Annotated in this window: 43 protein-coding genes and 2 pseudogenes (2 of these 45 cut by a window edge); 22 read left to right on the forward strand and 23 right to left on the reverse strand. The window is 64.5% G+C overall.

The window, feature by feature from the left end:
* The 6 genes in view from CP958_RS04515 to CP958_RS04540 are tightly spaced (at most 32 nt apart) and all read left to right on the forward strand, a layout consistent with a single transcriptional unit that may run on beyond the window.
* A protein-coding gene (locus CP958_RS04515; RefSeq protein ID WP_170958832.1) for an AAA family ATPase crosses the window boundary here: on the forward strand, nucleotides 1-3,630 show its 3' portion. Its footprint begins 2,250 nt before the window's first position; only the last 3,630 of its 5,880 coding nucleotides appear in the window; its start codon lies off the left edge, out of view; its stop codon occupies nucleotides 3,628-3,630.
* Nucleotides 3,631-3,659: 29 nt separating this feature from the next.
* Complete coding sequence (locus CP958_RS04520; protein ID WP_242442744.1) at nucleotides 3,660-4,538, forward strand: response regulator; 879 nt, start codon at nucleotides 3,660-3,662, stop codon at nucleotides 4,536-4,538.
* 17 nt (nucleotides 4,539-4,555) lie between these two features.
* Complete coding sequence (locus CP958_RS04525) at nucleotides 4,556-5,476, forward strand: GGDEF domain-containing protein (RefSeq protein ID WP_242442745.1); 921 nt, start codon at nucleotides 4,556-4,558, stop codon at nucleotides 5,474-5,476.
* Nucleotides 5,477-5,485: 9 nt separating this feature from the next.
* Entirely contained in the window at nucleotides 5,486-6,142 is a 657-nt protein-coding gene (locus tag CP958_RS04530; protein WP_096700802.1) for a TRIC cation channel family protein, read from the forward strand.
* A gap of 32 nt (nucleotides 6,143-6,174) precedes the next feature.
* Complete coding sequence (locus CP958_RS04535; RefSeq protein WP_096700803.1) at nucleotides 6,175-7,200, forward strand: HupU protein; 1,026 nt, start codon at nucleotides 6,175-6,177, stop codon at nucleotides 7,198-7,200.
* On the forward strand, nucleotides 7,197-8,642 hold the full coding sequence (locus CP958_RS04540) for a nickel-dependent hydrogenase large subunit (RefSeq protein WP_096700804.1): 1,446 nt from the start codon (nucleotides 7,197-7,199) through the stop codon (nucleotides 8,640-8,642). Before CP958_RS04535 ends, CP958_RS04540 begins: the two co-directional genes overlap by 4 nt.
* Nucleotides 8,643-8,717: 75 nt before the next feature.
* Here CP958_RS04540 and CP958_RS04545 read toward each other — a convergent pair whose 3' ends face one another.
* The 19 genes from CP958_RS04545 to CP958_RS04640 form a co-directional block, all read right to left on the reverse strand.
* A complete protein-coding gene (locus CP958_RS04545) occupies nucleotides 8,718-9,359 on the reverse strand; it encodes a tyrosine-type recombinase/integrase (protein WP_096700805.1) in 642 nt (213 codons plus the stop codon).
* A 266-nt stretch (nucleotides 9,360-9,625) separates the two neighbouring features.
* A complete protein-coding gene (locus CP958_RS04555) occupies nucleotides 9,626-9,916 on the reverse strand; it encodes a hypothetical protein (protein ID WP_096700806.1) in 291 nt (96 codons plus the stop codon).
* A gap of 23 nt (nucleotides 9,917-9,939) precedes the next feature.
* Nucleotides 9,940-12,033, reverse strand: a complete 2,094-nt coding sequence (locus tag CP958_RS04560; RefSeq protein ID WP_096700807.1) for an HlyD family efflux transporter periplasmic adaptor subunit — start codon at nucleotides 12,031-12,033, stop codon at nucleotides 9,940-9,942.
* A 7-nt stretch (nucleotides 12,034-12,040) separates the two neighbouring features.
* A complete protein-coding gene (locus CP958_RS04565; protein WP_096700808.1) occupies nucleotides 12,041-13,318 on the reverse strand; it encodes an HlyD family efflux transporter periplasmic adaptor subunit in 1,278 nt (425 codons plus the stop codon).
* Nucleotides 13,319-13,486: 168 nt separating this feature from the next.
* Complete coding sequence (locus CP958_RS04570) at nucleotides 13,487-14,206, reverse strand: efflux RND transporter periplasmic adaptor subunit (RefSeq protein WP_096700809.1); 720 nt, start codon at nucleotides 14,204-14,206, stop codon at nucleotides 13,487-13,489.
* A complete protein-coding gene (locus CP958_RS04575) occupies nucleotides 14,203-15,804 on the reverse strand; it encodes a TolC family protein (RefSeq protein ID WP_242442746.1) in 1,602 nt (533 codons plus the stop codon). Before CP958_RS04575 ends, CP958_RS04570 begins: the two co-directional genes overlap by 4 nt.
* A gap of 26 nt (nucleotides 15,805-15,830) precedes the next feature.
* Complete coding sequence (locus CP958_RS04580) at nucleotides 15,831-23,534, reverse strand: DUF4347 domain-containing protein (protein ID WP_277948863.1); 7,704 nt, start codon at nucleotides 23,532-23,534, stop codon at nucleotides 15,831-15,833.
* Between the two features lie 260 nt (nucleotides 23,535-23,794).
* Nucleotides 23,795-24,493 carry a response regulator gene (locus tag CP958_RS04585; protein WP_170958834.1) on the reverse strand — a complete coding sequence of 233 codons (699 nt, stop codon included), beginning with the start codon at nucleotides 24,491-24,493 and terminating at the stop codon, nucleotides 23,795-23,797.
* 33 nt (nucleotides 24,494-24,526) lie between these two features.
* Nucleotides 24,527-25,999: a HAMP domain-containing sensor histidine kinase gene (locus tag CP958_RS04590; RefSeq protein ID WP_096700813.1), complete on the reverse strand. Its 1,473-nt coding sequence runs from the start codon at nucleotides 25,997-25,999 to the stop codon at nucleotides 24,527-24,529.
* Nucleotides 26,000-26,410: 411 nt separating this feature from the next.
* Nucleotides 26,411-27,670, reverse strand: a complete 1,260-nt coding sequence (locus CP958_RS04595) for a GGDEF domain-containing phosphodiesterase (protein WP_096700814.1) — start codon at nucleotides 27,668-27,670, stop codon at nucleotides 26,411-26,413.
* Between the two features lie 11 nt (nucleotides 27,671-27,681).
* The gene (locus CP958_RS04600) at nucleotides 27,682-29,472 is read right to left on the reverse strand and encodes a hypothetical protein (protein ID WP_096700815.1); all 1,791 of its coding nucleotides are present in this window, start codon (nucleotides 29,470-29,472) and stop codon (nucleotides 27,682-27,684) included.
* Entirely contained in the window at nucleotides 29,469-30,566 is a 1,098-nt protein-coding gene (locus CP958_RS04605; RefSeq protein WP_096700816.1) for a chemotaxis response regulator protein-glutamate methylesterase, read from the reverse strand. The genes CP958_RS04600 and CP958_RS04605 overlap by 4 nt, the downstream gene beginning before the upstream one ends.
* 7 nt (nucleotides 30,567-30,573) lie before the next feature.
* Nucleotides 30,574-31,440, reverse strand: coding sequence for a CheR family methyltransferase (locus CP958_RS04610; RefSeq protein WP_096700817.1), 867 nt, complete (start codon nucleotides 31,438-31,440; stop codon nucleotides 30,574-30,576).
* A complete protein-coding gene (locus CP958_RS04615) occupies nucleotides 31,437-31,928 on the reverse strand; it encodes a chemotaxis protein CheW (RefSeq protein ID WP_096700885.1) in 492 nt (163 codons plus the stop codon). The genes CP958_RS04610 and CP958_RS04615 overlap by 4 nt, the downstream gene beginning before the upstream one ends.
* A gap of 36 nt (nucleotides 31,929-31,964) precedes the next feature.
* Entirely contained in the window at nucleotides 31,965-34,064 is a 2,100-nt protein-coding gene (locus CP958_RS04620; RefSeq protein WP_096700818.1) for a methyl-accepting chemotaxis protein, read from the reverse strand.
* Nucleotides 34,065-34,101: 37 nt separating this feature from the next.
* Nucleotides 34,102-34,566, reverse strand: coding sequence for a chemotaxis protein CheW (locus CP958_RS04625; protein ID WP_096700819.1), 465 nt, complete (start codon nucleotides 34,564-34,566; stop codon nucleotides 34,102-34,104).
* 12 nt (nucleotides 34,567-34,578) lie between these two features.
* Entirely contained in the window at nucleotides 34,579-36,564 is a 1,986-nt protein-coding gene (locus tag CP958_RS04630) for a chemotaxis protein CheA (RefSeq protein ID WP_096700820.1), read from the reverse strand.
* Nucleotides 36,561-36,926 carry a response regulator gene (locus tag CP958_RS04635; protein WP_096700821.1) on the reverse strand — a complete coding sequence of 122 codons (366 nt, stop codon included), beginning with the start codon at nucleotides 36,924-36,926 and terminating at the stop codon, nucleotides 36,561-36,563. The genes CP958_RS04630 and CP958_RS04635 overlap by 4 nt, the downstream gene beginning before the upstream one ends.
* 3 nt (nucleotides 36,927-36,929) lie before the next feature.
* Nucleotides 36,930-37,247, reverse strand: a complete 318-nt coding sequence (locus CP958_RS04640; RefSeq protein WP_096700822.1) for an STAS domain-containing protein — start codon at nucleotides 37,245-37,247, stop codon at nucleotides 36,930-36,932.
* Between the two features lie 540 nt (nucleotides 37,248-37,787).
* Between CP958_RS04640 and CP958_RS04645 the strand changes: the two genes are divergently transcribed.
* Both CP958_RS04645 and CP958_RS04650 read left to right on the forward strand, forming a co-directional pair.
* Nucleotides 37,788-38,495: a response regulator transcription factor gene (locus CP958_RS04645; RefSeq protein WP_170958835.1), complete on the forward strand. Its 708-nt coding sequence runs from the start codon at nucleotides 37,788-37,790 to the stop codon at nucleotides 38,493-38,495.
* Between the two features lie 314 nt (nucleotides 38,496-38,809).
* Nucleotides 38,810-39,637, forward strand: coding sequence for an MFS transporter (locus CP958_RS04650; protein ID WP_170958836.1), 828 nt, complete (start codon nucleotides 38,810-38,812; stop codon nucleotides 39,635-39,637).
* Here CP958_RS04650 and CP958_RS27300 read toward each other — a convergent pair.
* Together CP958_RS27300 and CP958_RS27305 are read right to left on the reverse strand one after the other, a co-directional pair.
* Nucleotides 39,630-39,935, reverse strand: coding sequence for a transposase (locus tag CP958_RS27300; protein WP_277948861.1), 306 nt, complete (start codon nucleotides 39,933-39,935; stop codon nucleotides 39,630-39,632). The genes CP958_RS04650 and CP958_RS27300 overlap by 8 nt on opposite strands.
* 176 nt (nucleotides 39,936-40,111) lie before the next feature.
* A pseudogene (locus CP958_RS27305) lies at nucleotides 40,112-40,339 on the reverse strand (transposase); the annotation flags it as partial.
* 73 nt (nucleotides 40,340-40,412) lie between these two features.
* Here CP958_RS27305 and CP958_RS04660 point away from each other — a divergent pair.
* From CP958_RS04660 to CP958_RS04675, 4 genes are all read left to right on the forward strand, one after another.
* Complete coding sequence (locus tag CP958_RS04660; protein WP_141400361.1) at nucleotides 40,413-40,778, forward strand: MFS transporter; 366 nt, start codon at nucleotides 40,413-40,415, stop codon at nucleotides 40,776-40,778.
* Nucleotides 40,775-41,521 carry a LuxR family transcriptional regulator gene (locus CP958_RS04665; protein ID WP_141400412.1) on the forward strand — a complete coding sequence of 249 codons (747 nt, stop codon included), beginning with the start codon at nucleotides 40,775-40,777 and terminating at the stop codon, nucleotides 41,519-41,521. Before CP958_RS04660 ends, CP958_RS04665 begins: the two co-directional genes overlap by 4 nt.
* Nucleotides 41,522-41,533: 12 nt before the next feature.
* Nucleotides 41,534-42,280: a LuxR family transcriptional regulator gene (locus CP958_RS04670; RefSeq protein ID WP_096700827.1), complete on the forward strand. Its 747-nt coding sequence runs from the start codon at nucleotides 41,534-41,536 to the stop codon at nucleotides 42,278-42,280.
* Nucleotides 42,281-42,409: 129 nt separating this feature from the next.
* The gene (locus CP958_RS04675; protein WP_096700828.1) at nucleotides 42,410-42,637 is read left to right on the forward strand and encodes a helix-turn-helix transcriptional regulator; all 228 of its coding nucleotides are present in this window, start codon (nucleotides 42,410-42,412) and stop codon (nucleotides 42,635-42,637) included.
* 11 nt (nucleotides 42,638-42,648) lie between these two features.
* Here the strand turns inward: CP958_RS04675 and CP958_RS04680 are convergent, their stop codons facing one another.
* Nucleotides 42,649-42,882 (reverse strand): helix-turn-helix domain-containing protein, encoded by a 234-nt coding sequence (locus CP958_RS04680; RefSeq protein WP_096700829.1) that lies wholly within the window; start codon nucleotides 42,880-42,882, stop codon nucleotides 42,649-42,651.
* 159 nt (nucleotides 42,883-43,041) lie between these two features.
* Between CP958_RS04680 and CP958_RS04685 the strand changes: the two genes are divergently transcribed.
* From CP958_RS04685 to CP958_RS04715, 7 genes are all read left to right on the forward strand, one after another.
* Complete coding sequence (locus CP958_RS04685) at nucleotides 43,042-44,373, forward strand: hypothetical protein (RefSeq protein WP_141400413.1); 1,332 nt, start codon at nucleotides 43,042-43,044, stop codon at nucleotides 44,371-44,373.
* An 87-nt stretch (nucleotides 44,374-44,460) separates the two neighbouring features.
* On the forward strand, nucleotides 44,461-45,765 hold the full coding sequence (locus tag CP958_RS04690; RefSeq protein WP_096700831.1) for an autotransporter outer membrane beta-barrel domain-containing protein: 1,305 nt from the start codon (nucleotides 44,461-44,463) through the stop codon (nucleotides 45,763-45,765).
* Nucleotides 45,766-45,767: 2 nt separating this feature from the next.
* Nucleotides 45,768-46,604 carry an alpha/beta hydrolase gene (locus CP958_RS04695; protein ID WP_096700832.1) on the forward strand — a complete coding sequence of 279 codons (837 nt, stop codon included), beginning with the start codon at nucleotides 45,768-45,770 and terminating at the stop codon, nucleotides 46,602-46,604.
* Nucleotides 46,605-46,705: 101 nt separating this feature from the next.
* On the forward strand, nucleotides 46,706-47,329 hold the full coding sequence (locus tag CP958_RS04700; protein WP_096700833.1) for a TetR/AcrR family transcriptional regulator: 624 nt from the start codon (nucleotides 46,706-46,708) through the stop codon (nucleotides 47,327-47,329).
* Between the two features lie 183 nt (nucleotides 47,330-47,512).
* Nucleotides 47,513-48,721, forward strand: a complete 1,209-nt coding sequence (locus CP958_RS04705) for an efflux RND transporter periplasmic adaptor subunit (protein WP_096700834.1) — start codon at nucleotides 47,513-47,515, stop codon at nucleotides 48,719-48,721.
* A 55-nt stretch (nucleotides 48,722-48,776) separates the two neighbouring features.
* Complete coding sequence (locus CP958_RS04710) at nucleotides 48,777-51,935, forward strand: efflux RND transporter permease subunit (protein WP_096700835.1); 3,159 nt, start codon at nucleotides 48,777-48,779, stop codon at nucleotides 51,933-51,935.
* Nucleotides 51,928-53,358 (forward strand): efflux transporter outer membrane subunit, encoded by a 1,431-nt coding sequence (locus tag CP958_RS04715; RefSeq protein WP_096700836.1) that lies wholly within the window; start codon nucleotides 51,928-51,930, stop codon nucleotides 53,356-53,358. The genes CP958_RS04710 and CP958_RS04715 overlap by 8 nt, the downstream gene beginning before the upstream one ends.
* 30 nt (nucleotides 53,359-53,388) lie before the next feature.
* On the opposite strand, the pseudogene CP958_RS26845 reads toward CP958_RS04715, so the two are convergent.
* Nucleotides 53,389-53,572: pseudogene (locus tag CP958_RS26845) on the reverse strand (hypothetical protein); the annotation flags it as partial.
* A gap of 310 nt (nucleotides 53,573-53,882) precedes the next feature.
* Here CP958_RS26845 and bssD point away from each other — a divergent pair.
* From bssD to CP958_RS04730, 3 genes are all read left to right on the forward strand, one after another.
* Nucleotides 53,883-54,842: a [benzylsuccinate synthase]-activating enzyme gene (gene bssD / locus CP958_RS04720; RefSeq protein ID WP_096700837.1), complete on the forward strand. Its 960-nt coding sequence runs from the start codon at nucleotides 53,883-53,885 to the stop codon at nucleotides 54,840-54,842.
* Nucleotides 54,843-54,906: 64 nt separating this feature from the next.
* A complete protein-coding gene (locus tag CP958_RS04725) occupies nucleotides 54,907-55,080 on the forward strand; it encodes a benzylsuccinate synthase gamma subunit family protein (protein ID WP_096700838.1) in 174 nt (57 codons plus the stop codon).
* 28 nt (nucleotides 55,081-55,108) lie between these two features.
* Nucleotides 55,109-57,671 carry the 5' portion of a glycyl radical protein gene (locus CP958_RS04730; RefSeq protein ID WP_096700839.1) on the forward strand. 20 nt of this gene lie beyond the right edge of the window, so only the first 2,563 of its 2,583 coding nucleotides appear in the window; its start codon is at nucleotides 55,109-55,111; its stop codon lies off the right edge, out of view.

Raw genomic sequence — 57,671 nt, forward strand, 5'->3', positions numbered from 1 at the left:
GCCAATGCCTCGGCGCGGGTCTACTTCACCCTGGCCCGCAACCTGCTGGCCGCCGATTGCTGGGATTCCGCCCACGGCGAGACCTTTGCCCTGTTCCTCGACCTGTCCGAATGCGAGTACCTGGTGGGCAACCACACCCAGGCGGACCAGCTGTTCGAGCTGCTGCTGGGCAAGGCCGCCACCGACGACCAGAGCGCCCAGGTCTGGCGCCTGCGCTTCCGCATGTTCATGGTGTCGGGTCGCTATGGCGACGCCGTGGCCATCGCCGTCAAGGCCCTGGACCGCTTCGGCCTCGCCTGCCCCGAGACCGAGGACGACACCGCCAAGGCGGTGGAGGCGGCGCGGAGCGAACTGGCCGATTTCCTCGAAGGGCGGCGGATCGCCGATCTGATCCACCATGCCGAATGCCATGTTCCCGCCGTCCGGGCACTGATCGGCGTCATCGCCGACGCCATTCCGGCGGTGTACCACGTCCGCCCCATGCTCTATCCGTTCCTGGGGCTCACGGCCATCAACCTGTCGCTGCGCCACGGCATGACCGAGGATTCCAGCGCGGCGTTCTCCGGCTATTCCGTGTCCCTGGTCGGGCGGTTCGAGGATTTCCGCACCGGGCTGGAATTCTCGGAACTGGCGCTGAAACTGGGAGAGCGCTTCGACAGCGCGCCGCTGCGCGGCACCTTGCTGTTCCGCCACGGCTATTTCGTCACGCCGTGGAGCAAGCCCATCGCCACCATCATGCCGGTGCTGGAGGAAACCTTCCGCACCTGCCTGGATACCGGCAACCTGATCTATGCCGCCTATGTGGCCTATGCCTCGGGCTGGATGCTGTTCGAGAAGGGCGAGCCCCTGGACGTGGTGCTGGCCCACATGCGCAAGTACACGCCATTCGCCCGCAACGCCCGCATCCCCTTCGCGGTGCTGATGCTGCGCCTGCAGGAGCTGTTCATCGCCGGCCTGCAGGGGGTGGAGCTCGACGTCACCCCCGGACTGGCCGGGGCGGACAGCGCCGAGAACTCCTATCAGGCGCTGGTGGGAACCGCGCATGGCTACGGCATCGCCTTTTACCACGTGGTCCGACAGGTCACCCCCTACCTGATGGGCCAGTACGAGGAAGCGCTGGGCGCCGCCCGCGAGACCGCCGCCCTGGTGCCGAAGATCTCGTCCTCGGCGATCGAGTCGTCGCACCACTTCTACGGCGCCCTGACCATCACCGCGCTCTACCCCAGCGCCGAGGCCGGGCGGCAGGCCGAGATGGCTCCCTGGCTGGCCGAGCATCGCCGCAAGCTGACGCTGTGGGCGCAGCATTGCCCCGAGACCTTCGCGGCGCGCGCCGCCCTCATCGAGGCGGAGATGGCCGCCATCTCGGGGCGCGGCAACGAGGCCATGCGGCTCTACGAGGATGCCATCCTGGTCGCCCGCGACCATGGGCAACTGCATTGCGAGGCCATCGCCAACGAGCGGGCCGGCCGGTTCTGCCTGGCGCAAGGACTGCCCAGCATCGCCGAGAACTATTTGCGCAACGCCCGCTACTGCTATGCCCGTTGGGGGGCCCAGGCCAAGGTCCGGCAACTGGACCAGAGCTTCCCCCGGCTGATGGAGACCGCCGCCTCCAACGGCGCCGTCTCCAGTTTCAGCGGCAGCGCCGACGGCCTGGACCTGATGACGGTCATCAAGGCCCAACAGGCGGTCTCCGGCGAGATCGTGCTGGGCAAGCTGGTGGAATCCCTGCTGCGCATCGTGGTCGAGCACGCCGGCGCCGACCGTGGCCTGCTGATCCTGCGCCACGGGGAGAGTTTCCGCGTCGAGGCCGAGGCGGTGGTGGAGGGTGACCTGATCGCCGTCTCCACCTGCGCCACGCCGCCCACCTCGGACGACCTGCCGCTGACGGTATTCCAGTACGTGACCCGCACCCGCGAGCGGGTGGTGATCGACAACGCCATCGGTCCCAATACCTTCATGACCGAGGGTTACGCCCGGCGCAGCGGCGTCAAGTCGGTGATGTGCCTGCCGGTGGTCACCCACGGGGCGCTGTCGGCGGTGCTGTATCTGGAGAACCGCCTGGCGGCCGGGGCATTCACCCGCAACCGCGTCGCCGTGCTGGACCTGCTGGCGACCCAGGCCTCCATCTCGCTGGAAAACGCCCTGCTCTACACCGAGATGGAGGAGCGCGTCCGCGACCGTACCCGCGAACTGGCGGAATCGCTGGCCACGGTCAAGACCAAGAGCGATCAGGTCTCGGCCTTGCTGGACAATTCCGGCCAGGGCTTCCTGTCGTTCCGCGGCGATCTGGTGGTCGAGCCGGAATTCAGCCACCCCTGCCTGGCCTTCTTCGGCGGATCACCGGCCGGCCTGCCCATCGACGAATTGCTGTTCTCGGGCGACGAGCACGCCCGCGACACGCTCAGGGCCTGCATCGAGGAAGCCCTGGCGGAGGAGGATGCCTCCCGCGCCGAGCTTTACCTGTCGCTGCTGCCCGAGGAAATCTCCATCGGCGACCGGGTGCTGAAGACAGAATTCAAGCCCCTGGACCGGGCGATCATGGTGGTGCTCACCGACATCACCGGCGAGAAGGCCCTGGCCGCCCAGGTGGCGCGCGAGCGTACCCGGCTCGAGATGATCGTCTCGGCCGTCACCTACGGTAACGACTTCTTCGACGCCGTCGCCGAGTTCACCGCCTTTGTCCAGGACGGAGCCGGCATGTGGCGGGGGCGTGACCGGACGGTGCTGTACCGCACCATCCATACCTTCAAGGGCACCTTCAACCAGTTGGGCTTCCACCACTTGCCCACCGCGCTGCACGACGTGGAATCGGCGCTGCAGCGCCTGGGCCGCCGGGCCGATGCCTCCGATGCCGCCGCCATGGTGTTCTCCCGCGATTGGCAGGCCATCCTCAACGCCGACCTGGAAACCGTGCGTGACGCCCTGGGCGACGATTTCATGGCACGGCGCGGCGTGGTCACCGTCACGCCGGAGCAGGCCAAGCGGTTCGAGCGCTTCGCCCGCGGCCTGCTCGACGAGAACGAGGTCCCCGACGTCCTCGAGGAAATCGCCGCCATCCGCACCGTCTCGCTGCGTCAGGCCATCGCCGACTTCGACAAGATGATCCACCAGATTTCCGCCCGCCTGGAAAAGGAGGTGGCGCCGCTGGTGGTGGAAGGCGAGGACGTGCGCATCGATCCCGAGGTGTTCGGGCCGTTCCTACGTTCGCTCGGCCACGTCTTCCGCAACGCGGTCGACCACGGCATCGAAGACCCCGATTCCCGGCTGTCCACCGGCAAGAGCGAGGTCGGCACCATTACCTGCGCCATCCGCCGGGTCGACGGCGTCCTGGCCATCGACATCGCCGACGACGGCGCCGGCATCGATATCGAGACCCTGCGCCGCCGCGCCGCCGAGCTGACCGCCGACGACGTCAGCGGGTGGGGGCTGGCCGATCTGGTCTTCGCCGACGGCATCAGCATCCGCACCGAGGCCACCGAGCTTTCCGGGCGCGGCGTCGGCATGACCGCCGTGAAGGCCAGCGTCGAGGAACTGGGCGGCAGCGTCCAAATCGATTCCCGCCCCGGCCACGGCACCCATTTCCTGTTCCACATCCCCTTCCCGCCGCAGGTGGAGGGGCGTGCCCAATGACCTTCAACAGACTGAAGTTTCCGCCGACCATGGCGGCGGTGCTGACCCGTACCCGGGACTACCTCCAAGAGGAGATCGGCCTGAAGGTCTCGCGGGCAAAGCCGCGCACCGGCAACATGGATGCGTTACAATTGCGCGATGTGACCGCGGTGGTTTGCACCGACGGGCCGATCAAGCTGCTTATCGTCTTCAGCTTCCAGCGCCCGCTGCTCGAGCATATCCGCGAAGTGGTCACCGCCACGCTGAACGTGCTGCCCGAGGAACGCGAGCTGTTCCTGCGCGAGACGGCGGCCGAAACCATGAACTTCATCCTCGGCCACGCCACCGCCGATCTGGCCGAGGAAGGCAATGACATGCGGCTGTCGCCGCCCGTCGTCATCGATGAAGAAAAGAACATCCTTCGTCCAAAAAAAGCGATTTTCACCTCGATCGAAATGGCAACCAGCCATGGTACTCTCGACATCAATTTCATCGGACCGTCAGATTTATTCGACCAAAAATTGAACATTCTCGGTAATGAAGAAGCTCAAGGGGGGAACATGCACCCATTGAAGGTCCTGATTGTCGACGATTCCCTGCTGACCGTCCGGACTTTGACCGGAATGCTGACCGAACTTGGCCACCTGGTGGTCCAGACGGCGGGAAGCGGGGCACAGGCCCTGGACTCCTATCGCCAGATCAAGCCCGACCTGGTCACCATGGACATCACCATGCCGGACATGGACGGCATCGAAGCCACCGGCGGCATCCTCAAGGAATTTCCCGACGCCAACATCATCATGGTGACCTCTCACGGCCAGCAGGGTATGGTCATGAAGGCGGTGAAGGCCGGAGCCAAGGGTTACGTCCTGAAGCCCATCAAGCCCGAGAAATTGCGCGACATGATCGCGCGGGTGTTCAAGACCTGACCGGTCAGGGGAAGCGGATGGCGGCTGCATCCAGGCGTACGCAGACAGCTCGGACGACCGGCAGCAACGGCACAATCGACGTTATCCCGTTCCCCATCTACGTGGTCGACACGCAAAGCCTGGAACTGATCAGCGTCAATCAAGCCATGCGCCGCAAGACCGGGGCTCAGATCGGTCAGACCTGCCATCGGGCCATCTACGACCAGCCCAGGCCCTGTCACTTCTGCAAGATCGCCGCCCTGTCCGAGGCGCCCCCCGACAGTCCGGCCGCCCTGGTTTTCGAGCATTTCAACGACCGCGACGAGTGCTGGTACCAGTTGAACGAGACCCTGATCGACTGGTTCGACGGCCGCCGGGTAAAGCATTCCATCGCCGTGGACATCGGCGCCCTCAAGGATGCCCAGAACGAGCTGTCCGAGGCCTATGTCCTGCTGGCGCTGAAAAGCGTCGAGCTGGAAAAGGCCTCCATCACCGATTCCCTGACCGGACTGTTCAACCGCCGCCGCCTGGACGAAGCCTTCGCCCACGAACTGGACCGCGCCCAACGCTACGCCAAGCCGGTCTCGCTGATCATCGCCGACGTGGATCATTTCAAGTCGGTCAACGACGTCCACGGCCATCAGGTGGGGGACGAGGTGCTGCGGGCCATCGCCGGATTGCTGCGCCAGGGGGTAAGGGCGGTGGATATCGTCGGACGCTGGGGCGGCGAGGAATTCCTGGTCATCTGCCCCGACACCGACCTGGACGGCGCCCTGGCCCTGGCGGAGAAACTGCGGGCCTCCATCGAGGAGGCGCCGTTCCCGACCATCGGTACCAGTTCCTCGTCGTTCGGCGTCGCCCAATACCGGGACGGCGAGTCCTTCAAGGATACGGTGGCCCGCGCCGACACGGCGCTCTACCGGGCCAAGGTCAACGGCCGCAACCGCATCGAGTCCTGAGTCATAATCATGCTGATCGGCCAATTCACCCTGCCGCTGGCCTTCGACCTCGCCGCCACCTTCCTGTTCGCGGTCACCGGAGCCATGACCGCCATGCGCAAGGGCTACGACTTCGTCGGCGTGTTCTTCCTGGCCCTGGTCACCGGCATCGGCGGCGGCCTGTTGCGCGACGGGGTATTCCTGCAACAGGTTCCGGCGGTCCTGGGCTCCCATTACCTGCTGGTGGTGGTGGTGGCCACGGTGATCGGCCTGCTGTTCGGCCAAAGCCTCAACCGTCTGGCCCTGGTCTTCCTGCTGGTGGATGCCCTGGGGCTGGGGCTCTATACCGTCTTCGGGACGCAGAAATCCCTGAATGCCGGGCTGGGCTGGGTGCCCGCCCTGCTGATCGGCGTCGTCAACGCGGTGGGTGGCGGCGTGATGCGCGATCTGATGAGCCGCGAGGAGCCGCTGATCTTCCGCCCGGGAGAGTTCTATGCCGCCGCCGCCCTGGCCGGGGGAGCGACCTTCGCCATCCTCGCCCTGGGATTGGGCATCGCGGCCCAGCCGGCCGCCCTGGCCGGCATCGCGGTGACCGTGCTGGTCCGGGTGGCCTCGGTGCGCTTCGGCTGGCGCACCCCGGCGGCGCGCGCCCTGATCGGCGGCGACCATCCGCCGGGAGAGGCTTGAACCTGCCTCCCCCTAGCAACTAATGTGGCCCCATGGTCGCATCGCCCTCCCCTTCCGACACTTTCAACGTTCTGTGGCTGCAGGCCGCCAGTTGCGGCGGCTGCACCATGTCGGCCCTGGCCGCCGACGACACCGGATTGCTGCGCGCCCTCGAGCGGTTCGGCATCCGCCTGCTGTGGCATCCCTCGCTGTCCGAGGAAAGCGGCGCCGAGGCCCTGGCGATTCTCGAGGATTGCGCCACGGGAAGGCTGCGCCTGGACTGCCTGTGCGTCGAGGGATCGGTGCTGTTGGGGCCCAACGGTTCGGGGCGGTTCCAAATGCTGTCGGGCAGCGGCAAGCCGGTGAAGGACTGGATCGCCCGGCTGGCCGCCAAGGCCGGCCATGTGGTGGCGGTGGGCAGTTGCGCGGCGTTCGGCGGCGTGCCGGCGGCGGGCCACAACCCGACCGACGCGCGCGGCCTGCATTATTCCGGCTGGGATGTGGGCGGGGCGCTGGGCAAGGGCTTCCGTTCGGCCTCGGGCCTGCCGGTGGTCAACATCGCCGGCTGCGCCCCCCATCCGGGATGGATCGTCGAGACCCTGGCGGCCCTGGCCCTGGGCGACCTCGCGACCGACCAACTGGACGCCCTGGGGCGGCCGCGCGCCTATGCCGACCATCTGGCCCATCATGGCTGCGGCCGCAACGAGTTCTACGAGTTCAAGGCCAGCGCCGCGCGCCCCTCGGATCGCGGCTGCCTGATGGAGAATCTGGGCTGCCGCGCCACCCAGGCGCCGGGCGACTGCAATATCCGCCGCTGGAACGGCTATGGCTCTTGTACCGACGGCGGCTATGCCTGCATCAACTGCACCTCGCCCGCCTTCGAGACGCCGTCCGGCCCCTTCCAGGAAACCGCCAAGGTGGCCGGTATTCCGGTGGGTCTGCCGGTGGACATGCCCAAGGCGTGGTTCGTGGCCCTGGCGGCGCTGTCCAAGTCGGCGACGCCCCAGCGGGTGCGCACCAACGCCCACGCCGACCACGTCATCGTCCCACCCGCCCGCCGTCCGCAAAAATCGCCATGACCGAAAGCCCCACCCGCCTGATCGTCGGCCCCTTCAACCGGGTCGAGGGCGACCTGGAGGTCACCCTCGACATCGCCGACGGCGTCGTGGCCGAGGCCCGCGTCAACGCCCCGCTCTATCGCGGTTTCGAGCAAATCCTGCAGGGCCGGCCCGCCGCCGATTCCCTGGTGATCGCGCCGCGCATCTGCGGCATCTGCTCGGTGTCGCAATCGGTGGCCGCCGCCCGCGCCCTGGCTGGACTGGAGCGGCCCGAGGTTCCGGCCAACGGCACCCTGGCGGCCAATCTGATCCTGGCCGGCGAGAATGCCGCCGATCACCTGACCCATTTCATGCTGTTCTTCGCCCCCGATCTGGCGCGGGCCTGCTACGCCGACCGCCCGTGGTTCGCGGCGGCACGGCGGCGCTTCGCGGCGGGAGACGGCGAATGCGCCCGCGTCCTGCTGCCGGCCCGCGCCCGTTTCCTGCATCTGATGGGCCTGCTGGCCGGCAAGTGGCCTCACTCGCTGGCCCTGCAGCCCGGCGGCGTCACCAAGGCCATCGATCCGGGCGAGAAGATCCGCCTGCTGTCCATCGTCACCGAATTCCGCGAGATGCTGGAAACCCACCTTTTCGCCGACCGCCTGGAGACCATCGCGGCCCTGGACGGCATCGCCGCCCTCGAGTCCTGGGCCGCGGCGGCATCGCCCGAGCAAGGCGATTTCCGCCTGTTCCTGCACATTGCCGCTGATCTGGGCTTCACCGGGCTGGGCATCGGCCCCGGCCGCTTCATCTCGTCGGGCAGCTTCGGCCTGTTCGCGCCGGGCGTCTGGAGCCAAGGCGCCCTGTCGGGCTTCGACCCCGCCCAAGTCACCGAGGATCACGCCCATAGCTGGATGGAGGGCGCCATCTTAGCTCCCTTCGTCGGCCAGACCATCCCCTCCCCCGACAAGCCCGAGGCCTATACCTGGTGCAAGGCGCCGCGCCTGGACGGCCGGGTGGCCGAGGTGGGCGCCCTGGCCCGTCAGGTGGTGGACGGCCATCCCTTGGCCCGCGCCCTGGCCGCCGCCCGCCCCGGCGGCTCGGTGCACGACCGGGTGGTGGCAAGACTGTTGGAACTGGCCCGGCTGATCCCCGCCATGGAGGGCTGGATTCGCGCCATCCGCCCCGGCGAGCCGTTCTGCGCTCCGCCCACCGCTCCGGCCGACGGCACCTCGGCCGGGCTGGTCGAAGCGGCGCGCGGCACTTTGGGCCACTGGCTGAGCCTGCAAAGCGGCCGCATCGCCAATTACCAGATCGTCGCTCCCACCAGTTGGAACTTCTCCCCCCGCGACGCCCAAGGCAATCCCGGCGCCCTGGAAACGGCCCTGGCCGGCACCCCGGTCCTGCCCGGCGAAACCACCCCGGTAGCCGTCCAGCACGTGGTCCGCTCCTTCGACCCCTGCATGGTCTGCACGGTGCATTAACGGCAACACATTGATATTTAATGATAAAATTGTAAACGTCCAAAACTTATCCAAAACTCGTCCAATAAGCGGGCGTCAGCCCAGACGAATTTCGATCCATTCGGACCCGCGAACATCGCGGTAGAGCGCCGTCATGTCGGGGGATTTGTGCCCCAACAGCGCCTGCGCATCGATGCCCTGCTCGGCATAAAGCCGGGCGGCCAGCGAGCGGATTTCATGAAAGGTGGGAGGGGTCTTGCCTGCCGGCCAAGTCAGGCCGGCCTTGTCTCGGGCCTCGGCGAAGGCGGCGGTGATGGTATGCAGCCGCAGCTTGTCACCCGGCTTGGCCCGCCCGGCAAAGGCGGAGTGATGCACCAGATGGCGGGACAGCACCACGTCGCGACAACGCTGCACCACCTCCCCCACCGACCAGTTGACGGCCTGGAGACGGAGATCGAGGGGGATACAGACCCGGTTCCCCGTCTTGAAGTGTTTGATCTTGAGGAAGAAGCGCTCGATGAGATTGCGCTCGCAATAGAGAGCGAAATCACACGGGACCTGGGGTAACGTTCTTCTCGGAGGGATGACCGGAACTGCGTCCTGGTTGCGGATGGCGTCGCGGAATGCCCCGGAATCGTAGTCCTTGTCGCCAAGAACGTGCTCTGCCAGGATATCGGCGATGAGGGCCTCGGCTTGGGTGTAGTCGCTCGCCTGTCCTGGCGTCAGGATAAAGCGCAACGGGCTGTGCGTGGGCCACGATTAACTGTTCTCCACGTATTCTGAAGCGCCGGTCACCACCATGATGGCCAAGGATAGGGTCTTGGGGCATAACCCCGTCATGGGGCTCTACACCACAAAATCCTACAGCGCCTGTCTGCAGGATGAAGACAGGCTAAAGGCCCTGTCGTCGCGGCATCGCCAAAGACCCGAAGCAAGCCACGTTCCCGGATAGCATGTCCGAGGAGTCGAGTATGCCGCCTCATGCGGTGGCTTGCATCCTGCGCCTATCGCCCCGCCCCCGCGGCGATCTTGAGGCGTGTGATGGCCATTTCCAGTTCGGCCGCGATTTTGCGGCGCTGGTCGGCGGCTTTGGTGTCTTTCAGTCGGCGGAGGGTGCTTTCGGCTTCGTTGAGTTCCTGGACGGCGGTGGAGCCGGGCTGGGTGGCCAGTTGCAGTTTGGCGGTGGAGATTTCGGCGGCTTTCTCGGCCTCGTAATTCCGGTCGATGGCCATGGGTTGGGCCAGGGCGGGGGTGGCCAGCAGCAGGATGGCCAGGGTCAGGGATTTCAGCGTCATGGCGGGGTCTCCTGTTTGGGGCGTCACATGCCCATCTCGCGGATGATGACGGCGGCGACGGACCGCCAGGCGCGGCCCAGAATGCTGCGGCGTTCGCCGTCCATATGGGCCGTGCCGCGGATGGGAACGGCGACAGAGCCGTTCAGGGTCAATCTTATGCGATAAAGCGCCATGTCGGGTACCAGGGATCTGGTGTCGAAGCGGGCCGGGATGGCGCCGCCATAGGGCGCCCCCAATTGGGGGTCGGCCAGCGCCCGCACCGCCGCATGGTCGATGGTGGCGATGGTGGCGGCCAGGGGGGCGCCGCTGCCATCGGGGATGAAGCTGGCCTTGCCGCCCACCCGGATGCGGGGCAGGTCATCCTCTGCCAGATAGGCTTCGATCACCGCGCCCTTGCGCAAGGACAAGATCGCCTCCTTGGGGCTGATCCACTGGCCGGTCTGCGTATTGGGCGAAAGATCCGTGACGGTGCCGGAGATGGGGGCGGTCAGTGTCAGGCGGTCGCGGTCGCGGATCAGCGCCACCTTCTCCGCCTGGGCGGCATCCAGTTCCTGGGTGATGGCCTGAAGGCGGTTGCGGAAGCTGTCCTCGAAGCCCATGGCGGAAACTTCGTATTTCAAGACCATGATCCGGCGCTCCACCTGCTGCAGGCGAAGCTCCAGATCAGGATTGTCCAGGCGGGCGAGAACGGTTCCGGCGGCGACGGTGTCGCCGGGCTTGACCTGGATTTCGTCCAGCCGCCCCGGCGATGGCGTATAGAGGGTCACATGCTCGGCGGCCTTGAGCATGGCGGGGGCGGAGACCCGGCCCGACCACGGCGCCGCCAGCACCAGCAGGGCCAGCAAGGCGAAGCCCAATGGCCAGCGGCTGCGTCTGCTGGCCCGGATGGCCTTTGCCCGCTTGCGCCATTCCCCGAATTCCAGGAGGAACGGCCTGGCCACGAACCAGCCCATTTCCACCGCGAACAAGATGATACCCAGCACCTTTATGAAGACGTGATAGACCAGCGCCGCGATGCCGAGGAACAGGGTCAGGCGATAGATCCACACCGCCCAGGCGAAGGCGATCATCCAGGCCCGCAAGGCCGGGGGCAGGTGCTCCGGCACCGGCTCGTCCAGGCCGAACAGCATCTCGCGCAGATGCCAGCGGGCCAGGGCGAAGGAGCGCGGATGCAGATTGGGCTGGCCCAGGGCGTCCATGGCCAGGAAATAGCCGTCGAAGCGCATGAAGGGGCTGAGATTGATGGCCAGGGAGGAAATCCAGGTGGTGGCCGCCAGGGTAAAGGCCATGCCTTTCAAATTGCCCTCGGGCAGCACCCCCCATGCCAGGGTGGCCCAGACCGCCAGGGCCAGTTCGGCCAGGATGCCCGCGCCGCCGATCAGCAGGCGCTTGCGGCGGCTGGTCAGCTTCCAGGCTTCGTTCACATCGGTGTAGAGCACCGGCATCATCACCAGGAAGGCGATCCCCATGGTGGGCACCCGGCAGCCGAACGCCTTGGCGGTCAGCGCATGGCCCAATTCATGGATCAGCTTGGCCAACCCCAGGGCGATGCCGAAGGCGGCCAGCCCCTCCATGGAGAAGTGATCCACCATGGTGGCGGCAAAGCCGCTCCACTGCCGCCCGATCAGGAACAGGCCCGCGATCAGGGCTAGAACCGTGGCAAGCCGGAAGCCCCTGCCGCCCAGCCAAGCCAGATAGGGCAACAGGGATTCCAGCATCCGGTCCGGCCGCAGCAGGGGCAGGCGGAAAAACAGATAGTGATGCAGCAGCCAAGTCACCCAGGAGGTCTTCTGGGCGTCATGGATGGCGAGCAGCCGCCCCACATCCGTGAACTGGACCGGCTTCAGCAACTGGCCACGGGCCAGGAACGTCACCACCTCGTCCACATCCTCGGGCTCCAGACGCAGGGTGGTCTCGGCGCTGACCGCCTGGGCCACGGCCTGGGGATCGGCCAGATGCCAGCGGCTCAGAACCTCGAAGGCGGGCCAGGACAGGCGGAAATACTGGTTGCGCAGCGGGTCATGCAGCATCCAGGTGGGCGTCCCGTCATGGTCGGCGGCGCCGTCATGCAGGGTCAGTTCCTCGCGGAGCGGCGGCAGCATGGCGGCGGCGCTCATGGCGGCCTCATACCCCCACGAACTGGCGGATGGTGGCCAGCGGCTTTCGGAACAGCCACCAGACCAGCGGCACCCGGTCGCCATCGATGCGCGCCGTGCCCTTCAGGCCCAGGCGGGGCTTGGCCTCGCCCTCGGCCAGACCGGCCCGCACCCGGTGGGCGATGGTGGCGTCGGGCCGGGCGGCCGCCTCGTAGGCCACGCTACGCACGGTGGCGCGCAGGGGCGATAGCGGCGCGGTGTTGAGGAACAGGGTCAGCCGGGCGCCGGGCTGAACGTCTCCCATATCGGCGGCGGCGACCCAGGCTTCCACCTCGGTATCGGTCTCGTCGGCGATGGCCATCACCTTCTCGCCCATCGCCACCGGCTTGCCGATCCAGTCGCTGGGATCGTCGAACACCGCGATGCCGGGCCTGGGCGCCTTGACCGCGATGCGGGCCAACTGGCTGTCCAGCAGCCGTACCTCCGCCGCCTTTTCCTCGGCCTTGCCCGACAGGATGGCGATCTGGGCCTTGGCCTTGGGGTCGAACACCATGGCCTGGGCCGCCTGACGGTATTCCGCCTCCGCCGTGGCCCATTGGCTGCGGGCCACATCCAGCTTGCCGGACAGGGCGGTTCCGTCCAGGTCGAACAGCCTGTCTCCCTCGGCGACCCGCTCATTGGGCTGGACGGCGATGCGGTCCACCACCCCGTCCAGGGGGGCGCGGATCATCACCGGATGGGCGGGCACCGCATCGGCGGGGGCCAGCACCGAGCCGGTGACGGGGAACAGCCCCACCAGCAGACCCGCCGCCGCCAGCCACTTGACCCGATGGCTCTTGGGAAGCCGGATGGCCCAGCTCTTGGGCACCAAGGCCCGCCGAGCAACCCCGGTCAGGGCGGCCAGATGGGCCAGCAGCGCCACCTCGTTCGGGGCGAACGCCTCGTCGCGGGCATAGAGCAGAATCTCGCCGCCCATGGGCAGGACCAGGGCATGAACCGGAAGCCAGTCGCCCCAGGGCTCCGCCAGGGCGGCGGGAAGGTCGGCGGCGGTGATGACGGTGGGGGCGTCCCTGTCGGCCAGCGCCCGGAACACCTGATCCAGCCACAGACCATAGGGGCTGCCATCCTCCATGGCGGCCACTCCCGACAGGGCCGCCATGCCCGATACCGGGCTCCACAGCGCAGCCTGGCGATAGGGGATCAGCGAGAAGGCCATATCCACCGCCAGGAACGCCACCTCCACCGGCCGCGCCGCCCGCAGGATGCGGCTTTCCAGCTCGAGCAGTTGAAGGAGGATATCGCTCATTGGGTCAGCGCCGGAGGTCGGGGGGGCAGGCCGTGATCCACCATCAATGTCCCTCGAACGCCGGGCGCCGCCTCCGGCGGCCTGGCTCACGCGCCATGTGGCGCGGGGCCTCCCTGCGGGCAATTGCCCGCCCGGGTCCAAAGACAATGGCCCAGTCGCTTGGCTCCATCATGGCGGCGGCGACAGCAGGACCTTTCCGCTCATCCCGGCGGAGAGTTCGGGGAAATGGCCGCCGATGGCGCCGGTGATGCGCACCGACTGGCTGACCGGATCGATGCGGGCGCCGATTCGGGTCAGCTTGACCGGATAGCTTTTGCCGGTCTCGTCGATGGCCACCTGGAAGGCATGGCCCGGCTTCAGCCAGATCAGCCATTTGCTGGGAACCACGAAGTCCAGTTCCAGCACCGAATCATCCAGGATGTCCAGCAGTGCCTGACCGGGCTGGACATATTGCTGGCTCCGCACCTTCTGCTCCACCACCCGGCCGTCGAAGGGCGCCGGGATCTGGCATTTGGACACCATGGCCGCCATGGCCGCCACCTTGGCGCGGGCCTTGTCGGCCTCCGCCTCCGAGACGTCGGTCTCGAGCTTGCCCACGGTCTGAAGCTCCAGCAGGCGCTTGTTCACCGCCACCGTCTTGCTGGCCGCCGACAGGGTGGCGCGGGCCTCGTCCAACTGGGCCCGGTTGACCGAACAGTCGAAGCCGATCAGCACCTGCCCCTTGGAAAAGCGCTCACCCTCGCGCGCTCCGATCTTTTCCACCTTGGCGCCGATCTCGGCGGCCAATGTGGTGAAGTCGCGGGGGGACAACTGGGCGCGCAACTCCTGACCCTGGACGGGGGCCGCCGCCAGGACCAGGAGCAGGGCCAGACCGGCGAGAAGCCTCACCGGTCCGAAACCTGGGCGACCACCCGGGGCGCCTCGTCCTCGCCGCCCAGCCAGTGCGGCAATTTGTCCAGAAGGCTGAACGTGCCGGGGACCGGAGGCGCAGCCGGGGCAGCCGCCACCGCCGGCAGATCGCGTCCCCAGCGTTCCAGCCGCTGGGCGATGGCGGCGGACAGAGCGGGAAGATCATGGGCCGCCACCGAATCGGGCAGCAGATCGTCGCCCATGGTGGCCTGCATCTTGGCATAGGCCTGTTCCACCTGGGCATAGGTCTGGAAGCGGCGAAGCTGCGACGCGATGGCCGAGGCATGGCCCGCCACCCGCTCCAGCATGCCGCTGGCGTCATTGGCCGCCCTGGCGTCGGACAGCTCCGCCAGGCGCTTATCCACCTTCCACAACTCGTCCGACTGCTCGAACTGGCTGGTGGCGTTGCGGAACTGGCGCTCCGACACATGCACCTGGGCCAGCACCGCCATGCGCAGGGCCAGACGGCGGGCCTTGGCCACATCCTCGTTGGTCTGGGCGTATTTCAGCGCCGAGGGGCCGGAAATGACATTCATCAGGTTCCAGGTCAGCTTGGTCCCGGCCTCGTACCAGTGATTGTCCATCAGGAAGCTGTTGTAGTCGTAATTGCGGCTGGCGGAAAAGGTCACGCCGGGCAACATCCTGATGATGGCCTTCTTGGTGTCGTCCACCGAAATGCGGGTCAGATAGCCCTGCTCGCGCAGATCGGGATTGCCGATGAAAGCCTGCTCCTCCATGCGCTCCAGCGAGGTCGTCCAATCGGGCGGAACCATGGCGTCGGGCACCGCCAGCCGGATCTCGGTCCCCGGGGCCACATTGATCAGGGCCGCCAGTTCGATCCGCGCGGTCGACAGCTCCTGCTGGATCGCCGTCAGCTGACGCAGGGTCTCCAGCAGCGACTTCTGATAGCGCAGACTCTCGGCCGGGGCCTTCAGATTCTCCCGCTCCACCAGCCGCGCCTTGTCCAGGGCGAAGCGGGCCTCGGTCACCGCCTGCTCCACATCGCCCTTCAGGGTCTGATAGGCCGCCGCCCGCCAATAGGCGAAGCGCACCTCGGAAATCAGATTATGCACCGCCTTGCGGCGGCGCTCGGTCGCCACCAGCGACCGGTCGGTATTGGATTTGGCGGTGTAATAGGTCAGGCCGAAATCCAGGATGTTCCAGCTCATGGTCAGATCGGCGGTCCGGGCGAACCGGTCCGCCGAATAGCTGGGATTGCTGGTGCTGGTGGTCTGGCTATAGAGATCGCGCGACCGGGTCGCATTGGGCTCGGACCGCTCGGTATAGCCCGCATTGGCGGTCAGCTTGGGCAGCAGATCGAACCTGTCGACGTCCAACTGGCCCAGGGCCAGGGCCTCCTCCATCATCTTGGACCGCTTGTCCAGATTGAATTTCAGCGCCCGCGCGATGGCCTCAGACACGGTCAACGGCCCGCTCAGCGGCTCGCCCCCCTGGAACATATCGGACCGGTCGGCGGTGGACTGCGCCGCCAGTTCCTCCTGGGTGAACGGCTCCGGCGTCAGGGCGCAGGCGGAAAGAAGGGCAACCAACGAGACGGAGGCCAGCAAACGCTTCATCGTTAAAATCCCCTGGTATTGAAACATCACGCGGCCCTGCCGCCGGACATCAGGTTACCCAACAGAGCCGCCTGCTTGGCCAGACGCCCCTCCTTGCTCATGCTCCGCAACTGCTCGGACAGCGACAGCTTGCCCACCGGCCCGGCGGCGGCATGCTTGGATGCCCCCCCGGCATCGCCGCTCCGCCCCGGTGCCTGAGGCTGGCCACGGCCTTCGCCCTCGCCCTGGGGCGCCACATTGCCCTGACCGCCCTCGCCCACCTGGATCTTGAAGGTCTGTACCGCCTCGCGGCCTTCGTTGTCGCGGGCAACCACCTTGACAACCACTTCGCCCTTAAACCCGGGCGGCGGCGTCCCCTCGAAGGTGCCGGTCTGCGGATTGAACACCATCCAGCCGGGAAGCGTGGCTCCGTTCGCCCGCGTCGCCGTCAGGGTGACGGTGGCATCAGGCCTGGTGCTGGCAAAGGAATCCGCCGGGATCTGAACCGATACGCGGGCGCCCAAGGCGAAACCGGCGTCCCTGACCGGGGCATTGACCACCAGGGCGTCCCCGCCACCGGGGGATCTGGACGCCAGTTGCACCTGGAACCCTCCCGAGGACAGAGCGGAACCGGCGGATGCGCCAGAGACCGACCGCCCATCACCTGAGACCACGGCGGACGCCGAGCCGCTGATGCCTCCCCCCGCCGTCGGGGCTGCCATGGACGCGGTGGTGGTGAACGCGGTCTTCTCGCTCGCGAAGGACATGGATGCCGCGATCACATTGGTGATCGGAGTGCCGCCAACCATGCTGATGCTGGCCGACTGACTGCTGCCGAACGAAGCGGCGTTCTTGGCGTCGTTGCTGACCTCGTTGGCGGATGACTGACTCGATGCCTGCACCACATTCTTGATCGGAGTGCCGCCCACGGTGCTGATACTCCCCGTGGCGGCCGTCACGGGCGGGGCGGCGTCGGTCGCCCGCACCGTCGTCACCAGGACCGCGGACGTCGTGTCAGTCGGGGCCGCCGTCGAAACCGGAGTCGGCAAGGGCTGTGGCGTCGGAGTGGGAACGGGGTTGGTATTGGGCGGCGGCGTCTCCGCAGCCGTCGGCTTCAGCGCGATATTGGTATCGCTGCCCCCATCCACGGCTACCTGGGTGACCACCAGGCTGTTCACGGTGATGCCCGCCAGCCCGGTCAGGGTAATGGTGACGTCGGCGCTGCCATTGCCGTCGGTATCGATGGCCAGGACGGCATCGGCCCCGGCTGTACTGACGGTCATGCGCGACAGGGGCACCGTCAGACCGGCCAGCCGGATATTATCGCTGACGGTCAGGTCCCGGATGGTGTCGCCATCGCCCACGAAGAACTTATCGCTCCCCGCTCCGCCGGTCAGGATATCGGCCCCGTCGCCGCCGGTCAGTTCATCATTTCCAGAGCCGGTGGTCAGGGTGTCGTTGCCCGCTCCGCCGTCGACCTTGGTGACTGCGGCGCCGGTTTCGGTGAAGACGTCATTGCCGCCATAAAGAGTGTATTCAAGGAAGCCGCGACCGTTCCGAACCGCCGAAGTGTTGACGGTAATGGTCTCTGAATTGGCGGCCTGATCGGCGACATCGGCCGCGTCGTGGCTGTCGATGAAGGACCACGCCGCTTCGCTACCGTCGTTATTGGTAAAGGTGTGGCTGCCATTGTAAAGAGTCCCGTTCGGTGACTCCACGAGGATTCCCTGGGCGACATTGCCCAAGGAGTTATCATGGACGGACAGGGACGAGGAAACCTCATTGAGGCCGATGCCCGTGGTAGCCCCGCCATATTGCGACACGCCCGACGAGCGGATCGTGTTGTTGTAGATTTCCGACACTCCGACCTGACGCAGCAGGATTCCAGTGGCGGACCATGTGGAGTCGTTAGACCCCAGATTGGTGATCGTGTTGCCGCTGATGGTCGCCAGGGTGCCGGCCCGCGCGCCGCCGGAACCGATCTGCATGCCGTTGATGTTGGAAGGGCCGTGGGAACCCAGCCCCGTGATGGCGTTGTTCTGGACGGTCACCGTCAGCCCGGCGCCCCAGGCGACGATACTCGTCTTCTGAACCGTGGTGATCGTGGAGTTCTTGATGGTTACCGAGGCCGGGCTGGCGGCGGTCGCTTCCGCTAGAATGCCAAAATTCTCGCTGTAGCCGGAATAGTCGCCATTGGCGTCCACGACCGAGGCGATGTGCTGGACGGTCACGCCGTCGATCATCGCATTGGTGTTATAGACGGCGATACCCAACAGATCCTCGCTGCCATTGGCGTGGGGGTTGAGGGTTGGATCGTGGGCCTGGTAGCGGCCATCCACCGTGATGTTGCGCACCGTGACCGTGCCCTGGGCCGTGGTGGCGGTGCGCAGATCCAAGACGGCATAGCGGGCCCGATTGCTCATCCCCGCCTGAACCGAGGCCACGAGGTCGGCGGTATCGGGCGCCTCCAGGGTGACGTGCCCGGCTCCGTTGACGGCATTGATGGTCACCGCCTTCGAGGCGATGAACTGGCCGCGATAGGTCCCGTCCTGAATGAGGACCGTGTCGCCGTCCGAAGCCTTGGCCAAGGCTTCGGCCAGGTTGAAGCCGTCGGCGCCGTCACCGTCGGTGTCGTAGGCGGTCTGGTCCACATAGATGGTGGAACTGGTCACGCTGGCATCGGCATTGACGGTGCCCGTGGAATCCGTGAGGGCGAAGCGCAGGGTGGCGGTGCCGTAGGGGGTAGCATTGGAATAGCCGATGGCGCGCACCAACGTCTGAATAGCGGTGGAATCGGCGCTGGCGTTGAAGGTGAAGCTAAGCCTTCCAGTGGCGTGGTCATAGGTCCAACTGGCGATCTGAGTGCCACCGACACTCAACGTGCCGTCGGCGATATCCTGGCCCAGGGTGATGGTGCGGTTGGAGATCACGCCACTGCCGAACGAGAAGATATCGTTCTGATTGCCATCGGCGGTTCCGCTGCCCATGACCCGCTGGATCACCAGCGTGCCATTGGTCCAAGAGGCGCCGCCCATCTGGCTGATGGTGGCGTCGGCGGCGGCGACCCCTCCGTTGGCATTGGCCAGGGTGACGGTATTGCCGCTGCCGCCGGTGGTGGCGTTCAGGTCCAGATTCGGCCCGGCGCGGCCGGTGAAGGTCAGCACCTTGTCAAAACTGTTGCCTGCCGAATCGGTGGCCCGCACGGTCACGCTATAGGTCTGGCCGTCGGTCAGGGCGGTTCCGCCCACGCTCAGCACATTGCCGGTGATGCTGAATTTCGCGTTGTCACCGATTCCGTTGGGCAGGCTGTAGGCGAAGGTCTCGCCGCTGGTGGCATCGGTGGCCGACAGGGTGGCGACCGTGCTGCTGATGGATATCGGAGTGGTGGTTCCCGACGGCGTGATATCGGTGGGCGCGGTGGTATTGATCGTCACCGCCCTGGTGCCTGCGCTGCCCGCATTGCCGACCGCATCGGTGGCGGTGGCGCTGATGGTGCTGCTGGCCGCATCGGCGGGGATTTCCCCGCTGGTGAAGGTGGAGGTCCAGTTGCCCGTGCCATCGGCGGTCACCGTATGGGTGGTGCTGCCCCAGGTCACCGCGACGCTGCTATTGGCCTCCGCCGTACCGGACACCGTCACGCCCGCCGTCTTTTCCGCCGCGCTCACCTTGTTGTCGGTGGCGACGGTGCCGATCACCGCCGCCGCTGGCGCGGTATTGTCCAGGGTATAGGTCTGGCCCGAGGTATAGCCGGCGGCGATGGCAAGGGCGCCCGAGGTGGCGGTGATGCCGGTCCCGCTGGCATTGAGGTCCAGTTCCACGGTGCCGTCGCCCGCCAGCCCCGCCACATGGACGGTATAGCTGCTACTGCCGTCGGCCCCGGCGGTCACGCTGATCACCGCCGTGCCGGTGACTCCCGCGCCCTTGACCACGGAGAAGTCGGCGAGGTCCACATTATCCACCGCCTGATTGAAGGTGACGGTGTAGTCCAGACCACCGGTTCCCTTGGTTTGTACCGTCGAGGCATTGCCGCTGTTATGGATCGAGGAAACCGATGGATAGTTATGGGCGGTGATGGTCAGCGGCTTGGTGTAGGTGTTGCCCCCTGCATCGGTGACCCGAACATTGACGTGATAGGTGGTGCCATCCACCAAATCCGTCCCGCCCACCACCAACCGGTTGCCGGAAATGGTGAACTTGGCATTGTCGGCGCTGTTGGCGGGCGTGCCGCCATCGGCCACCAGGGCATAGGTGAAGGTTTCCGACCCACTGTTGGTGTCGGTGGCCGTCAGCGTCGCCGCATTGCTGCCGCCGGTAATGGCGCACACGGTCGCTGATAGCGTGACGTCGGTGGGCGCATGACCATCGATGGTGGTTGCGGCAGCAATGGCGGTGGTATAGGCGGTGCTGGCATTGCCCGCACCATCCACCAGCACGGCACTGACCGCGGGATGACCGGCGAACACGTCGGTATCGCCCGATTGCACCACATATGTGGCGGTATAGGTGGTGTCGCTGGTCTTGGTCAGACTGCCGAATGCATGCCCGCCGATGGTCAGGCCGCCGCCGCTTAGGGTATCGGTGTCGGTGTCACTGGCCACGGTGATGGTGGCGGTGATGGTGTCGCCGACCTTATAGACGGTGTTGTCGAGGGTGATATTGGTGATGCTGGGCGCGGTATGGTCCAACGTATAGGTCTGGCCCGAGGTATAGCCGGCGGTGATGGCATTGCTGCTGCCGTCTTGGATGCCGGTACCGCTGCTGTTGAGGTCAAGTCGCATGGTGCCGTCACCACCGACCCCGGTCACCGACACGGTGTAGTGGATATGATCGCCGCTGTCGGTGACCGTGCCGATGGTGCCGGCGGCGGTGCCGGTATTGGTCAGGGTGAAGTCGGCGGCATCGACCCCGGTCACCGATGCGCTGAAGGTAACGTCGAACTGTTCCGACGTGGCGTTATTGGTGGCCGATGCCCCGGTATGGCGGTTGATGGAGGTGACAGTGGGGCCGGCGGGAAGGGGGGTGATATTGGAGAGAATCAGATTATCAAGAATGCCGAACAGATTACTTGCCTCGGAATAACTGATGGTAACGGAGGAGATGCCGGTAAAGTTGGACCCGGACGCATTGGCGGTTGTGAAGCTTATGGGGCTTACGGCAGCCGGGGCGGAACCCGTCAGAGCGGTGCCATTCTTGTTCGAATTGATGCTGTAGGTCCCGGTCATGTCGTTCGTCCCATCGGCGATCTGTACGCCCGAGAAATCGAACGTATAGCCGGTCAGGGAAATGGTTACCGAGACCGTCGTCATGGCCGAAATGCCCGCATTCCCCACGGACAGCCCCTCGGCACTGGGAGAGGGGCCTGCGTCGAATCCGGCACCATAGAATTCCCCGGCCCCATTCCCAACCGACGAGATGGAGAGGGTATAGCCATTTTCAGTCCAGGTAGCGCTGCCACCGGTAACAGCGCCACTGCCCGAAGCGGCGTCGAAAGTAAAAACTCCACCGGGATTGGCATTGGATACGGTAATCGCATTGCCGGTGGTATCGGCGGCGGTGGTGCGCGACGAATCCCAATCCGCCGCCCCCGCGATGTTATAGGTGGTTCCGCCAAGCGCCGTGGTGCCGGTCTTGTTCAGCAGGGCCTCGACCCCGGCCTGATCGGCGGCGTTCAGGGTCACCGAAAAGCTGGTGGCGCTGGCCGCCGTGACATTGGCGCTGGTCAGGGTATAGGTGCTGCCGCCCTGGCCGGTCACCGTCAGCTTGGATACGTCGATGCTGTCGCCGGTGGTCATGCCGGTGCCGGTAACGACCAGTGAATTGGTGCTGGCGTTGTAGGTGGCGCTGGTGATGGTGGGGCCGGCCGGGGCCGCCGTGATGTTGGACATCACCACGTCGTCGATAGCAATCGACAGAGTACCGGGACTGCCGCCGCTGACCCGGGTCACAGTGAACCATGCAATCTGACCGAAGTTAGCGAGGGTAAAGCCGGAGGTCACGCCCGCGACGAGGGTCTGGGTCGAGTCTTCGGAGACCGAGACATCGAAGCTCGCGCCATTGCTGGCGGTGACGCGGACGACAATGTCGTACGTTCCATGACCGCTGTTTCCGTCGTTGTAGATCTTCAACTCCGACAGATCGAACGTCTCGCCCGATTTGGCGGAAATCTGGACGGCCGAAGCCGATCCCCCATCAGTGCCGAATATATCGCGGCTCAGGCTGTTTCCCGTCATGCCGGGCATCCCGTTGAAAGCGTCGGAGGCCAGAGTGCCGCCGGTCCCCGCCGCGTTCAGTTCGGCACCGGACCCCAATGTTTGCTTAACGGCCACCGTGCCTGTTCCGTTCACGGAGCCGGAATCGAAATCAAACGTGCCGTTAGGATTGGCGTTGGACACCGTGATCGCGTTGCCGGTGGTGTCGGAGGTGTCGCCGGCCGTGACATTGCTGTCCCAATCATCGGCGGCCGCGATGTTGTAGGTTCCGCTTTGCGCCGAGGTTCCCGTCTTGTTCAACAGCCTTTCGACCTGAGCCTGATCGGCGGCGTTCAGGGTCACCGAAAAGCTGGTGGCGCTGGCGGCGGTGACGTTGGCGCTGGTCAGGGTATAGGTGGCACCGCCCTGGCCGGTCACCGTCAGCTTGCCGGTATTGATGGTGTCACCGGCGGTCATGCCGGTGCCGGTAACGACCAACGAATTGGTGCTGGCGTCATAGGTGGCGCTAGTGATGGTGGGGCCGGAGGAAACCGCTGCGGATACCACGTCCAGGACCAATTTCTGCCCTGCGGTGAAGCTTCCGGAGCTGACCGCGATCGACAGGACCTTGCCGGAGACAGTCGGGGTAACGGTAAAACCGAGAGAATCGGACAAGCCCGCATTCACTTGCGCGGACACGAGATGATCCAGCGTGCCGCCGGTGAAGTTCAGCAGATGGGCGTACGGCGCTTGGAAGGTACCAAGCTGATTGAAAACCAGGGTGATCGTGGAATGCGTGGCGTCGATGGGATCAACGTCCAAATTCCAAATAGAGTAAAATACCAAGTCCGTTCCTGCGGCGCCGACAGGCACCGCGCTGGCTTCGTCCGGAGTTGGTCCGAATGGGTCGTCCGAGACGTAGATTTTTGTACCGCTGAGATTAAGGATGTCCTGGTACGTGGCAGAGGCGAATGCGGTGGACGTCACATCTCCGGAACGGGTTTCCAGCGTCCAATCGCCACCCTTAGCCGCTGCTCCCGTCACGTCATCGGACGCGGCGACGTCGGCACCGGTCACGGCGGCCAGATCGGCGACAAAGGCCTGTCCATCCGCCCCCTTGGCCACATCGCAGCCATAGATCAGTATGTCGCCGCCTGCCTTCAAGGCATGGCCGATCTCCGCCAGTTCCGCCTTGGCGGTGGCGCTGGAGAGGCTGGCATCGGTGATGGTGTCGCTGCCCAAGTGCAGGGTTGCCTCCGAGCCGTGGCTCAGGACATGGATCGAGTCATACCCCGTGTGGCTTTCCGCCCAGGCCGCCATCTGGGCCAGACCGCTTTCGCCGCCATGGATTTCGACGATCTCGACGCCATCGCGGATTCCGGCTTCCAGCGTCTTGTAATCGGCGACGGAGGTATCGACGAAGGCCACCTCCTTCTTGCCGCCATCCTTCGACGAATCGGCCTCGCGCACCACGGAGGGGGCTGCAACAACGGGGATCAGGGCCTTGGCCGCCGCATCGGCGGCGGCATGGGCGGCATCGACCACTGCCGCGCCATCGAACATCACACGCGGTTCCAGCGTCATGATCGAAGGTTTGGCGCGACCATGCTTCCGAGACCGTCCGATCGATGCATTCATAACCTGGCTCCGTTGCTCAGAGTTGGCCTGCCTCGAACCCAACGGGTCCGTGCAAGTCCAAGCCAAACTCGGCCAAAGTTTCACTGAACATCAACAGAACGGGCAACGTCTAACAACGTCTATAGTCACTCACTTTGTAGCGACAGCCAGGTGTTCCTGGATTTATGTTATAATCTAGACGTGTCTTACGCTGTTCTCGGAACAAACGTCTCCAGCGCAACTCTCAATGCGCCCACATCCACGGGCTTTGTAATCAGCGGCAACCCACTGGCGGATATTTTACGCATCCGTTCGGGTGTCGCCTCGCCCGTGATCAGAAGGACCGGCAGTCCGGGGATGATCTGGCGCAGATAGGAGGCGGTGTCCACGCCATCCATTCCACCGGGCAACAGAAAATCGATGATGGCGATATCGGGAGAGACTTCCCGTTTCGCCACCATGGCCACGGCAGCCTCACCCCGCACGGCCTCGACGGACAGGAAATTCCATCGTTTCAAGACTGCTCGGGTCGCCCTCAGGATCGATTCGTCATCCTCGATGACCAAGACCGTCGGCAGGGTCGAACGGGAAGCGTCTTGCCATCCCAACGCAGTCCTATCGAAGCTGGCGGATGCCGCCAGCACCTCTCCGCCGCCATCGATAATGGCCAAAGGAACCAAAGCCCGGCGGACCACATCGTAGGCCAATGACAGGGGACTTACGTCCTGACTGTCGAGCAGCGCCCGCAACCGTGCCATGATGGTGATGCTGGGCTGGTCAACGCCACGTTCCCAGCGCGAAACCGTCCGCTGCCCCACACCGAGAAATGAAGCAAGGTCATGCTGGCTTAGTCCGCATTCCTTGCGAAAACGCAAAATCCGCTCTTGCAGGTCCGCTTCTTCCATTCGACCGTTCCCCATAAGGGCCGCATATGCGCTTCACTTACACCGCAATGTCACGGCAGGCGGCTTCGGGGCAACGTCTAAACCCGCCTTACTCCAATTCGTTCCATCCACCGCGGCAGGAATCCGGATGGCGAAAATTGTTCCCCGACCGGGTCTGGACGAGACGGAAAGCCCGTGCCCCAAGAGATCGGCCATGCGCTTGACGATCGCCAAGCCCAGGCCCAGCCCCTTGAGCTGCTGTCTGGCCGGATTGTGGAGTTGCCGGTATTCCTCGAATATCTCTTCCGTTTTGTCGGCAGGAATGCCAACACCGTCGTCACAGACCAGAAGATGGACGTCGTCACCCCGGCGGCGGCATCCCACCAGAACCCTTCCGCCGGGGGTGAACTTGATACCGTTGGCGACCAGATTGGCCAGAATGCGCGTTAGCAGGGCCGGATCACTTCGCACCATCAGGGAAGAGGATACGAAGCGAAAGTCCACCTCATTGGCCAGCGCGCTTCGCCCAAACCCCTGCTCAACCCGCTTGAAAACAGTCTCCACCGAGCAATCGACAATGCTGGGGACAATGGCCCCCGCCTCCAATCGCGCCATTTCCAGCAAGGCGTTCAACTGTTCCGTCATACCGCCGATCACACCGTCCATCTCGTCGAAAAGAACAGCAGATTCGCTGTTGTCTTCGAGATATCCATCCGCCGCCGCCGTCAGCAATAAACGCAAGGCGTGGACAGCCTGGCGCAGATCGTGACCGGTCGCCGCCAGGAAACGGGATTTCGCACCCAACGCCATTTCCGCCGCGTCCTTGGCTTTCCGCAGATCCGCCGTCATGGACCTGATCTGAGCCCCCAGGAAAGCCTCTTCCCGCTCCGCGTCCATGAGCAGAACCGCGATCCCCAAGGCTGCCACGGACAGGAGAGCCAGGATAAAATAAAAAGCCTGATAGCCGTCCAGGCTCAGGAAATCCGCGATGTGGTGATCCCGGATCGCCACGTCGGCGACGCGAAGGAGGAGCGCCCCGACCCAGCCGAGGAAGGATGCACTCAGCACGGTGGTGCTTCGCAACCGGTTTTCCCGCCAAATGCCGTGAAGCATGACGGCTCCGTGGAGAAAAAAGGGCAGCCGCGATAGCGATATAAGAACAATCCGCAGATTGATGGTGGGAAATGCCACATGGGCGATCCAGTAAGCGAGGACCAGACCCAGAGTAGTAACCCCATAGACCGTGAGCGGAATTTTCCGCCGCGCCATGATGCAGACGCCGGCATGGGCGGCAAGGGTGGAGAGCAGAACCAGGGCGTTGCCACCGGTGACAAACACAAACACCCATTCCGGCGGGCGAAGAATGATCAGCAATACGCCAAGCCCATAAAGAGCGCCTGACGCCGCAAAATAGATCCAGGGAAGATCACGCCGCCTCCTCCCGCCAATGGCGACGATCGTCGCCGCGGTAACGAGGGCGACCAGCGCCGAGGAAAAGGCCAGTGTTCCAACATCAAGCTTCAGCACGGTTCAGACGCCTTCTTCAGGGAACAGGCCAACCGCCACGTCCCGCTCTGGACAACATGGCGGCGTTGTCGAGCTATCTCCCACTCTTCACCATCGAGACCACCGCCCACCCCATCAGGGCCATCCTCCCATAACCGGTTCAAGACATTTCCCCAGATGACCAACCAAATATAAGCGATGCTTCTGCGGGCTTATATTTGGTTGCGGAGGCTCAGACTGAGCCATGAAGCCCAACGACCCCTTTGTAAAATTACCCGCTAACTATCTGATTCCATTGGCGCGGGTTGCTACGTTTCGCACCGTTCCCTCGGCCCGCCCATTCGAGTCAACTTATTGATCTTCCAACGGAAATCATGGAACACTGCCGTTTCCATGGTCTGCACCGTCCACTAGGGCATTGCCCCCGACGTTCTACCCGTTCGGGAACAGCCACTGGACGATCTGGTCCGGAGGCGTGGGGCGGCCGAACAGGTAGCCCTGGCCGACGTCGATTCCCAGTTTCCTCAGCGCCTGCAAATGCTCGTCATCCTCGATTCCCTCGGCGACGACCGACATCCCCAGGTGCTTGGCCAGCGCGGCGGCGAGGCGGACCAGTTCGGCCTGACGGCCACCGGGGCCGAGCCGTTGGATCAGGCTTTTGTCGATCTTCATGAAATCCAGTCCGAACAGGTCCAATTGTCCCAGGGATGAATAGCCGGAACCGAAATCGTCCACCCCCACCGACACGCCGGTCCGCCGAAGGCGGCCCAATTTCTCCGCCATGACCGGCGGGTCGGTGGCCAGGGCGGTCTCGGTGAGTTCCAGCTTGAGAAAGGTCGGGTCGATCCCGGTCTCGGCCACCACCTCGGTGATGGCATCCTCGATGCCGGCCGACATCAGCTGAACGGGGGAAAGATTGACGCTCATGGTCACCGGCCGGCCCTTGGCGGCCCACTCCACCTGCTGGCGGCAGGCGGTCCACAGCACATAATGCCCAAGCCCGATGATCAGGCCGCAGGCTTCCGCCACCGGGATGAAGCGGTCCGGCGGAATCGGCCCCAGGTCCGGACGGGTCCAGCGTAGCAACGCCTCGAATCCGACCAGACGGTTGGTATCGGGCGAGGTCAGATCGACCAGCGGCTGGTAGACCACATGGAACTGATCGGTCTCGAAGGCGGCGCGCATGTTGTTTTCGATGTGGAAATCATGGTCCATTTTAGAGGCCAGGGCCGGATCGTAGAGACGGGCGCAGCCGAGGTGGGAACGGCGGGCCTCGTCCATGGCTGCCAGGGCGTCCTTCAGCAGGGCTGTCCCATTCTCCTGGTCGGACCCGGCCATGGCCACTCCGATGAACGGCGGGCTGAACACATCCCGTCCGTTGAAGCAATGGGGCGAGGAGCACAGGGCGACCAGCCGGTGGGCCAGATTCATAACCTCGGCGGAATCGGCGCAACGAACGACCACGCCGTAACGGGCGTCGCGCAGCCGATGAATCGAGATGCCGGAAAGCTGGTTCCGCAGCAATGCCTGCACGGCTTCCAGCACCGCGTCGCCGCCGCCGAGCCCAAGGTTGCGGTCGATGAAATCCAGGCGCCCCAGCCCCACCAGCAGCAATGCGGCCCCCTTCCCGCCGTTGCGGGCCGCTGCTACCGCCGCATCCAATTCGGCAAAGAAATCAGCATGGATGTCCATGGGGCCACTCCCTAGAGGAAACAGTCGTCCAGATCGGCGGCGGCAATTGCGGGCGGTCCCGCTTTTTTCGCCGGTTCGGCGCCGATTTCGTCGGCAAACAAGTCATGGACCATCCGTTCGCTGTCCATGGTGTAATGCGCCCGCAGCAGGCGCTCCATCTCGTCGCGCACCTGGCGTGGATCGCTGCGATTGGGATCGACCTCGTCCGCCAAAGCCTCGATCTCCGCAGATACCCGATCGAGTGTCTTGCCGACGAGATCGCCAATCTCCATGGACTGCGCGATGTCGGCCAGTTCCCCGGCCACCGTGTCGATCTCGCTCCGAAGCCGGGAGAACGATCCGTCCACCGTTTCCCCCAGTTCGGTCAGCGCCCTCAGGGACGCCTCCATCGCCCCCATGGCCGTCCGGCTCAGGGTTTCGACGCCCGCATCCGATGATTGCGCCAGCGCTTCGGCGGTCGTCATGGCCTCGGCCAGGGGACCGGCGAGGCGGCGGGCCTGCTCTTCCGTCCGCCGGCTGCATCCACGCAATTCGTGGGCGACGACCCCCAGGGCCAGGCCCCGCCCGCCCAGGCGGCCGCATTTGAGCGTCGCATTCAGCCCCATCACCCGCATATCCGCGTCGATGGACTGGATAGCCAGCAGATCGGCGGCCATTGATGAGAATTCCGTCGCCATGCCCTCGACCAGCCGCTTCAAGGTCCGGCGTGCCTCGTCAGTCTGCATCAGCAGAGCCTTGGCCGCCGCCATGTCCCGTTCCAGGTCGCCGACAAACGAGACGTTGCCCGATGCCTGGCCGGCGGCGAAAGTTTCCACCGCCAGGGACGAAACCTGGCGGGCATCGCCCGCCAGTCCGCGCATGAGGGCAGCCAAGCTGTCCACGCGGCCGCAGAACTCGTCGCGCGTACGCTCCAACTGTGCCGCCTGCAGCCTCAGCACTGTACCTGCCAGGGCCGCCATACGGCATTCGTCCTCTGCCGGGTCCGACATCGACAGATCCGGGGCGACGTCCCCTTCCGCCGGAGGCAGCATTCCGGCAAGAGTGGTCAACGCCGATGACACATGGGCTATGCGCTGCGAAGCGATGTCGTTGATCTGCATCTCGCCGATGGCGGCGGCGATCCGCCTCGCCACGTCGACCGAGCGCAGCACCACATCGGCGACGGTTCGGCCGGCATCGTCGCGATGCTTGGCCATGCTCCTCAGCCCGTCCTGCAGCCGGGCCTGGATCGAGTCCAGTTCACGGGCGTTGCGCCGCTCCAGTTCGATGGTCTCGAAGCGCGTCTCGTCGATGGTGTGCCGCAATTGGACCAGGCGCGACGCCGTCTGGTCGATGGAAGCCAGAGCGAGTTCGCCGAGCTTGGCGATCTCCACCGTGAAGACGCTGAAATCCTGGCCGGATTCCGCAAGATAGGCGGCTTGAACCTTGCCGTTCATGGATAGAAGCCCGACCTCCCCCACGATCTTGCGTAGGATTTCGACCTGGTCGGCCACAATCCGGGTCTGGTCGGCCAGACTCTCGATGCGGACGCCGCCACTCTCGCCGTGGGCGGCGAGGACGACGATCTGCCCGACCGCGTCGGTGATCTGCCGGGTGGCTTCCGCCGATTGCGTTGCCGACAACTGGTCTCGCAGCCCCTCGAGATCGTCTTCCACCGTGCGCAGGACGGTCACCGCGCGCGACAGCACCGTGCCATAGGCGATGAAGGCCCGTTCGGCGGGGGCGTGAAGTTCATCCAGCGCCCTGGCCAGTCGCAGCAGCCGCTCCGGCAGGCGGCCCGTCAGGGGATTGGGCGCGTTCATGCCGATGCCTCCCGTCCCCAATTCCTTGCCGAGCGCATGATTTCACCGGCGATGGCCGACAACGGCACTACCCGTTGCGCCGCTCCCAGGGCGATGGCTTCCCTGGGCATGCCGAAGACCACGCAGCTGGCTTCATCCTGGGCCAGCGTGACGGCGCCGGCCTGACGCATTTCGTGCAGCCCCCGCGCTCCGTCGTCGCCCATCCCGGTCATTAGGATGCCCATCCCATTGCCGCCGACGTACTGGGCCGCCGACCGGAACAAGACATCGACGGAAGGGCGGTGGCGCGACACCAGGGGCCCGTCCTTGACGGCGACGTGGTAGCGGGCGCCGCTTCGCTGCACCAGGGTGTGATGGTTGCCCGGAGCGATCAGCACACGGCCGCGCAGGATGGCGTCTCCGTTCTCCGCCTCCTTGACGGTGACCGTGCATAAGGTGTCCAGGCGCCGGGCAAAGGCGGCGGTGAACTTCTCCGGCATATGCTGGACGATGACGATGCCCGGCGCGTCGGCGGGAAGCGCCTCGAGCACTTCGCGCAGGGATTCTGTGCCGCCGGTCGAGGCTCCCATGCACACCACCATTTCGGTGGTCCGCGCCATGGCACCCAACGGCCGGGGAGGCGGCATCACGGCATCGGCGGTGAGCTTGCGCTCCGGCAGACTGCGCATGGCGGCCGGGCGGTGCCGGAGGCGGGCCTGCGCGGCGGCCTTGATGACGTCGCGGATACGCATCGTCGCCTCGATGAGCTGCTGGCGGGTGTCGAGCCGAGGCTTCACGATGACATCGACGGCTCCAGCCTCAAGGGCCTGGAGCAGGGTCTCCGACCCTTCCTCGGTCAAAGACGAGCACATCACCACGGGAATGGGGTGCTGAGCCATCAGCTTCCTCAGGAAGGTGATGCCGTCCATACGCGGCATCTCGACGTCGAGCGTGATGACGTCCGGGGTCTCCTCTTGGAGCCGGCGGGCGGCGGCGAACGGATCGGCGGCTGCGGCCATCACCTCGATTTCGGGATCGCCCTTGAGAATGTCGGTCAGCGTCTGCCGGACCGAGGCGGAGTCGTCGACGATAAGCACCTTGATCCTGCGCGCCATGATTGCCTCACAGACGAAGGAAGATGGTCGGAGCGATCTGCCGCAGCGGCAGCGCGAAGCCGGCAATGGTTTCCGAATGGCCGAGAAACAGGTAGCCGCCGGGCGCAAGGCAGTCGCAGATCCGCGACACCACCGCCTGCTGCATCTGTTTCTCGAAGTAGATCAGGACGTTGCGGCAGAATGCCACATGCACCGGCCGCGGTATTGCGTAGACAGGGTCGTTGAGGTTCTGCCGGGCGAAACACACTTGCCGACGCAGTTCGGGGACGACCCGCGTCTCTGCCTGCGAACGGTCACGTGAACGCATCATGTAGCGTTGGCGCAGAGGCGGTGGAACGGCCTCCGCCATGCTGGCGGGAAAAATAGCGGTCGCCGCCTTGGTCAGGACCTCGGTGCTGACGTCCGTGGCCAGTACGGAATACCGGAATCCCCGATGGTGCTGGGCGAACTCGGCCGCCACCATGGCCAGCGAATAGGCTTCGGCGCCGATCGACGCCGCCGCGCTCCACATCAAGAAGGGTTCGGTGAAGCCGATTCGGCCCTCCAACGCCAACTGGGGCAAAATCATCTGTTCGAGAAAGCGGAAATGATCCGGTTCTCGGAAGAAATCCGTCTTGTTGGTGGTGATGGCGTCGATGATGAACTCGCCTTCCTGCGCCAGGCCGTTCTCCTTGAAGACGTAAGCGCAATAGGCGCCGAAATCCGCGAAGCCGAGGGCGCGAACACGGCGGCGCAGGCGTCCCTCGACCATCGCCCGCTTGACCGGCGGCAGACGGATGCCGGTGTGCCCGTTGACGAAATGCGCCAACCGCTCGAAATCCCGCTGCGACAGCAGGAACTCGAGGTTCTCATCGGCTGCGCCGGCCTTCGTCACGTTTCCGCCCCTTCCGCCAGCAGAGCGAGATCTTCGGAGGAAAACAGACGGGCAAGGTCGAAGACGATGACGAACTGTCCCGCCCGCCGGCCAATGGCGCGAATGTAGTCCGAGCGCCAGCGGACACCGATGTCGGGCGGTGTATCCATGCAGCTTTCGTCGAGAGCGGTGACCTCGAACACCTGGTCGGCCATCAATCCCAACAGCAGCACTTGGCCCTCGACCGAAATCTCGGTGACGAGGATGCGGGTGTGTTCGCCGGGAACGTCGGGGGGCAGTCCCAGCTTGCACCGCAGGCTGATGATCGGCACCACCTCGCCGCGCACGTCGATGATCCCCATCAGGAACGGCGGCGCGTTCGGCAATGCGGCCATGGGCTGCAGGTCGAGGATCTCGCGGACGGCATCGACACCGACGGCGAAGACCTCCCGACCGACGCCGAGAGTGACGAATTTGTCCGCCGAGAGGATCGCGGCGCGGGCCGGCATGGGAACCTCCGTGATCAAGGCCAAGGGGGCCGGACTCTAGTAGCGTTCAAACTCGGCGTCGGTCCTGTCCGGCGCTCCTCCGACCAGGTCGAGATGGATGCCGGCCTTGCGCCCGCGTCCGTTACCGCCGAGCTTCGCCGGCCCCATCGGCGTCGGCGGCTTTTTCTTCATGGCAGGCGTCACCGCCTTGCCGAGGGCGGCGGGGGCCTGGGCAGAGCGGACCTGAGGCGTCCTCGGCCGTGCCGCCATCGCCGCGGCCGCCGGCGCCTCCGCGCCGCCGAGATGGAAGAAGGCGATGCTTTTCAGCAGTTGCTCGGCCTGGGCGGCCAGTTCTTCGGATGTGGCGGCCATCTGCTCGGATGCCCCGGCATTCTGCTGGGTGACGGTGTCGAGTTGCTGAATGGCCTGGTTGATCTGTTCGGAACCGATGTCCTGCTCGCGGCAGGCGGCGGAGATTTCCTCGATCAGGTCGGCGGTCTTCTTGATGTCGGGCACCAGCCGGGCCAGCATCTGGCCGGCATCCTGGGCGCTCTTTACCGTATCGGATGACAGCGAGCTGATCTCGGTCGCCGCCGCCTGGCTGCGTTCGGCCAGCTTGCGTACCTCCGAAGCGACCACGGCGAAGCCTTTGCCGTGTTCGCCGGCCCGGGCCGCCTCGACGGCGGCGTTCAACGCCAGCAGATCGGTCTGGCGGGCGATTTCCTGGACGATGACGATCTTCTCGGCAATGGTCTGCATGGCCAGCACCGCCTTCTCCACCGCGAGGCCGCTGTTCTGGGCGTCCGAAGCGGACTGACGGGCGATCTTCTCTGTCTGGCCGGCATTGTCGGCGTTCTGCTTGATGTTGGCGGCCATCTCCTCCATGGCCGACGACGCCTCCTCGGTGGACGAGGCCTGCTCGGTGGCGCCCTGGGACAGTTCCTCGGCGCTGGACGACAGCTCCTCGCTGCCGGCGGATACGTTGCCGACGGCGTTGGACACCTCGCCGACCACCGTGCGCAGTCGATCGACCATTTCATTGAGATGGCCGAGCAGGTCGCCGATCTCGTCGCGGGCGGCGACCTCGGCGGTTTCGGTCAGGTCACCGCCCGCCACCGCCTGCGCCAACGCGCCCGCCCGGGCCAAGCCCCGGCTGATGGAGGAGATGATCCAGATTCCGGCCCCGATCGCGGTGACCAGCGACGCCAGCAGCACGCCGATCAGCACGGTGCGGCCGGTTTCATAGGCCTGGTCGCTCTCGGCCTTGTCCGCCTTCATGCCCTGCTCGGCCCTGGCGACCACCTCCTCTATGAACTTCTCGGCCTGCAGCCGGATCGGCCTAATCTCCTTGCGCAAGAGGGCGTAGGCACGGGCATTGGAGTTGTCGGCCCCAAGGATGCGTATTTGCTCGTCGAGCTTAAGGGCGCGCGTCAGCCGGTCGCCCAGCGCCTCCAAGCGGCGACGGTCCTCCTCGCCGGTCAGCGCCTTGTCCAACTGGCCGCGCAGAGCGGCAATCTCCTGAAGAGTCGCCTGCGCCGCTTTCTCCAGGCGGGCGACGGCGGCATCATCGTTTTCCAGCAGCATGTCGCGTTCGAGCAATTTCAGTTGGTCCAACTGGAAGATCATGCGATTGGCCATGGATGCCGCCTGCGGCAGGTCAGTGCGCCCGGCCAGGGCCATGAGAGGCTCCCGGACGGCTTCGAAGGCGCGGTTGCCCTCGCCGTCGAGCAGCTTGCGCCCCTGCACCGCCGAGTTGCGCACGGCGATATCGCGGACCTTGGACACGCCGCTGAAATAGGCGTCCAGCAGCCGAAGGAACTCGTCCAGCTTCGCCTTCTCATCGGCGGAGGAAATGTTCCGCAGTTGCGCCTCGAACTGGCGGAGCTCCTTTGCCTGCGTCTCGATGCTGGCGATCTCGCGCTGCATGCCCTCGTCGGTCTCCTCGATGATGAGCTGGGCCTGATTGCGCGCCACGGTGCCGAGGTTGTCGCGCATCTCCATGGCCAGCCTCACCTTTTCCGCCGAGGAATTGACGATGATGCCCAGGCGGTCTCGAATGGCCGATGACGCCTGGATGGCCACCATGCCGGAAATCGCCATCAACAGGATGATTGCGCCGAAGGCGGACACCAGCTTCAATTTGATCGTCACGCGCATGTCGAGATCTCCCTTGCCGGATATTTTCCGCCGCCGTCTATTGCGCCGCTGTCGGCCCGACGGCCAAAACCTGTTCCATGTCGAGGATGATGATGAAATCGCCCCCCAGTTTGCCGATACCGCTGATGTATTCGGGCCGCCAGCGCAGGCCGATACGTGGCGTCTCCTCGATGGCTGCAGGGGCGATTTCGGTGACTTCGTAGACACGGTCGGCCAGGATTCCCACCGCCGTCGGTTCGCCGCCGACCATGGCGTCTATGACGATGACGCGGGTATCGACGGTCGGCGGCGATTGCGGCATGCCGAAGCGCAGCCGCAGATCGGCCAGCGGCACCACCTTTCCGCGTACGTTGATCAATCCGCTGACGAACGGCAGAGCGTTCGGCACCTCGGTGACCGGCACCATGTCGAGGATTTCGCGGACCCAATGGGCATCGATGGCGAAGACCTCGCCTTGCATTTCCAGGGTCACCACTTCCCGTGCCGCTTCGGACGCCGCCATCGCCCTCTCCTCCTAGGATGCCTTCATCCGCATCTCCTGGATGCGGCCGGCCGCGATCAGGTTGACCACGTCCAGGATCAAGGCCACCGTGCCGTCGCCGAGAATGGTGGCGCCGGAGAAGGCGGCAACGTCCGCATGCAGCTTGGACAGGGATTTGATGACCGTCTGGTGGTCGCCGATGATCTGGTCGACCACCAGCCCGACCCGCTGGTCGCCGGCCGTGACGATCACCACCTTGGGATAGGGGTCGGCGGGGCCTTGGACCTTGAACAGGTCGCGCAGGCGCAGGAAGGGAACCAGCTCGTCCCGGATGTTGAGGAAGGAGCGGCCGGTCGAGCGCAGATTGTCGGCCTCGGACAACTCGACGCATTCTTCCACCGTCGACAAGGGAATGACGTAGCGGCCGCGGCCGACGCGAACCAGCAGCCCATCGATGATGGCCAGGGTCAGCGGCAGCCTCAGGGTGACCTGGGCCCCCCGGCCGGGCGGGCTGGAGACGTCGATGAAGCCGTGCAGGCCGTCGATGGTGCGCTTGACCACGTCCATGCCGACGCCGCGCCCGGAAACGTTGGTCACCGTCGCGGCGGTCGAGAAGCCCGGCCGGAAGATCATCTGGAACAACTCGGCGTCGGGAACGTCGCCGACATCCGACAGCCACCCCGCCTCCACCGCCTTGGCGCGAATGCGCTGGCGGTTCATCCCCCGGCCGTCGTCGCGGATGGTGATCAGCACCTGCGCTCCGGCGTGGCGGGCTTCAAGCGAGAGCGTTCCGGCCCGCGGCTTGCCGGCCGCCTCGCGCTCGGCCGCGGTCTCCAGGCCGTGGTCGATGGCGTTGCGGATCAGATGGACCAGGGGATCGTTCAGGCTTTCGATGACGGTCTTGTCCAGCTCGGTCTCCTCGCCCGACGTCTCCAGCCGCACGTCCTTGCCGAGTTCACGCGACAGGTCGTGGACGACGCGGCGGAAGCGGGCGAACAGCTGCCCGATGGGGACCATGCGGATGCCCATGGTGGTGACGCGCAGTTCCGACGACAGGCGCTCGATATCCTCCGACACCGAGCGTAGCGTCGAATCGAGGCTGCCCTGGGCCAACTGGCGCAGCCGGGACTGCGCGATGACCAGTTCGCCGACCCGGTCCATGAGATTGTCGATTCGTTCGGCGGGAATGCGGATGCCGTTCCCCGCCGCGTCCCGCTTCGCCATGCCCCGGCTCGAGAGCGGTTCGCCGGCGGGGTGCGCGTCCGTCGCCGGGTGGGGCTCGGGGGGTGAGGCCGCCGCCTCGGGCGCCATGGTCGTCACCGACAGTTCCATGTCGTCGAGCACGAACATGAAAACCTCGTCGATGGCCGAGCGCGGCTGGGAGGTGACGAGGCGCACCCGCCACTTCAGGTAGCTGCGCTCGGGATCAAGCTCGTCGATGGCCGGAACCGGCCCGAGGTCGGCGGCGACCGTGCATTCGCCCATGTCGCGCAACTCATCGAGCAACCGCAGCGGATTGGTGCCGCGCAGCAAGGCGTCCGGAGGCAGCGAGAAGACGATGTCGTAGACGGTGGGAGCCACCTTCGGCTCCGTCGGCCGTGGCGCCGCGGCGCATGGACCGACCGTCTCGGGCAACGAGGCGGGCGGCCCGTGGCGCAGCAGTTCCTGGACTAGCCCGTCGCCGATCGCGGCCTCCGCCTCGCCGGGAGATTGAATCAGCTGGCGCATGAAATCCTTGGCGGCCAGGGCGACGGCGATCAGTTCGTGGCTGGGCTCGGCGCCGGTTCGGCGCAGGCGATCGAAGGTGTTCTCGACCGTATGGGCGAACCGGGCGAGGTCGTCGAACCCGAACATCGCCCCCGATCCCTTCAGGGTGTGCAGCGCGCGGAAGGCGGTGTCGATCAACTCGCGGTCGCCGGGATTGCCGTCCAGGTCGAGCAGCACGTCCTCGAGCTGAATCAGCAGGTCCTGGGCCTCCTGCCGGAAGGTCTCGGCGGGATCGGGAGCCCCGGGGGTCATCCCAAGACCTTCTTGACGATGGCCAGCAGACGCTCGGGCTGGAACGGCTTGGTGATCCAGGCCGTCGCACCGGCGCTTTTGGCCTCCCCCTTCTTGTCGTCGTCCGATTCGGTGGTCAGGAAGATGATGGGAACGCCCTTGTAGTCGCTGACGCCCCGTAACTCCCGGATGAACGACAGACCGTCCATGTTCGGCATATTGAGGTCGGTGATCACGAGATCGGCGACCATCGTCCGGGCCTTGCCGAGGGCATCGCGCCCATCGACCGCCTCGACCACCGCGTAGCCGTCGCTGGTAAGGGCGAGGCGCACCATCTGGCGCATGCTGGCCGAATCATCGACACACAACACTGTCTTGGGCATGGGTCACCCTTCCTGTTGGCGATGAATGAAGCTCAGCCGGGCGGCATCGATGCCGCAGCGATCGAACAAAGCCGCCAAACCCGGGCCGGCGTTGACAACCCTGAAAGAAACACCCCGCTCCGCCGCCGTCCTTCCGGCCGCCGCCAGAACCTGGACCAGGGTCACATCGCCGGACACCAAGGCTTGCGCGTCCACGTCCACGTCCATCGTCCCGGCGAGGCATCCTTTGAGCCGATCAGCCAGCTCACCGATATTTCGTATGTCGACGGCAGCCGCCAAGGAAACAACCATGCGCACCACCTCCTCTGAAGGGGTCTTCATGATTAATATCAATCGATATTGGATGGGATTTTAAAAATTTACGGCCGTCAAGAGCAATGCAAAAAATCATTCAAAGTATTCACATTTATACAAAGCCTCGCCCCTTGCACATCACCCTTAGCAGAGAGGCGACTATTATTTTTATGCCAGGCGTCAATAGATTCAACCTTTGCTTTGTAGCCATTATGCCGTTTTTTACACGATAAGATCACCACACCAATTACCCACTCTTTGTCATACATGTATTTTGTGAGCATCGATCGGTGGCGGCACCATATGGTGATAGGGAGTCGAAGGCTGAAGTTTGAGAAATGTGATGAATACGTAAATTTTCTTACATTCTGCTTCGGCCTCCCGGAGATTCACGGGGGAAATCAAGATGTTTGAGAGGGGGACGGCAGATACATACGTACAATTACTTGTTCATATTGACACAGCAATTACATCCCAATAGGATTTTCACTGACAATGAAGAGGGCGATGGTTGAATTTTATCGATAATATCTTCACTTAAGGCTTGACCTCATGACGGGAGGAACGATGCACCATACGATCGTCTTCGCCGACAATGACCGCATGACGGCGCAAACCATGGCGGGATACCTTGCCGACGAAATGTTCGAGGCGATCTTTCTTGACGACGCAGCAACAGCGCAGCGGGAAATAGGCCGGCGCAACCCCAGCCTGGTGGTGTTGGGGACCAATTTCGGCGATATTTCGGGGCTGGACGTCGCGCGCTGGCTGATATCCCGGCCACGCCGTCCCGGCCTCATCCTCCTTAGTTCCCGATCGGACCCCATCGACCGGACCATCTATCTGGAGATGGGGGCGGACGACTGCCTGTCGAAGCCGTTCTTCGCACGCGAACTGCTGGCCCGCATTCACAGCGTGCTGAGGCGCATCCACCCTCCCATCCTGGGCGAGGAACCGGGGGCGGAGCCACGGACCGAGACCATCACGGCGTCCGGCTTCCGGTTCAGTCCACGGTCGCGGCAGGTCTCGCTGCCGCATGGCGCCCAGGTGACGCTGTCCCGGACGGAGGCCAAGGTCCTATCGGCCCTGCTGGACAATCGCGGCACCCCGATGACCCGTGACATGCTGTCCTTGCGGGCGCTGGGGCGGAATTGGAATCCGGACGACCGAGCCCTCGATCAGCACATCGCCGCCCTGAGGCGCAAACTGGAGACACCGCCCACCGGAAAATCGCTGATCGCCACCGTCCGCCACGTAGGCTACATGGTCGAGTGACCGGAGCCGCTTGCCACGCCGGGGCTGGCTTCATGGATGTCCGGTCTCCCGGTCATCCAAAACCATCCGATAACCATCTGATTTCATTGAGGCGGAAACGGCCGTTTTCGACCGTCGCAAATTTCAACCATCTCATTGACTTCGCGACAAAATCCCCCCTCCAACATGTTTTGCCGAAGCCGAACAACGCGGCCTTTGATTGCCGATCCAGGCTTCTATCATATGAATAGAATTCATTGTCGGCTGGGTGAAATCCCCCATTCCGTGCGGGTATCTCCGTCTATAAGATGCCAAGAACGGCAAGCCAACTGAAGATGCCGCATCTATCGGTCGCTTCCGCCCTGTTAGCGGCGGGGGTGGGGGCGTCTTATGCCTATGTTGACCTGTCGCTCAATCGCATGGGGGCCTCGGCGACTGCCATCGGCATCAACGCATCCATGCCCGCCTTGGGCTGGCTGTTGGGTACGCCGCTGATGCCATGGGCGCTGCGCCACTTTAATTTCAAGAGGTTGCTGCTTGGCCTTCTGGCCGTCGCCGTCCTGGCGATATGCGCCTTTCCTCTGTTTCCGGAGCAGAAAGCATGGATGGTGCTGCGCTTCCTGTTCGGGGGGGGCTGCGGCCTGGTATTCCGCCTGGTGGAGTACTGGATCAATGCCGCCTCGCCGGAGAATCACCGGGCGCGCAACGTCGGGATCTACGCGACAGCCTTCGCCGCGGGAGCCATGACCGGCGCCGCGATCATTCCGATGGTGGGCCTGCGAGATTGGCCCCCTGTATTGATGATGGCGGCCCTGGTCCTTGCCGCGGGGGCGGTTTTTGCAACCATTCGCGGAGGCCCTCCGCAAATCAAGACTCCGACCAGCAGAAATTGGCTTTTGCATCGCGGAAGCGCATTCCTCCCGCTGTTCGGCGTCCTCATCTTCGGCTTGTTTGAGTCCGTCCCCTACACCTTGATGCCCGTCTATTCCATAAGATCAGGTCTGGCCGATCAATGGGCCGCCTGGTGTGCCGCCGCCGCCGTCGGCGGGCAGGTGATCATGGCGGCGCCCGTCGGCATTCTGGCCGACAGGTTCGGAAAAGCCAGGATCATGGTGTGGTGTGCCGTTATCGCCCTAGGCTGTAGTGACATTTTAGTCATTTGAGCCAGAACATGATGCTGGCGAGCTTTACGAAGCCCAGGAAATTGGCGGCGATCTTGTCGTATCGGGTTGCGACGCGGCGCCATTGCTTGAGTTTTGCGAAGAAGCCCTCGATGCCCCATCGCTGCTTGTAGGCGATCCGATCGTAGGCGTGCTGGTAGTTGCGATGGCGGCGCGGCGGAATGACCGGCTCGCCGCCTTGGTCGAGGATGAGGTCATGCAATCGGTCGGCGTCATAGGCGCGGTCGGCGAGGACTTGATCGGCCTTCAATCCCCGGATCAGATCGCAGGCTGGTGCCATGTCATTCTGCTGGCCGGGGCCAAGTTCGAAGCGAACCGGCAAGCCCAGGCTCTTGGGCGTTCTCGGGGCGGCTTCGGAACCAAACTCCACGCCGTAGTCGATGCGCTGGGCTTGCGGTCCCCCCTTTTACGCCGTGCCCCGGCGGCTTGCGCGTTGGCTCGGATGACGGTGGCGTCGATCATCATCCATTCAAGGTCTGGATCAACCGACACAGCCTCGAATATCCGGTCGAAGACGCCCTGCTCGATCCAGCGGTAATAGCGGCGTTTGGCCGTCTGATAGGGGCCAAACTTCTCCGGCAAATCTCGCCATCGCGCACCAGACCGTGCCACCCACAGGATGGCGTCGAAGAAGCGGCGGCCATCGCTACGCGGGCCACGCTTTCCCTTCCGGCCTCCGGGCACAAACTCCCGCAGCCGCTCCCACTGATCATCGCGCAGAACTTCGCCGTCCAAGACCGACCTCCAAAAATCAGTCTTGAATCACATCTCGGGCGCCAAGGGAATCCTAAATTGTCACTACAGCCTAGTGATCCCGGCGGCCATTCCGCAAACCGTCCAGACGCCGGAAGTCCTGCTGGTCGTCATGATTGCGTGGGGCGGCTTTGCCGGGTCCCTCTACAATATCAGCCTGGCGATGTTGGCCGACCGCTTCAAGGGGACGGAGCTGGCCGCCGCCAACGCCGCTTTCGGCACGCTGTACGCCTTGGGCAATCTGTTCGGCCCGCTTCTGCACGGCATGGCGATGGATTGGGCCAATCCGCAAGGACTGATGGTGAGTGCGGCTCTCCTGTTCGCCCTTTTTCTGGGGGGTGCCCTGCGGCCTGCGCGGAGGGCGCAGTGATTGGAAAAAGCATTGTCTCTCCCTGCATGCTCCAGGGGGCGGCCGAGGATTTCCGGCAGGCGGCGGGAGTGGACGATCTTTGGTCGCGGCTGCGCCGCCACCTGGACACCGGCTCCATCACCAACGTGCAATACGGATTTGGCGCCCTGCCCGAGGGTAAGGAAAAAAAGCTGACCATTCTCGACTCCTTCGTTCCCGGCTATCTCGATGCCAAGATCGGCGAAGGAGTGCTCGAACATGATGTGTTCGTGCGGACCGGTTTCGCCGGAACTAACCCCACGATGTGGAGCGATACTAGCCGCCTGCCCGACCTCTCTCCCGAAGCTAGGCGATCCCTGGATATCGATTGGGATTTAGGCGTTACCTGCGGCGTCAGCATTCCCCTGCGATTCGCCGGCGGCTTGGGCGCCGGACTGATCGGCCTCCATGCCGGCGGCATGTCGTGGGGCGAGTTCGACCGGATATGGACCGAATTCGGCATGACGTTGACGGCTGTCGCCAACGCCTTCGACACGGCTCTGCGTGGCGACCATGTGGGGGAGTTGTTCCCCCTCACCTCCCAGGAACGGGAATGCCTGCTGTGGTTGGCGACTGGCCTACAACAAAAGCAGGTGGCCGACCGTCTGCGCCTGACCGACAAGCAGGTGGAGAAGCGGCTGAAGGAAGCGCGGCGCAAGCTGAAAGCGGTCACCACCACTCAGGCAGTGGCCAATGCCCTGATCTTCGGCCTGATCGATCCGTGACACGAGGCTTGAATGAGTGAAGAAGCGCCCGCCATGTCCAAATCCGTCACGGAAGCCGCCGCCGACTTCACCAAGGCTCATGACGGCAACGATCTTTGGTATCGCCTGCATCGGCAACTTGAGCGTTTCGAAATCGGGGAGGCCATCTATGGCACCGAAGCGGCCCCCGATCCGGAGCGCGAGGTCATTCCGATCTTCAATTCCATCGACCCGTCCTGGCTGGAAGACAAGTTATCCAACGGCCTGTTCGAATGTGACGAATACGTTCGCGCCGCCCGCATCGACATTACCCCCATGCTGTGGAGCGACATGGCCCTGATCAAGGCCATGTCGCCCACAGCCCGGAAATCCTTCTCCCTGGACCTGGATTACGGAATTCTGACCGGCGTCAGCATTCCCATGCGATTCGCCGGCGATTGGGGCGCCAGTTCCATCGGTCTGCATGCCAATGGTCTGACCCTGCCCGAGTTCGACCGGATATGGGCGAACCACCAGTCCTCCATCATCGCCATTGTCAACGCATTCGATACCGCCATGCGCGGCAGCCATGTGAGTGAGCTGTTTCCACTATCTCCCCAGGAGAGGGAATGCCTGCTGTGGTTGGCGGCTGGTTTGCAACAAAAGCAGGTGGCCGACCGTCTACGCCTGACCGACAAGCAGGTGGAGAAGCGTCTGAAGGAAGCGCGGCGCAAGCTGAAAGCGGTCACCACCACTCAGGCGGTGGCCAATGCCCTGATCTTCGGCCTTATCGACCCCTGATCACCCACAGTTACCCTTGATAATCCCCCATTTCCGCCGGCCACGGGCGTCACGGGGGAAATCCCCCAATTGCCCCCATTGCCGGTGGGACATTACCTTCCGTGCTGTCTCTTATTTGATGTAAGCGCGATGACCGATTCCAGTTCGACGCCGTCTCTGTCTCCCCGGGAAAAGCAATGCCTGTTCCATCTGGCCCGGGGGTTGCGGGTTGATGCCGTGGCCGAGGCCATGGGAACCACCTCCAAGACCGTGGAAAAGCAGATCACCTCCGCCCGCGCCAAGCTCGGTGCGGCAACCCGCGAACAGGCCATCGCCATCGCCATCCGGAACAATCTGCTGAGCGGAGAAGAGGGCTGATGCCAAGCGCCCTACGGCAACCGCAAGCGCACGCCTTCGCCCTGCGTCCCGCTGGTGGGCAGGAAGTCGATGCCCGCGCTTTCCAGCGCGGTCTTCACGGCGGCAATCGTGGACAGGCGGGGATCGACCTGTTCGCCCTCCAGGCGACGCAGGGCGTTGACCGAAATGATGGCGCGGTCGGCGAGGTCTTGCTGGGACCAGCCCAGCAGTGCGCGGGCGGCCCGTATCTGGCGGGCGGAAATCATGCCCGCAGGATTGCGGCACCGCGCCGCATGCAAGAATACAAATGGTGTTTTTCATCCTTGAAATGGTGTTTTTCGCCACCTATCGTCGCACAAACTGCCTAATAGTGTCGTTTGTCACCCGCTGGTGTGGGGGCGGACTTGCAAGGGGGGATCGTTCTCATGCGTGCTTTCAACCGTTTCCTGCTGGCCGGAACATCGCATCTGGCAATTCTCGTGATGGGCGCCGGAGGGGCGTGGGCGGATTGGGAAGCGGCCCAGACCAATCCCACTTCCCCCGTTGCCGGCCCTGTTACCGGTCTCAATGCGGCCAACGGCACTGACGGAACCGCCGCCATCGGGGAAGATCCCGCCGTGAACGGCACCCACGGCAACAGCAGCGCTGGTATTCTCGTCACCAACAGCAATGCCAGTCTCACCGTGAGTAGCGGCAGCGTGACCGGCGGTATCGGTGGAAACGGTGGTGCCGGAGCGGGCAACGGGTCCATCGGTGGCGATGGCGGGAGCAGCGTTGGCATTATGGTGATCGGTCAGAATGCCCAGATCACCGTCCGCTCCGGCGCTACGGTTTCGGGCGGGACCGCTGGCGCGAAGGGAAGCGGCGGCCTCTACGACGGTGGAAGTTACGGCGTCCGGGTCGAGGGTGCCAACACGAGCGTGACCGTCGAGTCGAACGCCACTCTCACCGCCAACGGGACGGGCGTTTCCGTGGCCAACGGCCTCTATTTGCAAGCGGCAAACGTGACGGTCGTCAACCGTGGGACTATTACGAGCGCCTCGAACCAAAACTCGCAAACCGGCGCCCTTGGAATGGGGGATCAGAATTCCAACGCCACCATCACCAATTACGGCAGCATTATCGGAAATGGGACATCTGCCGTTGACAATTGGAGTGGAACGGCCTCGCTGACCAACGCTTCCGGTGGCGTCATCGAAGGGAGGACGGCAATTCATGCCGGACCGACCGGCAGTCTGACACTGGTCAACAATGGTACTATCCGCGCAACTGGCAACGAAACAGCGATCTCGCTGAGCGATTCGACTCAAGAGAACTCCATCACCAACAACGGCACCATCATTGGCGATATCCAACTGGGTGTGGTCAGCGGCAGCGACCATTTAGTCTACCTGAATAAGGGCAGCACCCTAACCGGCAGCATCTATGCCTTGCAGTCCGGTGAAGGCAATGTGGTCGTCGGCAATTCGGGCGCAGGCATCGTCACGTTGAATGGCGATATTGGCGACGTCGGCACGCCGATTCACTCCTTGACCGTAGCCAACGGTGCTACACTGAAATTTGCTCAAGATTCCAAGATTTATGCCGGAGGTATTAGCTCTTCCAACGGCATGACTTTCGACTTCGATACATCTCGGATCGAGTATCATTATTATAGTTCAGTTGGCTACACAGAGACTGATAGCGGCGCTGGTTATTTCAAAACCACCATCAATGCCAATACCAGAAAGCACGGTTACATTGTGGTATTTGCCTAAAATGGCGGCGCCGGCTCCAATGTTCATGTGCCGATCATTGTTCCTACCGTCGTTGGAGCGGTGACGACTGGCTCGCAATACGTGATTATGCAAGATATTCCGGGGCGCACGGCTTCGAATAGCCTCAGCGTCATCAATTCCGGCGGCTATCGTTGGACGATCAGCCAGGTAACCGGCACGGGACAGGCCGATACCGACGGTGTCAGCATGGTAAACGGCTCAAACAACATCGTCATCACCGCCGACCATCAGAACGCCGCTGGCGCCGCCAGCGGCACCAATGGTGCTGGTGTTGCCGCCATCGCGTCGTATTCTGGTGGCAACGCGGCCATGACGGCGCTATCCCAAGCCGTCAACAACCTGACCTCCGCCGCCGAGATCGAGAAGGCCGGTGCCCAGTTGCGCCCCTCGGCCAACGGCGCCACCGCCCAGGCGGCGCTGGGGGCGGTGGGCCAGGCGGTCAACACCATCTCGGTGCGCACCGACAGCGTGCGCTCCGCCTCGGCCGAGACCGGCGGCGGCACGGGTGTTTCCTCGGGCGAAATGCTGCGCGGCCTCGGCGTGTGGACCCAGGCCTTCGGCTCGGTCGCCACCCAGGATCGCCGCTTGGGGATCGACGGCTATACCGCCGACACCTATGGACTGGCCTTCGGGGCCGACGCCAAGGTGGCCGAACCGCTGCGCCTCGGCCTGTCCTTCGCCTATGCCCGCACCGGCGTCGATGACGCCGGTGCGCGCGAGGGTTCGGGCCAGACCATCAATTCCTATATCGGCAGCCTGTACGGCACCTATACGGCGCCACGCTGGTACCTGGATGGGGCGGTGACCTACGGCCATCACAGCTATGACGGCACCCGCGTCATCAACATCGCCGGTGCCGCGCGGCAAACCGCCAAGTCGTCCTATGGCGGCAACCAGTACGGCGCTAAGGCCGAACTGGGCGTGCCCTTCGCCGTGGGGGCGGGCGTCACCCTGACCCCGCTGGCCGGCCTTGCCTACAACCACCTGCGCCAGGACGGCTACACCGAGAAGGACGCCGCCGCCGCGCTGACCGTCGGCTCGTCCAACACCGATTCCATCAAGTCCAGCCTGGGCGCCAAGGCGTCGGCCACCATCGCCCAGTGGCGCGAATGGAACGTCAGGCCCAACGCGCGGGCCGTCTGGAGCCACGAGTTCAACACCAAGGCCCACGACCAGACCTCGGCCTATGTGGACGGCGGCTCGTCCTTCACCAATACCGGCACCGATGCGGCCAGCGAGTCCTTCACCCTGGGGCTTGGCGTCGACCTGGCCTCGGTGCGCAACACCACCCTGTCGGCCAAGTACGACGCGGGCCTCAGTGACCGCTATGTCAGCCACACCGGGTCGCTCCAGGCCAGGATGGAGTTCTGAGCATGAGGCGGCGGACGGTCTCTTTCCTCGTTGTGCTCGCTCTGGCGGCGCTGAGCGGGTGCGCCACCCTGGACCGTGACGCCAACGCGGATGCCATCGCCGGGCCGGCCGGCATGCAGCGGATGATCATCAAGACCGATCTATTCGTCCTGACCACCTTTGCCCGCATCCGCGATCCGGGACGGCCCGTCACCATCTATGTCGAGGGCGACGGGCTGGCCTGGCTATCACGGACCGAGCCGTCACAGGACCCCACGCCGCGCGAGGCGCTGGGGCTGCAACTGGCCGCCCTTGATCCGTCGCCCAACGTGGTCTATCTGGCCCGTCCGTGCCAGTTCACCGCCAGAGCCAAGAATCCCGCCTGTGATATTCCCTATTGGACGGGCAAACGCTTCGCTCCAGAGGTGATCGCTTCCATGGGACAGGCAGTGAGTCAAATCGCCGCCCGGGTGCCGGGGCAGAAGATCAACCTCGTCGGGTATTCCGGCGGCGGTGCGGTCGCTGTGCTGGTGGCGGCGAACCGCCAGGACGTGGCGACCATCCGAACCGTCGCCGGCAACCTGGATCACGCCGAGGTCAACCGGCTCGCCAAGGTCTCGCCGCTTTCCGGCTCCCTCAATGCCATCGACATGGCAGGTCAAGTGGCGAAAACACCGCAAATCCATTACAGCGGCGCCGCCGATACGGTGGTGCCGCCCGCCATCGCCGAACGCTTCCGGGGCGCCGCTCCGTCCCCCTGCATTGCCACAAAAGTGGTTGCCGGTGCTTCCCACGAGACCGGATGGAAAGAGCGATGGACCACATTGGTCAACATCCTTCCAACCTGTATGCCGTCCTGAGAGACTCTGCCCCGGCCGGCCCGGGTCGACGAAAAGCTCTTGACCGATCAGTCAAGCACATACTACCCTGAATGAGATTTGATTTTCTGGGACGTTTCTCCATGGGCCGCCCGTCGCCCGACACCAAGCAGATTTTGATCGATACCGCACTGGCACTGATCTGGATGAGCAGCTACGGCTCGGTCAGCGTCGATGACATCTGCAAGGCCGCCGGAGTGAAGAAGGGCAGCTTCTACCACTTCTTCCCGTCCAAGGTGGATCTGGCCGTGGCCGCCATGGAGCACTCCTACCACGAGGTCAAGCCGCTCTACGACACCATCTTCTCGCCCGACACCCCGCCGCTCCGGCGGTTCGAGCGCATGATGGAGGTGGTGATCGAAAAGCAGACCGAGACCTTGGAGAAATACGGCCGGGTCTGCGGCTGTTCCGACACCTCGCTGGGATGCGAGATGGCGGGTTTGGAGGAGCGCATCCGCATCAAGTTCGAGGAATTGGCGAGCCGTAAGAAGCGCTATTACGAAAACGCCCTGCGCGACATGGTGGCCGAGGGAACCCTGCCCCCCGACACCGACGTCAAGGCCAAGGCCCACGAGATTTTCGCCTATCTTCTGGGGCAGATGACCCTGGCCCGGATTCAGAACGATCTGGACCTGCTCAAACGCGATCTGAGGCCGGGCCTGCTGGGACTGCTGGGTATTCAGGATAAGGCCGTTTCTGCCGCCTAGCGTACCGTTTTGCCATTGCTTTGCCGACCGGGCACCATGCCGCCCGGAAGAGTTGGACGGGGGCCGCCGCGCCCCACGCCGCCCGAGGGCGGTATTTTTTGGATCATCGACTAGACTGACCGGTCAAATACTAGGGTATTATGCCTCCTGGCCTGCCGGTCATAGACATCGAAGGAGTTTTCCATGACCGCTTCCCCCCGTTTCGCCAAGGGCCGCTTCTTCGGAAAGGGCAGAGCCCTCCTTCTCGCCACCGTCGCCCTGGCCGCCCTGGGCGGCGGCTCGGTGCTGCTTAGGGGCGCTCCCGGCCAGCCGGCCCAGGCCGCGGCCGCCCAGGCGGTTCCCGTGACCGTGCAGACCATGACACCGCGCAATGTCCAGGTCTGGTCGTCGTTCTCGGGCCGCATGCGGGCGGTGGACTTCGCCGAGATCCGGCCCGAGGTCAGCGGCCGCCTCACCCAGGTGCGCATCGCCGACGGCCAGACGGTCAAGGCCGGCGACGTGCTGTTCGTGATCGATCCCGCCCCCTTCGAAGCCGCCCTGGCCAAGGCCGAGGCCAATCTGGCCACCGCCCGGACCAATGCCGTCTTCGCCCGCACCGAGCTTGACCGGGCCGTCAACCTGATCAAGACCGAGGCCATCGCCCAACGCCTCTATGACGAACGCGCCAATGCCGACAAGGTGGCCCACTCCTCGGTGCTGGCCGCCGAGGCCGAACTGAAGCAGGCCCGCATCAACATGGACCACGCCTACGTCAAGGCACCCATCGCCGGGCGGGTCAGCCGCGCCGAGATCACGCTGGGCAACGTGGTGCAGGCCGGCCCCGGCGCGCCGCTGCTGACCTCCATCGTCTCCAATGACGGCATCTATGCCGATTTCGAGGTGGACGAGCAAACCTACATGAAGGGCATCCGCGCCCAGGACGGCTCCCGCGACAAGGAGCGCCGCATCCCGGTCCAGATCACCGTGCGCGGCGACGAGTCCCATCCCTATCTCGGCACCATTCAAAGCTTCGACAACCGCATCGACACCGCGTCGGGGACCATCAGGGCCCGCGCCCGCTTCGACAACCGGGACGGCGCCCTGATGCCGGGCATGTTCGTCTCGGTCAAGGTGGCCAGCGGCGGCGACGAGCCGGCCCTGCTGGTACAGGAGCGCGCCATCGGCAACGACCAGAGCAAGAAGTTCGTCTATGTGGTCGGCGACGACGGCAAGGTCGCCTATCGCGAGGTCGGGCTGGGGCCGCAGGTGGAGGCAAGCCGCATCGTCCTGAGCGGACTCAAGGCCGGCGAGAAGGTGATCGTCGACGGGCTGCAGCACATCCGCCCCAACATGCCGGTCACCGTTCAGGAGGCCTCGCTGGGCGCCAACGGACGCGATATCGCCGCCAACTGAGCCGCCGCATCCCCGCTTCCCGCTTTTGCCGCCCTCGTCGCGAGAAGGCCACGCCATGACTTTGTCCAAATTCTTCATCGACCGCCCCATTTTCGCCGGGGTGATCTCCACCGTCATCCTGCTGGCTGGCCTGATCTCCATGGTCCTGCTGCCCATCTCGGAATACCCCGAGGTCGTGCCGCCCTCGGTGATCGTCAAGGCCCAGTTCCCCGGCGCCAACCCCAAGGTCATCGCCCAGACCGTGGCGACGCCGCTGGAAGAGCAGGTCAACGGCGTCGAGAACATGCTCTACATGTTCTCCCAGGCGGCCAGCGACGGCACCATGACGCTGACCATCAGCTTCAAGATCGGTACCGACCCCGATCTCGCCACCCAGTTGGTGCAGAATCGGGTCAACCAGGCCCTGCCCCGCCTGCCCGAGGTCACCCGCCAGTTGGGCGTCACCACGGTCAAAAGCTCGCCCGATCTGACCATGGTGGTGCATCTGACCTCGCCCAACGAACGCTACGACATGCTGTACCTGCGCAATTACGCCCTGCTCAACGTCAAGGATCAGCTGGCGAAGATTCAGGGCGTGGGCAGCGTCCAGCTGTTCGGGTCGGGCGATTACGCCATGCGCATCTGGCTCGATCCGGAAAAGGTGGCCGAGCGGGCCATGACCGCCGACGAGGTGGTCGCCGCCATCCGCCGCCAGAACGTCCAGGTCGCCGCCGGCGTGATCGGCGGGCCACCCTATGGCAACGGCGTCGAGCTGCAGTTGCCCATCAACGCCCAGGGGCGCCTGACCGATGCCGACCAGTTCGCCGAGATCATCATCAAGCGCGACGGCGGCGTGGTCACCCGGCTGAAGGACGTGGCCCGGGTCGAGATCGATGCCGCCCAATACGGCCTGCGCTCGCTGCTGGACAACAAGCCCGCCGTCGCCATTCCGGTGTTCCAGTCGCCGGGCTCTAACGCCATCGAGATTTCCAATCAGGTCCGCGCCACCATGGCCGAACTGAAGAAGAATTTTCCCGAAGGCCTGGATTACGCCATCGTCTACGACCCCACCGTGTTCGTGCGCGGCTCCATCGAGGCGGTGGTCCATACCCTGCTGGAGGCGGTGGCCCTGGTGGTGCTGGTGGTGATCCTGTTCCTCCAAACCTGGCGGGCTTCCATCATTCCGCTGCTGGCGGTGCCCATCTCCATCATCGGCACCTTCGCGGTGATGCACGTCTTCGGCTTTTCCATCAATGCCCTGTCCCTGTTCGGGCTGGTGCTGGCCATCGGCATCGTCGTCGACGACGCCATCGTGGTGGTGGAGAACGTCGAGCGCAACATCGAGAACGGCCTTTCTCCCCGCGACGCCACCATCAAGGCCATGGGCGAGGTCACCGGCCCCATCATCGCCATCGCCCTGGTGCTGTGCGCGGTGTTCGTGCCCATCGCCTTCATCAGTGGACTGACCGGTCAGTTCTATCGCCAGTTCGCCCTGACCATCGCCTTTTCCACGGTGATTTCCGCCTTCAACTCCCTGACCCTGTCGCCGGCGCTGGCGGTGACCCTGCTGCGGGGCCACGGCGCCCCCAAGGATGCCCTGACCCGAGGCATGGATCGGGTGTTCGGGCGCTTCTTCGCTGGCTTCAACCGGGTCTTCCACGGCGGCTCACACGCCTATGGGCGGGGCGTCACCGGCATCCTGGGGCGCAAATCGGCCGCCATGCTGCTCTATCTGCTGCTGCTGGGCGCCACCTATGTGGGCTTCCAGGCGGTACCGCCCGGCTTCGTGCCGACCCAGGACAAGCAATATCTGGTCAGCTTCGCCCAGTTGCCCGACGGCGCCACCCTGGAGCGCACCGAGACCGTCATCCGCACCATGTCCGACATCGCGCTGAAGGAACCGGGCGTGGAAAGCGCCGTGGCCTTCCCGGGCCTCTCCATCAACGGTTTCATCAACAGCCCTTCGGCCGGCATCGTCTTCGTCACCCTGAAGCCGTTCGAGGAGCGTCGCTCGGCCGAGTTGTCGGGCTTCGCCATCTCCCAAAATCTCCAGAAGAAGTACCTGGGGGTGCAGGACGCCTTCATCGCCATCTTCCCGCCGCCGCCCGTCCAGGGGCTGGGCACCATCGGCGGCTTCAAGCTGCAGGTGGAGGACCGCACCGACCAGGGCTACGAAGCCCTGGACCAGACCATGAAGGCGGTGCAGGCCAAGGCGGCCCAGACGCCGGAGCTGGCCCGCGTCTTCTCCAGCTACAAGATCGGCATGCCCCAGCTCTATACCGAGCTGGACCGCACCAAGGCCGCCCAGTTGGGCGTCGACGTCCAGGACGTGTTCAGCGCCATGCAGATCTACCTGGGCTCGCTCTACGTCAACGACTTCAACAAGTTCGGCCGTACCTATCAGGTCATCGCCCAGGCCGACCGCCAGTTCCGTTCCAGGCCCGACGACATCTTGAAGCTGCAGACCCGCAATTTCGAGGGCCGCATGGTGCCGCTGGGCTCCATCGTCCGGGTGACGGAGACCACCGGCCCCGACAGCGCCATGCGCTACAACGCCTTCCGCTCCGCCGACGTCAATGGCGGTCCGGCGCCGGGCTATTCCACCGGTCAGGCCCAGGCGGCCATGATCCGCATCCTGGACGAGACCCTGCCCAAGGGCATGGGCTACGAGTGGACCGAGCTGACCTATCAGCAGATCCTGGCCGGCAACACCGCCATACTGGTGTTTCCCATCTGCGTGCTGCTGGTCTTCCTGGTGCTGGCGGCCCAGTACGAAAGCCTGTTCCTGCCCGCCGCCATCATCCTGATCGTGCCCATGTGCCTGCTGTCGGCCATCACCGGCGTCTGGCTGACCGGCGGCGACAACAACATGTTCACCCAGATCGGGCTGTTCGTGCTGATCGGCCTGGCCTGCAAGAACGCCATCCTGATCGTCGAGTTCGCCCGCGAGTTGGAGATCGCCGGCAAGGGCACCGTGGAATCCGCCATCGAGGCGGCGCATCTGCGGCTGCGCCCGATCCTGATGACCTCCTTCGCCTTCATCATGGGGGTGGTGCCGCTGGTGCTGTCCTCGGGGGCCGGCGCCGAGATGCGCCACGCCATGGGCGTCGCGGTATTCTTCGGCATGCTGGGCGTCACGTTCTTCGGCCTGTTCCTCACCCCCGTCTTCTACGTCCTCATGCGCGCGCTGGAAAAGCGCGTCACCGGAACCGAAAAGGTGCACCACCATGTCTGAGCGCAAGTTCACCCCCCTCGTCCCGGTGCTGGCCGGACTGCTGCTCGCCGCCTGCACCAGCCCGGTCGGACCGCAGGAGTCCGGGATCGAAACCCCGTCCCTGTGGAGCCGCCTGACCGGGTCCGCTCCGGCCAAGGCCGATCCCGCCGCCCCGCTTGTCCAAGGCTCCGACGCCGAGGTCGAGCAGAACTGGTGGCGGCGCTTCGGCGACCCCACCCTGGACACCCTGGTGGCCGAGGCCCTGGCCGGCAACCAGACCCTGGCCATGGCCAAGGCACGGGTGGAGGAGGCCGAGGCGGCACGCGGCCTCGCCCGCTCGCGCCTGCTGCCCGACATTTCCGCCGCAGGCAGCGCCCAGCGCGCCAATCAGGGCTATACCACCGGTGATAAGGCGGTGAGTGTCGCCGAAATCGACCTCAAGGCCACCTGGGAGCTGGACCTGTTCGGCCGCAACCAAGCCCGCATGGCCGAGGCCTCCGCCCTGCTGCAATCGGAGGAGGCGACGCGCCAGGGCGTGCGGGTGGCTCTGCTGGCCGAGGTGGCGCGGACCTATTTCGACCTGCGCGATTCCCTGCGCCAGATCGAGTTGACCCGGCAGAACCTGGGCACCCAACGCCGCACCCTGGAGATCATCCGCGCCCAGCGCCAGGGCGCCCTGGCCAGCGATTTCGACGTACAGCGGGCCGGCGCCCGGGTCTCGGCCACCGAGGCCCTGATTCCGACCTTGGAGACCACCCGCGACGTGGCCCTGAACCGCCTGGCCGTACTGCTGGGCCGCCCACCCGGCGGCCGCGATACCCTATTGGCGACCCTGTCGCCGATCCAGCCGCTGGATTCCGGCATCGTCATCGCCGCCCCGGCCAAGGTGCTGGCGGCCCGGCCCGACGTGCGCGCCGCCGAGCGCCGCTTCGCCGCCAGCCTGTCGGCCAAGGACGCCGCCACCGCCGAACTGTTCCCCAACATCTCGCTGGCCGCCCTTTTCGGCGCCCAGACCGCCACCCCGCTCAACGCCACGCCCTGGGGCATCGGCCTGAGCCTGGTCCAGCCAATCCTCAATTTCGGCCGCATCGAATCCCAGATCGACGCCGCCGACGCCCGCCAGCGTCAGGCCTTCCTGGCCTATCAGCGCAGTGTGCTGGAAGCGCTGGAGGACATGGAGAACGCGCTGTCACGCTATGGCCACGAAGCCGGCCGCAACATCGCGCTGACCACCGGCGTAGCCCAGAACCGCCGCGCCTCGGAACTGGCGCACACCCAATACACCAACGGCTATACCGGTCTGCTCGACGTCCTGGTGGCGGAACGCGACCTGTTGGACGCCGAAGCGGCTCAGGCCTCCTCCGACACCGGCCTCCGCCGGAATCTGGTCGCCATCTATGCCGCGGCCGGCGGCGGCTGGAATGATCGCGCCGACGGCAGGTAGAGGGTCCATGACGACCCGTTCCCCTGCCCAGAGGCTGGGTCTCGTTTCGGTTTGATGCCCGAAATGGGCAGTGATGGCGATATTGGCCGGGGCATGCTCCGGCCAACATCGCGTTCGTGATCGTGCGGCAACCTTCCGCCGGGGTGGCGCCGCCGAAGCTCTCGGCGAAGCCGTTTTCGTCCAGCGCGACGTAATGCCAATCGACTCGACGGTCCATGCCCCCTCCCCGGGGCCGCCCGGATCGAGTCCCGGCGAGCGGGGCGAAATCATCGCCCCCCCTAAAGCCTTCGACTTTTGAAACGCCGAGGTTTGGACCTTGGGCGCCGGTTCGCCCGCGGGCGGCCAGAGACGGCCCGAGTCTCAGGGCCGTAACGGGAATTCCCCCTATGAATTAAGTGTCCGCACCAATTGTTCCCCCTCCATCGGACACCGTAGAATTTATGTAAGTTTGCACAGCAGACATCCGTCGCAAAAAGACGACGGAATAAAACAGGCAGGAACATTCAAGTCAGACAAGGCAAGACGTGAAAATACCCCTCATTACCGAGATTCAGAGATTCAGCCTGCAAGATGGCCCCGGAATCAGGACTACCATTTTCCTTAAAGGGTGTCCTTTGCGCTGTCCGTGGTGCCACAATCCTGAAACACAGGATACCAGGCGGGAGATGTTCTATTACGAGAACCGCTGCGTCGGCTGCGGTCGCTGCGTCGCCGTTTGCTCCACCGGGGCGTCAACCCTAGTCGACACCGGCGGAAAATCCCCCACCCTCGTGGTGAACCGCGACAAATGTGATCGCTGCCTGCGCTGCGCCGCCGTCTGCCTGACCGAGGCACGGGGCATCTCGGGTCAGGCCATGACGGTCGACGAGATCCTGCGCGAGGCCCTCTCCGACAAGCCCTTCTACAAGAACAGCGGCGGCGGCGTGACCCTGAGCGGGGGCGACCCCCTCATGTATCCCGAATTCGTCCTGGAACTGGCCCGCCGCCTCCATGACGAGGGGGTTCACCTCGCCATGGAGACCTCGTGCTTTCCCAAGCACTGGGAGACCATGGAACCGCTGGTCGAGCATACGGACCTGTTCATCGTCGACCTCAAATGCCTGAACGCCAAACGGCACGAAGAGGTGGTCGGGTGGCCGCTGCAACCCATCCTGCGCAATCTGAACAACCTGTTCGAGCGCAACGCCACCGTCCGCATTCACATCCCGGTCATCCCCGGATTCAACGATTCCGAGGAGGATTTCCGGGACTACGCCGAGTTCCTCGGCGCCTACGCCGACCGGCTGAACGGCGTCGATATCCTGAACTACCACTCCTATGGCGAGGGCAAATACGCCGCCCTGGGCCGCATGGAGACCTACAAGTTCGCCGGCGTGGCGGAGAACCCGGCCGAAGTGGTTCTGCCGCTCGTCAAGGCGCTGAAGGACAAGGGAATACCCGGAATCACGGTTGGAGGACTGGTCGGCATCACCTGCAATCGATGACGGCCACCGACCAACCCAAGACAAACAATAGAAGCCCGATAATACGCGACAAAGGAGAAGTCCAATGACCAGTTGCAATAATTGTGAATTCTTCAATCCCGTTCCCAAGGACGCCGACGATTACGAAGCCGGGAAGGGCGATTGCGTCACCGAGAAGGCTGACGAGAAGGGCAGGTATTGGCTGTCCCGCCCGGTCTTCGAGGGCAGCGCCTCCTGCAAAAGTTACAGCAAGCGCTAAGGCGCCTTAGAAAACAGGGAGAACCAATATGACCGCCAACGTCCTGGAATACCGTGGCAAGGTTCTGAATTTCACGCCGGAAAATCTGGCCGAGGTCAACATTCCGGCCGAAGAGTTGCACGAGCACCTCCAAAATCCGTCCACCGAGCGGACCAAGCGCCTGAAGGCCCGTTGCCGCTGGAAGCACGCCTCCGCCGGTGAGTTCATCGAGAAGGGCGTCACCGCCGGCATCGAGCGCATGCGCCATATCACCGAGGCCCACAAGGCCAGCGTGGGCAAGCCGGAAGTCATCCGCCGCGCCCTCGGCCTCAAGAACATCCTGGAGAAGGGAACCCTGTGCCTGCAGCCGGACGAGTTCATCGTCGGCTACCACGCGGAAGATCCCAACATGTTCCCGCTCTATCCGGAACTGTCCTACATGGCGGTTCAGGATTACCTGCTCAGCGACTATGCGCCGCAGCCGACATCGGAAGCGGCCGAGATCAACGACTACTGGAAGCCCTACAGCCTGCAGGCCAAGTGCTCCCCCTATTTTGATCCGACCGACCTCGGGCGCATGTTCCAGGTCAGCTCCATGGAGGCGCCGTCCTTCGCCTCGGGTTACAACAGCATCGTGCCGCCTTACGAGACCGTGCTCGAAGACGGCCTGCTGGCCCGCGTCAAGCTGGCCAAGTCGCACATCGAACAGGCCCAGGCCGAGATGGGCGCGTTCCCCTGGAATGGCTCCAAGGGACTGGAGTGGATCGAAAAGATTGACAACTGGCAGGCGATGATCATCGCCTGCGAGGCGGTGATCTCTTGGGCCCGCCGCCACGCCCGCATGTGCAAGATCGTCGCCGAGAAGTTCGAGGCCGATCCCAAGCGCCGGGCCGAACTGCTGGAAATCGCCGATATCTGCCAGCGGGTGCCGGCCGAGCCGTGCAAGGGCCTGAAGGATGCCTTCCAGGCCAAGTGGTTCACCTATCTGATCTGCCACGCCATCGATCGCTACGCCAGCGGCTACGCCCACAAGGAAGACACGCTGCTGTGGCCCTACTACAAGGCCAGCGTCGTCGACAAATCCTTCCAGCCGATGACCTACGAGAACGCGGTCGAATGGGTGGAAATGGAGCGGCTCAAGATTTCCGAGCATGGCGCCGGCAAGTCCCGGGCCTACCGGGAGATTTTCCCCGGCTCCAACGATCTGTTCATCCTGACCGTCGGCGGCACCCTCGGTGACGGCTCCGACGCCTGCACCGACATGACCGACGCCATCTTGGAAGGCGCCAAGCGCATCCGCACCACCGAACCTTCGATCGTCTTCCGCTATTCGAAGAAGAGCCGCGCGAAGACCCTGAGGTGGGTATTCGAATGCGTCCGCGATGGCCTTGGCTATCCGTCGATCAAGCACGACGAAATCGGTACGGCGCAGATGCTCGAATACGGGGCCTACAGCCTGACCGGGAACGGCGCCACCCCCGAGGAAGCCCACAACTGGGTCAACGTGCTGTGCATGTCCCCCGGTCTCGCCGGTCGGCGCAAGACCCAGAAGACCCGTTCGGAAGGCGGCGGCTCGATCTTCCCGGCCAAGCTGCTGGAGATCACCTTGAACGACGGCTACGACTGGTCCTACGCCGACATGCAACTCGGCCCCAAGACCGGTCAGGCAACTCAGTTCAAGACCTTTGAAGACCTCTGGGAAGCCTTCCGCAAGCAGTACCAGTACGCCATTGCCTTGTGCATCCGCGCCAAGGACGTCTCGCGCTACTTCGAGGGCCGTATCCTGCAGATGCCGTTCGTCTCGGCCATCGACGACGGGTGCATGGAACTGGGCGTCGATGCCAACGTCCTGTCGGAACAGCCCAATGGCTGGCACAACCCGATCACCACCATCGTCGCCGGCAACTCGCTGGTCGCCATCAAGAAGCTGATCTTCGACGACAAGAAGTACACCATGGAGCAGCTCGTCGAGGCGCTGAAGGCCAACTGGGAAGGCCACGAGGAGATGCGTCTTGATTTCAAGAACGCTCCCAAGTGGGGCAACGACGACGCCTATTGCGACGAGATCATCAAGAACTTCTACGAGGATATCGTCGGCGGCGAGATGAGCAAGATCACCAATTATTCGGGTGGTCCGGTTCGTCCGACCGGTCAGGCGGTCGGCCTCTACATGGAAGTGGGCTCGCGCACCGGCCCGACCCCCGATGGCCGGCTGGGCGGCGAGGCGGCCGACGACGGCGGCATCTCGCCCTATATGGGCACCGATAAGAAGGGGCCCACCGCCGTTCTGCGGTCCGTGTCCAAGGTTCAGAAGAACCAGAAGGCCAATCTGCTGAACCAGCGGCTCTCGGTGCCGATCATGCGCAGCGCCCATGGCTTCGACATCTGGCACGCCTACATGAACACCTGGCACGACCTCAACATCGACCACGTTCAGTTCAACGTGGTCAGCACCGAGGAAATGCGGGCCGCTCAGCGTGAGCCGGAGAAGCATCACGACCTGATCGTGCGCGTGTCGGGCTATTCCGCCCGCTTCGTGGATATTCCGACCTATGGTCAGAACACGATCATCGCCAGGCATGAGCAGGACTTCTCGGCCAATGACCTCGAGT

The organism is Magnetospirillum sp. 15-1, assembly GCF_900184795.1.
Taxonomy (GTDB): Bacteria; Pseudomonadota; Alphaproteobacteria; order Rhodospirillales; family Magnetospirillaceae; genus Phaeospirillum.

Coding starts and splice junctions, on each gene's coding strand:
- CP958_RS04520 (WP_242442744.1), top strand. CDS start 3,660: ATGGCGGCGGTGCTGACCCGTACCCGGGACTACCTCCAAGAGGAGATC.
- CP958_RS04525 (WP_242442745.1), top strand. CDS start 4,556: ATGGCGGCTGCATCCAGGCGTACGCAGACAGCTCGGACGACCGGCAGC.
- CP958_RS04530 (WP_096700802.1), top strand. CDS start 5,486: ATGCTGATCGGCCAATTCACCCTGCCGCTGGCCTTCGACCTCGCCGCC.
- CP958_RS04535 (WP_096700803.1), top strand. CDS start 6,175: ATGGTCGCATCGCCCTCCCCTTCCGACACTTTCAACGTTCTGTGGCTG.
- CP958_RS04540 (WP_096700804.1), top strand. CDS start 7,197: ATGACCGAAAGCCCCACCCGCCTGATCGTCGGCCCCTTCAACCGGGTC.
- CP958_RS04555 (WP_096700806.1), bottom strand. CDS start 9,916: ATGACGCTGAAATCCCTGACCCTGGCCATCCTGCTGCTGGCCACCCCC.
- CP958_RS04560 (WP_096700807.1), bottom strand. CDS start 12,033: ATGAGCGCCGCCGCCATGCTGCCGCCGCTCCGCGAGGAACTGACCCTG.
- CP958_RS04565 (WP_096700808.1), bottom strand. CDS start 13,318: ATGAGCGATATCCTCCTTCAACTGCTCGAGCTGGAAAGCCGCATCCTG.
- CP958_RS04575 (WP_242442746.1), bottom strand. CDS start 15,804: ATGAAGCGTTTGCTGGCCTCCGTCTCGTTGGTTGCCCTTCTTTCCGCC.
- CP958_RS04580 (WP_277948863.1), bottom strand. CDS start 23,534: ATGTTCGATGGCGCGGCAGTGGTCGATGCCGCCCATGCCGCCGCCGAT.
- CP958_RS04585 (WP_170958834.1), bottom strand. CDS start 24,493: ATGGAAGAAGCGGACCTGCAAGAGCGGATTTTGCGTTTTCGCAAGGAA.
- CP958_RS04595 (WP_096700814.1), bottom strand. CDS start 27,670: ATGGACATCCATGCTGATTTCTTTGCCGAATTGGATGCGGCGGTAGCA.
- CP958_RS04600 (WP_096700815.1), bottom strand. CDS start 29,472: ATGAACGCGCCCAATCCCCTGACGGGCCGCCTGCCGGAGCGGCTGCTG.
- CP958_RS04605 (WP_096700816.1), bottom strand. CDS start 30,566: ATGGCGCGCAGGATCAAGGTGCTTATCGTCGACGACTCCGCCTCGGTC.
- CP958_RS04615 (WP_096700885.1), bottom strand. CDS start 31,928: ATGCCGGCCCGCGCCGCGATCCTCTCGGCGGACAAATTCGTCACTCTC.
- CP958_RS04620 (WP_096700818.1), bottom strand. CDS start 34,064: ATGCGCGTGACGATCAAATTGAAGCTGGTGTCCGCCTTCGGCGCAATC.
- CP958_RS04625 (WP_096700819.1), bottom strand. CDS start 34,566: ATGGCGGCGTCCGAAGCGGCACGGGAAGTGGTGACCCTGGAAATGCAA.
- CP958_RS04630 (WP_096700820.1), bottom strand. CDS start 36,564: ATGACCCCCGGGGCTCCCGATCCCGCCGAGACCTTCCGGCAGGAGGCC.
- CP958_RS04635 (WP_096700821.1), bottom strand. CDS start 36,926: ATGCCCAAGACAGTGTTGTGTGTCGATGATTCGGCCAGCATGCGCCAG.
- CP958_RS04640 (WP_096700822.1), bottom strand. CDS start 37,247: ATGAAGACCCCTTCAGAGGAGGTGGTGCGCATGGTTGTTTCCTTGGCG.
- CP958_RS04645 (WP_170958835.1), top strand. CDS start 37,788: ATGCACCATACGATCGTCTTCGCCGACAATGACCGCATGACGGCGCAA.
- CP958_RS04650 (WP_170958836.1), top strand. CDS start 38,810: ATGCCGCATCTATCGGTCGCTTCCGCCCTGTTAGCGGCGGGGGTGGGG.
- CP958_RS27300 (WP_277948861.1), bottom strand. CDS start 39,935: ATGGCACCAGCCTGCGATCTGATCCGGGGATTGAAGGCCGATCAAGTC.
- CP958_RS04670 (WP_096700827.1), top strand. CDS start 41,534: ATGAGTGAAGAAGCGCCCGCCATGTCCAAATCCGTCACGGAAGCCGCC.
- CP958_RS04675 (WP_096700828.1), top strand. CDS start 42,410: ATGACCGATTCCAGTTCGACGCCGTCTCTGTCTCCCCGGGAAAAGCAA.
- CP958_RS04680 (WP_096700829.1), bottom strand. CDS start 42,882: ATGATTTCCGCCCGCCAGATACGGGCCGCCCGCGCACTGCTGGGCTGG.
- CP958_RS04685 (WP_141400413.1), top strand. CDS start 43,042: ATGCGTGCTTTCAACCGTTTCCTGCTGGCCGGAACATCGCATCTGGCA.
- CP958_RS04690 (WP_096700831.1), top strand. CDS start 44,461: ATGCAAGATATTCCGGGGCGCACGGCTTCGAATAGCCTCAGCGTCATC.
- CP958_RS04695 (WP_096700832.1), top strand. CDS start 45,768: ATGAGGCGGCGGACGGTCTCTTTCCTCGTTGTGCTCGCTCTGGCGGCG.
- CP958_RS04700 (WP_096700833.1), top strand. CDS start 46,706: ATGGGCCGCCCGTCGCCCGACACCAAGCAGATTTTGATCGATACCGCA.
- CP958_RS04705 (WP_096700834.1), top strand. CDS start 47,513: ATGACCGCTTCCCCCCGTTTCGCCAAGGGCCGCTTCTTCGGAAAGGGC.
- CP958_RS04710 (WP_096700835.1), top strand. CDS start 48,777: ATGACTTTGTCCAAATTCTTCATCGACCGCCCCATTTTCGCCGGGGTG.
- CP958_RS04715 (WP_096700836.1), top strand. CDS start 51,928: ATGTCTGAGCGCAAGTTCACCCCCCTCGTCCCGGTGCTGGCCGGACTG.
- CP958_RS04725 (WP_096700838.1), top strand. CDS start 54,907: ATGACCAGTTGCAATAATTGTGAATTCTTCAATCCCGTTCCCAAGGAC.